Annotated in this window: 57 protein-coding genes and 1 pseudogene (2 of these 58 cut by a window edge); 22 read left to right on the top strand and 36 right to left on the bottom strand. The window is 45.7% G+C overall.

Annotation, left to right across the window (positions count from 1 at the left end; all coding sequences use genetic code 11):
* The 5 genes in view from AC08OG_RS02630 to AC08OG_RS02610 are tightly spaced (at most 32 nt apart) and all read right to left on the bottom strand, a layout consistent with a single transcriptional unit that may run on beyond the window.
* A protein-coding gene (locus AC08OG_RS02630; RefSeq protein ID WP_292356181.1) for a phosphomannomutase/phosphoglucomutase crosses the window boundary here: on the bottom strand, positions 1-313 show its start. 1,997 nt of this gene lie to the left of the window's left edge; 313 of the gene's 2,310 nt are visible here — the first part of the coding sequence; its start codon is at positions 311-313; its stop codon lies beyond the left edge, outside the window.
* A gap of 8 nt (positions 314-321) precedes the next feature.
* Positions 322-777, bottom strand: a complete 456-nt coding sequence (gene dut / locus AC08OG_RS02625; RefSeq protein ID WP_349677853.1) for a dUTP diphosphatase — start codon at positions 775-777, stop codon at positions 322-324.
* Positions 758-1,978, bottom strand: coding sequence for a bifunctional phosphopantothenoylcysteine decarboxylase/phosphopantothenate--cysteine ligase CoaBC (gene coaBC, locus AC08OG_RS02620; protein WP_439502902.1), 1,221 nt, complete (start codon positions 1,976-1,978; stop codon positions 758-760). Before coaBC ends, dut begins: the two co-directional genes overlap by 20 nt.
* Positions 1,975-3,309 carry a YihY/virulence factor BrkB family protein gene (locus tag AC08OG_RS02615; RefSeq protein WP_292400923.1) on the bottom strand — a complete coding sequence of 445 codons (1,335 nt, stop codon included), beginning with the start codon at positions 3,307-3,309 and terminating at the stop codon, positions 1,975-1,977. Before AC08OG_RS02615 ends, coaBC begins: the two co-directional genes overlap by 4 nt.
* A 32-nt stretch (positions 3,310-3,341) precedes the next feature.
* Complete coding sequence (locus AC08OG_RS02610; protein WP_292400926.1) at positions 3,342-4,100, bottom strand: Nif3-like dinuclear metal center hexameric protein; 759 nt, start codon at positions 4,098-4,100, stop codon at positions 3,342-3,344.
* 74 nt (positions 4,101-4,174) lie between these two features.
* On the opposite strand from AC08OG_RS02610, the gene AC08OG_RS02605 reads away from it, so the two are divergent.
* Complete coding sequence (locus AC08OG_RS02605) at positions 4,175-4,858, top strand: DUF4126 domain-containing protein (protein ID WP_292400929.1); 684 nt, start codon at positions 4,175-4,177, stop codon at positions 4,856-4,858.
* On the opposite strand, the gene AC08OG_RS02600 is transcribed toward AC08OG_RS02605, so the two are convergent.
* Positions 4,855-5,634 carry a CheR family methyltransferase gene (locus AC08OG_RS02600; protein ID WP_482930029.1) on the bottom strand — a complete coding sequence of 260 codons (780 nt, stop codon included), beginning with the start codon at positions 5,632-5,634 and terminating at the stop codon, positions 4,855-4,857. The genes AC08OG_RS02605 and AC08OG_RS02600 overlap by 4 nt on opposite strands.
* Before the next feature lie 155 nt (positions 5,635-5,789).
* On the opposite strand from AC08OG_RS02600, the gene AC08OG_RS02595 reads away from it, so the two are divergent.
* From AC08OG_RS02595 to cynS, 4 genes are all read left to right on the top strand, one after another.
* Complete coding sequence (locus tag AC08OG_RS02595; RefSeq protein ID WP_482930028.1) at positions 5,790-6,656, top strand: SDR family NAD(P)-dependent oxidoreductase; 867 nt, start codon at positions 5,790-5,792, stop codon at positions 6,654-6,656.
* A gap of 124 nt (positions 6,657-6,780) precedes the next feature.
* Positions 6,781-8,901: a putative bifunctional diguanylate cyclase/phosphodiesterase gene (locus AC08OG_RS02590; protein WP_482930027.1), complete on the top strand. Its 2,121-nt coding sequence runs from the start codon at positions 6,781-6,783 to the stop codon at positions 8,899-8,901.
* Positions 8,902-9,086: 185 nt separating this feature from the next.
* Positions 9,087-9,914, top strand: a complete 828-nt coding sequence (locus tag AC08OG_RS02585; RefSeq protein WP_292400938.1) for a formate/nitrite transporter family protein — start codon at positions 9,087-9,089, stop codon at positions 9,912-9,914.
* 70 nt (positions 9,915-9,984) lie between these two features.
* Positions 9,985-10,425, top strand: coding sequence for a cyanase (cynS, locus tag AC08OG_RS02580; RefSeq protein WP_292400939.1), 441 nt, complete (start codon positions 9,985-9,987; stop codon positions 10,423-10,425).
* Positions 10,426-10,488: 63 nt separating this feature from the next.
* On the opposite strand, the gene AC08OG_RS02575 is transcribed toward cynS, so the two are convergent.
* From AC08OG_RS02575 to AC08OG_RS02555, 5 genes are all read right to left on the bottom strand, one after another.
* A complete protein-coding gene (locus AC08OG_RS02575) occupies positions 10,489-11,337 on the bottom strand; it encodes a formate/nitrite transporter family protein (protein WP_292400944.1) in 849 nt (282 codons plus the stop codon).
* Positions 11,338-11,635: 298 nt separating this feature from the next.
* The gene (gene clpB, locus AC08OG_RS02570) at positions 11,636-14,221 is read right to left on the bottom strand and encodes an ATP-dependent chaperone ClpB (protein WP_292400947.1); all 2,586 of its coding nucleotides are present in this window, start codon (positions 14,219-14,221) and stop codon (positions 11,636-11,638) included.
* Between the two features lie 360 nt (positions 14,222-14,581).
* Positions 14,582-15,049, bottom strand: a complete 468-nt coding sequence (locus tag AC08OG_RS02565; RefSeq protein WP_482930026.1) for a lysophospholipid acyltransferase family protein — start codon at positions 15,047-15,049, stop codon at positions 14,582-14,584.
* Complete coding sequence (locus AC08OG_RS02560) at positions 15,046-15,672, bottom strand: L-threonylcarbamoyladenylate synthase (protein ID WP_292400953.1); 627 nt, start codon at positions 15,670-15,672, stop codon at positions 15,046-15,048. The genes AC08OG_RS02565 and AC08OG_RS02560 overlap by 4 nt, the downstream gene beginning before the upstream one ends.
* 70 nt (positions 15,673-15,742) lie before the next feature.
* Entirely contained in the window at positions 15,743-16,573 is an 831-nt protein-coding gene (locus tag AC08OG_RS02555) for a PHP domain-containing protein (RefSeq protein ID WP_482930025.1), read from the bottom strand.
* 52 nt (positions 16,574-16,625) lie between these two features.
* Between AC08OG_RS02555 and AC08OG_RS02550 the strand changes: the two genes are divergently transcribed.
* Genes AC08OG_RS02550 through AC08OG_RS02535 form a run of 4 tightly spaced genes read left to right on the top strand, consistent with a single transcriptional unit; the run spans position 16,626 to position 19,961 of the window.
* The gene (locus AC08OG_RS02550; protein ID WP_292400959.1) at positions 16,626-17,216 is read left to right on the top strand and encodes a septation protein A; all 591 of its coding nucleotides are present in this window, start codon (positions 16,626-16,628) and stop codon (positions 17,214-17,216) included.
* Complete coding sequence (locus AC08OG_RS02545) at positions 17,216-17,515, top strand: YciI family protein (protein ID WP_292400962.1); 300 nt, start codon at positions 17,216-17,218, stop codon at positions 17,513-17,515. Before AC08OG_RS02550 ends, AC08OG_RS02545 begins: the two co-directional genes overlap by 1 nt.
* On the top strand, positions 17,512-17,781 hold the full coding sequence (locus AC08OG_RS02540) for a BolA family protein (RefSeq protein ID WP_292400965.1): 270 nt from the start codon (positions 17,512-17,514) through the stop codon (positions 17,779-17,781). The genes AC08OG_RS02545 and AC08OG_RS02540 overlap by 4 nt, the downstream gene beginning before the upstream one ends.
* An 8-nt stretch (positions 17,782-17,789) precedes the next feature.
* Positions 17,790-19,961, top strand: coding sequence for a PilZ domain-containing protein (locus AC08OG_RS02535; protein WP_482930024.1), 2,172 nt, complete (start codon positions 17,790-17,792; stop codon positions 19,959-19,961).
* Between the two features lie 58 nt (positions 19,962-20,019).
* Here AC08OG_RS02535 and pmbA read toward each other — a convergent pair whose 3' ends face one another.
* From pmbA to AC08OG_RS02500, 7 genes and pseudogenes are all read right to left on the bottom strand, one after another.
* The gene (gene pmbA, locus AC08OG_RS02530) at positions 20,020-21,345 is read right to left on the bottom strand and encodes a metalloprotease PmbA (RefSeq protein WP_482930023.1); all 1,326 of its coding nucleotides are present in this window, start codon (positions 21,343-21,345) and stop codon (positions 20,020-20,022) included.
* A complete protein-coding gene (locus AC08OG_RS02525) occupies positions 21,342-21,752 on the bottom strand; it encodes a M67 family metallopeptidase (RefSeq protein WP_292356129.1) in 411 nt (136 codons plus the stop codon). The genes pmbA and AC08OG_RS02525 overlap by 4 nt, the downstream gene beginning before the upstream one ends.
* A complete protein-coding gene (locus tag AC08OG_RS02520; protein WP_482930022.1) occupies positions 21,753-22,511 on the bottom strand; it encodes a HesA/MoeB/ThiF family protein in 759 nt (252 codons plus the stop codon).
* A 10-nt stretch (positions 22,512-22,521) separates the two neighbouring features.
* On the bottom strand, positions 22,522-23,364 hold the full coding sequence (prmC, locus tag AC08OG_RS02515; protein ID WP_482930021.1) for a peptide chain release factor N(5)-glutamine methyltransferase: 843 nt from the start codon (positions 23,362-23,364) through the stop codon (positions 22,522-22,524).
* 20 nt (positions 23,365-23,384) lie between these two features.
* Complete coding sequence (locus tag AC08OG_RS02510) at positions 23,385-24,431, bottom strand: response regulator (RefSeq protein ID WP_482930020.1); 1,047 nt, start codon at positions 24,429-24,431, stop codon at positions 23,385-23,387.
* 20 nt (positions 24,432-24,451) lie between these two features.
* On the bottom strand, positions 24,452-24,763 hold the full coding sequence (locus AC08OG_RS02505) for a DUF3301 domain-containing protein (RefSeq protein ID WP_014707615.1): 312 nt from the start codon (positions 24,761-24,763) through the stop codon (positions 24,452-24,454).
* Positions 24,760-25,436: pseudogene (locus tag AC08OG_RS02500) on the bottom strand (16S rRNA (uracil(1498)-N(3))-methyltransferase). Before AC08OG_RS02500 ends, AC08OG_RS02505 begins: the two are co-directional and overlap by 4 nt.
* A gap of 124 nt (positions 25,437-25,560) precedes the next feature.
* Between AC08OG_RS02500 and AC08OG_RS02495 the strand changes: the two are divergent.
* From AC08OG_RS02495 to AC08OG_RS02475, 5 genes are all read left to right on the top strand, one after another.
* The gene (locus AC08OG_RS02495; protein ID WP_292400989.1) at positions 25,561-26,382 is read left to right on the top strand and encodes an inositol monophosphatase family protein; all 822 of its coding nucleotides are present in this window, start codon (positions 25,561-25,563) and stop codon (positions 26,380-26,382) included.
* Positions 26,360-27,115, top strand: a complete 756-nt coding sequence (gene pgeF / locus AC08OG_RS02490; protein ID WP_482930019.1) for a peptidoglycan editing factor PgeF — start codon at positions 26,360-26,362, stop codon at positions 27,113-27,115. Before AC08OG_RS02495 ends, pgeF begins: the two co-directional genes overlap by 23 nt.
* A gap of 82 nt (positions 27,116-27,197) precedes the next feature.
* Positions 27,198-27,959, top strand: coding sequence for a ZIP family metal transporter (locus AC08OG_RS02485; RefSeq protein ID WP_482930018.1), 762 nt, complete (start codon positions 27,198-27,200; stop codon positions 27,957-27,959).
* Positions 27,959-28,972 carry a lipopolysaccharide heptosyltransferase II gene (gene waaF / locus AC08OG_RS02480; protein ID WP_482930017.1) on the top strand — a complete coding sequence of 338 codons (1,014 nt, stop codon included), beginning with the start codon at positions 27,959-27,961 and terminating at the stop codon, positions 28,970-28,972. The genes AC08OG_RS02485 and waaF overlap by 1 nt, the downstream gene beginning before the upstream one ends.
* A gap of 78 nt (positions 28,973-29,050) precedes the next feature.
* Complete coding sequence (locus AC08OG_RS02475) at positions 29,051-30,199, top strand: glycosyltransferase (RefSeq protein ID WP_482930016.1); 1,149 nt, start codon at positions 29,051-29,053, stop codon at positions 30,197-30,199.
* A gap of 2 nt (positions 30,200-30,201) precedes the next feature.
* Here the strand turns inward: AC08OG_RS02475 and AC08OG_RS02470 are convergent, their stop codons facing one another.
* Genes AC08OG_RS02470 through AC08OG_RS02460 form a run of 3 tightly spaced genes read right to left on the bottom strand, consistent with a single transcriptional unit; the run spans position 30,202 to position 32,520 of the window.
* On the bottom strand, positions 30,202-31,392 hold the full coding sequence (locus AC08OG_RS02470) for an O-antigen ligase family protein (protein WP_482930015.1): 1,191 nt from the start codon (positions 31,390-31,392) through the stop codon (positions 30,202-30,204).
* Entirely contained in the window at positions 31,382-32,278 is an 897-nt protein-coding gene (locus tag AC08OG_RS02465) for a glycosyltransferase (protein WP_482930014.1), read from the bottom strand. The genes AC08OG_RS02470 and AC08OG_RS02465 overlap by 11 nt, the downstream gene beginning before the upstream one ends.
* Before the next feature lie 29 nt (positions 32,279-32,307).
* Positions 32,308-32,520 (bottom strand): hypothetical protein, encoded by a 213-nt coding sequence (locus tag AC08OG_RS02460; protein ID WP_482930013.1) that lies wholly within the window; start codon positions 32,518-32,520, stop codon positions 32,308-32,310.
* A gap of 390 nt (positions 32,521-32,910) precedes the next feature.
* Here AC08OG_RS02460 and AC08OG_RS02455 point away from each other — a divergent pair, with 390 nt between their 5' ends.
* Positions 32,911-34,632: a carbamoyltransferase family protein gene (locus AC08OG_RS02455; RefSeq protein ID WP_482930012.1), complete on the top strand. Its 1,722-nt coding sequence runs from the start codon at positions 32,911-32,913 to the stop codon at positions 34,630-34,632.
* Positions 34,633-34,675: 43 nt separating this feature from the next.
* Here AC08OG_RS02455 and AC08OG_RS02450 read toward each other — a convergent pair whose 3' ends face one another.
* Genes AC08OG_RS02450 through rfaP form a run of 6 tightly spaced genes read right to left on the bottom strand, consistent with a single transcriptional unit; the run spans position 34,676 to position 40,134 of the window.
* A complete protein-coding gene (locus AC08OG_RS02450) occupies positions 34,676-35,725 on the bottom strand; it encodes a CgeB family protein (protein ID WP_482930011.1) in 1,050 nt (349 codons plus the stop codon).
* 12 nt (positions 35,726-35,737) lie between these two features.
* Positions 35,738-36,175, bottom strand: coding sequence for a glycosyltransferase family 9 protein (locus tag AC08OG_RS02445; RefSeq protein WP_482930010.1), 438 nt, complete (start codon positions 36,173-36,175; stop codon positions 35,738-35,740).
* Positions 36,136-36,759, bottom strand: coding sequence for a hypothetical protein (locus AC08OG_RS02440; RefSeq protein WP_482930009.1), 624 nt, complete (start codon positions 36,757-36,759; stop codon positions 36,136-36,138). The genes AC08OG_RS02445 and AC08OG_RS02440 overlap by 40 nt, the downstream gene beginning before the upstream one ends.
* 16 nt (positions 36,760-36,775) lie before the next feature.
* Complete coding sequence (locus AC08OG_RS02435) at positions 36,776-37,915, bottom strand: glycosyltransferase family 4 protein (protein ID WP_482930008.1); 1,140 nt, start codon at positions 37,913-37,915, stop codon at positions 36,776-36,778.
* 33 nt (positions 37,916-37,948) lie between these two features.
* The gene (locus tag AC08OG_RS02430; RefSeq protein ID WP_482930007.1) at positions 37,949-39,328 is read right to left on the bottom strand and encodes a lipopolysaccharide kinase InaA family protein; all 1,380 of its coding nucleotides are present in this window, start codon (positions 39,326-39,328) and stop codon (positions 37,949-37,951) included.
* A 5-nt stretch (positions 39,329-39,333) separates the two neighbouring features.
* On the bottom strand, positions 39,334-40,134 hold the full coding sequence (rfaP, locus tag AC08OG_RS02425) for a lipopolysaccharide core heptose(I) kinase RfaP (RefSeq protein ID WP_482930006.1): 801 nt from the start codon (positions 40,132-40,134) through the stop codon (positions 39,334-39,336).
* 115 nt (positions 40,135-40,249) lie between these two features.
* On the opposite strand from rfaP, the gene AC08OG_RS02420 reads away from it, so the two are divergent.
* The 5 genes from AC08OG_RS02420 to AC08OG_RS02400 all read left to right on the top strand — a co-directional run bounded on the left by AC08OG_RS02420 (position 40,250) and on the right by AC08OG_RS02400 (position 44,876).
* On the top strand, positions 40,250-40,813 hold the full coding sequence (locus AC08OG_RS02420; protein WP_292479146.1) for a D-sedoheptulose-7-phosphate isomerase: 564 nt from the start codon (positions 40,250-40,252) through the stop codon (positions 40,811-40,813).
* The gene (locus tag AC08OG_RS02415) at positions 40,810-42,009 is read left to right on the top strand and encodes an FAD-dependent oxidoreductase (protein ID WP_482930005.1); all 1,200 of its coding nucleotides are present in this window, start codon (positions 40,810-40,812) and stop codon (positions 42,007-42,009) included. The genes AC08OG_RS02420 and AC08OG_RS02415 overlap by 4 nt, the downstream gene beginning before the upstream one ends.
* The gene (locus tag AC08OG_RS02410; protein WP_482930004.1) at positions 42,006-42,812 is read left to right on the top strand and encodes an aldo/keto reductase; all 807 of its coding nucleotides are present in this window, start codon (positions 42,006-42,008) and stop codon (positions 42,810-42,812) included. Before AC08OG_RS02415 ends, AC08OG_RS02410 begins: the two co-directional genes overlap by 4 nt.
* 210 nt (positions 42,813-43,022) lie before the next feature.
* Complete coding sequence (locus tag AC08OG_RS02405) at positions 43,023-43,877, top strand: hypothetical protein (RefSeq protein WP_482930003.1); 855 nt, start codon at positions 43,023-43,025, stop codon at positions 43,875-43,877.
* Between the two features lie 249 nt (positions 43,878-44,126).
* On the top strand, positions 44,127-44,876 hold the full coding sequence (locus tag AC08OG_RS02400; RefSeq protein ID WP_482930002.1) for a DODA-type extradiol aromatic ring-opening family dioxygenase: 750 nt from the start codon (positions 44,127-44,129) through the stop codon (positions 44,874-44,876).
* A 158-nt stretch (positions 44,877-45,034) separates the two neighbouring features.
* Here the strand turns inward: AC08OG_RS02400 and hldE are convergent, their stop codons facing one another.
* The 4 genes from hldE to AC08OG_RS02380 are packed head-to-tail and all read right to left on the bottom strand — an operon-like array spanning position 45,035 to position 48,896.
* A complete protein-coding gene (hldE, locus tag AC08OG_RS02395; protein WP_482930001.1) occupies positions 45,035-46,480 on the bottom strand; it encodes a bifunctional D-glycero-beta-D-manno-heptose-7-phosphate kinase/D-glycero-beta-D-manno-heptose 1-phosphate adenylyltransferase HldE in 1,446 nt (481 codons plus the stop codon).
* Between the two features lie 30 nt (positions 46,481-46,510).
* Positions 46,511-47,548: a lipopolysaccharide heptosyltransferase I gene (gene waaC / locus AC08OG_RS02390; RefSeq protein ID WP_482930000.1), complete on the bottom strand. Its 1,038-nt coding sequence runs from the start codon at positions 47,546-47,548 to the stop codon at positions 46,511-46,513.
* 28 nt (positions 47,549-47,576) lie between these two features.
* Complete coding sequence (locus AC08OG_RS02385; RefSeq protein ID WP_482929999.1) at positions 47,577-48,533, bottom strand: homoserine kinase; 957 nt, start codon at positions 48,531-48,533, stop codon at positions 47,577-47,579.
* Positions 48,534-48,560: 27 nt separating this feature from the next.
* Positions 48,561-48,896, bottom strand: coding sequence for a DUF2782 domain-containing protein (locus AC08OG_RS02380; RefSeq protein ID WP_292401047.1), 336 nt, complete (start codon positions 48,894-48,896; stop codon positions 48,561-48,563).
* Positions 48,897-48,987: 91 nt separating this feature from the next.
* Here AC08OG_RS02380 and polA point away from each other — a divergent pair, with 91 nt between their 5' ends.
* Entirely contained in the window at positions 48,988-51,702 is a 2,715-nt protein-coding gene (gene polA / locus AC08OG_RS02375) for a DNA polymerase I (RefSeq protein WP_482929998.1), read from the top strand.
* Between the two features lie 663 nt (positions 51,703-52,365).
* Here polA and xerC read toward each other — a convergent pair.
* From xerC to lptM, 5 genes are read right to left on the bottom strand one after another with little or no spacing between them, the layout of a single operon-like run.
* Positions 52,366-53,274 (bottom strand): tyrosine recombinase XerC, encoded by a 909-nt coding sequence (gene xerC / locus AC08OG_RS02370; RefSeq protein WP_482929997.1) that lies wholly within the window; start codon positions 53,272-53,274, stop codon positions 52,366-52,368.
* The gene (locus AC08OG_RS02365; RefSeq protein ID WP_482929996.1) at positions 53,264-53,974 is read right to left on the bottom strand and encodes a DUF484 family protein; all 711 of its coding nucleotides are present in this window, start codon (positions 53,972-53,974) and stop codon (positions 53,264-53,266) included. The genes xerC and AC08OG_RS02365 overlap by 11 nt, the downstream gene beginning before the upstream one ends.
* On the bottom strand, positions 53,950-54,798 hold the full coding sequence (dapF, locus tag AC08OG_RS02360; RefSeq protein WP_482929995.1) for a diaminopimelate epimerase: 849 nt from the start codon (positions 54,796-54,798) through the stop codon (positions 53,950-53,952). The genes AC08OG_RS02365 and dapF overlap by 25 nt, the downstream gene beginning before the upstream one ends.
* Before the next feature lie 4 nt (positions 54,799-54,802).
* Entirely contained in the window at positions 54,803-56,056 is a 1,254-nt protein-coding gene (gene lysA / locus AC08OG_RS02355) for a diaminopimelate decarboxylase (protein ID WP_292401063.1), read from the bottom strand.
* Positions 56,057-56,059: 3 nt separating this feature from the next.
* Positions 56,060-56,188, bottom strand: coding sequence for an LPS translocon maturation chaperone LptM (lptM, locus tag AC08OG_RS02350; RefSeq protein WP_292356092.1), 129 nt, complete (start codon positions 56,186-56,188; stop codon positions 56,060-56,062).
* A 145-nt stretch (positions 56,189-56,333) separates the two neighbouring features.
* On the opposite strand from lptM, the gene pilB reads away from it, so the two are divergent.
* Positions 56,334-57,671, top strand: the 5' portion of a protein-coding gene (pilB, locus tag AC08OG_RS02345; protein ID WP_292356090.1) for a type IV-A pilus assembly ATPase PilB. 381 nt of this gene lie beyond the right edge of the window; only the first 1,338 of its 1,719 coding nucleotides appear in the window; it begins with the start codon at positions 56,334-56,336; its stop codon lies beyond the right edge, outside the window.

Genomic DNA, 57,671 nt, shown 5'->3' with positions numbered 1-57,671 from the left:
CAGGTATAAAGGAAATAACACATGAGGTTGATGCATCAGGCCAGCCAAAAGCTACCGGGTCCTGTGCATTTTCCGCCGACATCTCGTTAAAACGTTGCTGCCAGTCTTGTAGCATATCGATCATACCGGATGCAGCGAGCGCCAGCTTTTCCGTTTGTGTCTGGTTGAATGCTTCTGAAGCTGACTGCTGTTGGTAATCATTAATCCGGATTGCTGCTGCCACCCCGGAAAGAACAATCAAAATCAACAGCAGAATGGCCAGCGAACTCAGCCTTCGGCGAAATAGCTTCAGATTTTGCAGTTTCAGCAGCACGGTTGTGCTCAGCTTCTGCCAGTATGGCCGAAGCCGCCGCTACCACGTTCACTGGCAGTAAACTCGGTGACCTGCTCAAATCCTACTTGCACTACTGGGACGAACAGCATTTGTGCAATACGCTCCCCCACTACGATTTCAAAGGGCGTATCCCCCCGATTCCAACAGGATACAAAAATTTGTCCCTGATAGTCGCTGTCGATAAGGCCCACCAGATTACCTAATACAATGCCGTGTTTATGTCCAAGGCCTGAGCGCGGCAAAATCATCGCAGCCAAAGCGGGATCATCAATATGAATGGCAATTCCGGTCGGTATTAGAATGGTTTCGCCAGGACGTAATATCAGATTTTCATCCAGGCAGGCCCTCAGGTCCATTCCGGCAGAACCCTCGGTGGCATAGTCCGGCAGTTCAATGGATTTGCCCAGTCTCGGATCGAGAATCTTAAATTGAATTTTTTGCATGATAACGCTCTGTTATTAATGTTATGAGTTCGCGTGCAATTTCAAGTTTCGGAGCTTCAGCCAAGGACTTATGCCCACCTTCCCAGAAAATTTCCAGCGCATTGTTATCCTGACCAAAAGCCAGTCCATCCCCCACTTGGTTCGCTGCGATCAAATCCAAACGTTTTTGCTGTAATTTATGTTGTGCATATTGTTGCAAATCATCTGTCTCAGCAGCAAAACCAACGACCAGCTCCGGCCGCTCATCGGCATTGGCAACCGATGTAATAATATCGGGATTCAAACGAAGTTGCAGTGATAAATCATCATCAGCCGTTTTTTTTAATTTAGCTGAAGCAGGATGCGTGGGACGATAATCTGCTACTGCTGCACAACCGATATAAATTGCCGTACCAGCTAAGTTTTGCATAACAGCGTCAAACATTTGTTGAGCCGTTTCAACCATTATACGGCTGCAACCAGACGGGGCTTCCAAAGCCACCGGCCCAGATATCAGGGTGACCTTTGCACCCATCTCAACGGCTGCTTGCGCCAGGGAATAGCCCATTTTCCCTGAGCTGCGATTAGCAATAAAGCGAACCGGATCAATTGGTTCATGCGTAGGTCCTGCAGTAATGACTACCTGTTTTCCTGTCAGAGGACCGGTCTGCAACTTGCGGCTCAGATGCATCACAATATTTTCAACAGCCATTAGGCGACCTTCGCCCTGTTCCCCACAGGCCTGATCACCGCTTTCAGGACCAATAAATTCCACACCGCGTTGTTTTAGCAGTTGGCAGTTTTGCTGGGTTGCGATATGTGACCACATCTTATTATTCATTGCCGGTGCCACCATCAACGGTGCTTCCGAGGCAAGACATACCGTGGAAATCAAATCATCCGCCAGGCCATGAGCCAGTTTCGCCAGACAGTCAGCGGTTGCGGGAGCAATCAGGATCCAGTCTGCCCAACGCGCCAATTTAATATGACCCATTGCAGCTTCTTCATCAGCATCAAAGAAATTCAATGACACGGGATTACCACTGACCGTTTGCAGCGTAAGTGGCGTAATAAACTGCATTCCACCATCACTCATCATTACCCGTACTTCAGCACCGTATTCTTTTAATCTTCGAATTAAATCTGCTGACTTATAGGCTGCAATACTGCCGGTAACGCCAAGAAGAATACGTTTTCCCTGAAAAGCATTTGTCTCAATCATGCTGTATTTTTGCCTATGGCTAAATCACGTAAACTTAAGTCATCCAACACAGCATTCTGTGCTTCATTAATTTCAGAAAAGAATGCTTCAATACTGGGCTCAGTGTGTTGCTGTAATGTTGAAATACCCACTTCCTCGGCACTACGTAAACAAAACAAAATTTCACTGACTAAAATTTTGCTGACATCGCCGGCCATAGTAAAGGAATCTTTATCTCCAGCCACCTCTACGATAAAGCCACCTTCCTCCAAAATGTCCAATAATTCCTCTAAATTTTCACTACTTAACGTGGTGAGCTTCTCCAGTTCCGAAAGGCTGTATGCCGGCTTTTTCTCACAAAAGCGACGGGCAATAATAGTCATTAACCACAAGCCCTTTTTCTCACGTAATCGTGGACTCAAAACCAGGGTTTTTCCGCCCATCAATACAAATCTTGGATGCTGAAGATAAAAAGCTACCTGAGATCCGGTCAATAAAATATACCAGCCAAGATAAAGCCAGATCATAAAGAAAAATAAAATCGCAAAACTGGAATAGATTGCCGTGTAATTGGATGATGAAGCTACAAAAGTCGCAAACAAAGTTCCCAGTCCAATCCATAGTGCTCCGGCCACCATTGCACCACCCAGAGCCGGCCCAAGTTTCACTTTGGTATTAGGAATGAAGGTATAGAGAAAGGTAAAGGCGAGCACAATCATAAAATAGGGTAACAATTTGCTGAGTATCAGTAGCAATGTTCCAAATGGTTCGATTGATTGTAAGGTCGAGACCACATCATTATCCATCACCGTTGCGGCAATTCCTAAAGCAGAGAAGACCAATACCGGCCCGATCATCACAACGCTCATGTAATCAGTGAATCGACGTGCAAACGACCTTGATCTTTTGACCCGCCACACAAAATTAAAAGCACTTTCAACTTTCTGTACCAAAGCAATAATTGTGTAAAACAACATGCCCAAACCAATCGAACCCAGCACGCCGACTTTGACGTTTTCTACAAAGCCAATAATGCTGGAAGTCATTTCCCCGGCTTTTTCACCCAGGGGGGCCATGAAGTTCAGCAGTACGGGTTCTATTTGGTTATGTACTCCAAAAGCCTTGAGCACTGAAAAAGCAACTGCAATTAACGGGACTAATGATAACAAGGTGGTAAACACCAGACTCATTGCCCGCAGGTTTAATTCTCCGGTCGACAGTTGCCTCGCCATCACATAAACCACTCGGCCCGCGTGCCGTGTCAAACGTTTTAGTTTGCTGGCGCTTTCAGTCGTTTCCTGCCAAAGCTGAACCTGGAAAAAATGTTTTAACTTGTCTATATAGTCTTTCATGTTGGTTATCATCCTGATGGCAGGTTTATCCATTAAACTGGATTATCAATGTCAATGAAATAGTGTTGCAGGCCGAATTTCAGAGCAACATGCTCTCCCAAGGCTTTAACCCCATAACGCTCAGTGGCATGGTGTCCTGCTGCGATGTAATGAATTCCAAGTTCTCTGGCCAAATGTGTTGTCTGCTCTGAAGCTTCTCCACTAATAAAGGCATCCAGACCTGACTCTGCTGCCTGCTGAATATAACCTTGTGCAGCACCGGTGCACCAGCCAACTGTTTTTATTAAACGATCATGACCGGCAATAATGGTCGGTTTTCGATCCAGTTGACAGGCAATATGGGATGAAAATTCTTCTAAGGTTTGGGGTGTTGTCAGTTTCCCTCGGAAACCGATGGCGGGTTCTCCGGTACCGGCAATAAAACCATCCATTTCTATATTCAGTATTTTTGCAAGTTGTACATTATTGCCAAACTCGGCATGGGCGTCCAAGGGCAGATGATAGCCTATAAGATTGATGCCATTATTGATTAACATTTTCAAACGTTGATATTTAATGCCGGTCACTGCGGGAGCTTCACCACGCCAGAAATACCCATGATGCACTATAAGTGCATCAGCATTATGCTCCACAGCCGCCTCTAACAAAGCCTGACTTGCCGTTACGCCGGTCACCAGAATATTCACCTCTGGTTTACCTTCAACCTGTAAACCATTCGGACAATAGTCCTGAAATCTCGATACTTCCAATTGCTCATCAATATAGGCGATCAGCTCTGTTCGGGTTATCATCCAAATTACTCCACAAAAACTCCAGGGTCTGATGATCTTTCAGACCCACCACTATAACAAACAGGAGTCACTAAATGGATGCTGTGAGTATTATTGCACTGAGTATGGGTGCCGCCTGGGCCAGTGGAATCAATTTATATGCTGCCGTATTTATGCTGGGTTATATGGGCACAACAGGCCATATGGTTTTGCCGACAGAGTTGCAGGTTCTCAGTGACCCGCTGGTGATGACAGCCGCAGCAGTAATGTATTGTGTGGAATTTTTCGCTGATAAAGTGCCAGGCGTCGATACCGGCTGGGATACTCTGCATACCTTTATCCGTATTCCGGCTGGTGCCATGTTGGCGGCAAGTGCAGTTGGAGATGTCAGCCCGGCAATCGAATTAACAGCAGGTCTGCTGGGCGGAAGCCTTGCTGCCGCAACTCATGCCACTAAAGCCGGCAGTCGATTAATGATCAATACCTCACCAGAACCTTTCAGCAACTGGACAGCCTCAATAACCGAAGACTTGCTGGTGATTGCCGGTTTGTGGACGGCCCTCACTCATCCACTGTGGTTTCTTGCGGCACTGTTTATTTTCATCGTGTTAATGATTTGGTTGCTACCGCGTTTATGGCGTTTAATCAAAACGGTCTTACAATACATTGGAAGCTGGCTGGGGTGGTGTGAAAAACCGCAAACGGCGAAAACAGCAACAAGTGACCAATCCGCTGAATCCATAGAGATTAAATCTGTATCCGATAAATCCGAACACTAACGACGGCGATAGACCACACCATGCGGCGTGCGTTGCAAGTCAAATGCATCGGTATAACCACTAATCGTTTCCGAGGCACCTAAAAACAGATAGCCACCCGGGTTTAATGCCTGGGCCAGGCGGGTAAGTATGTCTGTCTTGCGTTGCATCGAAAAATAAATCAACACATTACGGCACAGGATGACATCAAACCGACCCAATCCGGTATAGCTTTGCAACAGATTCTGTTCCCTGAACTGCACCCGTTGTTTAACTTCATCGACAATTTGCCAGCGACCTTCAAACGGTTTGAAAAACTGCTGTCGTCTTGCAGGGGAAATACCTCTTATCAGCGCATGTTCTTCATAAACACCGCGCCTTGCCAGTGCCAGCATGCTGTTGGAAATATCTGTGGCAATGATTTGGGTGCTTTTAAGTTTGCTATCCGGCTTTTTACGAATATATTCATTGAGGATCATACTGATGGTATAAGGTTCCTGCCCCGAAGAGCAGGCTGCTGACCAGATTCTGCAGGTAGCTGTAACCCGCGTTTCCAAATCAGCCAACGTCATTTTTTCAAATACTTCAAATGGCCCGCCATCCCTGAACCAAGAGGTTTCATTTGTCGTCATCGCATCGATAACCGCGTCTCGCAAGTGACGCGGGTGGCCACGCTGTATGGCATTTAACAGATCGGCAACTGACGGAATATTTTCATCCCGTAACAGCTTGGTCAGACGGCTGACAATTAAATATTGTTTGCCATCACCCAAAACAATGCCGCAGGCCTGTTCCAAAAAAGTCGAAACCGTTCGTAATCGGTCTGACTAATATCATTTCCTTGTAACATACCTGAGTTTTGCCCACCTTAATTGTTTCGTTCTATAACATTTAGCGGTCAATATGCTTAAATGTTTAGCCGTTATAATTTAACCATACTCTGATTGCTTATATGCCAAAAAACAAGCCCAACATAATCCGCCGTAATATTTTGATTACTGGATGTTCAAGTGGCATCGGTTTGGAAGCTGCCAGGATATTACATCGGCGGGGGCATAATGTGATTGCGACTGTCAGAAAACCTGTCGATCAAATCATGCTTTCACAAGCAGGCATCAACAATTTACTTTGCGACCTGACCAACAGTGAATCGATAGGCAACATGGTTGAGGCAGCAATAAAAGCGTTCGAGGGTAAAGTCGATGTATTGTTCAATAATGCTGCTTATGGTCAGCCAGGCGCAGTGGAAGATTTAAGCCGTGACGCGCTTCGTGAACAATTTGAAACCAATGTTTTTGGCACACAGGAACTGACTAATCTGATGATAAAACAGATGCGCCAACAGGGCTCTGGCAGAATCATCTATAACAGCTCTGTATTAGGTCTCATCGCCTTACCCTATCGAGGGGCATACAATGCCAGTAAATTCGCCATCGAAGGTTTGGCTGATACCTTGCGTTTGGAATTAAAAGGCACAGGTATTGCCATTTCGCTCATTGAACCGGGGCCGATAACCAGCCAGTTCAGGCACAATGCTTTTACCAAATATCAGCAGCACATTAATAAAGATACCAGTGCTCATAAGGCGAGCTATACTGCGATGGAAAAACGCTTATTAGCACCAGGACCAGCAGCACCATTCACCCTTCCAGCCAAAGCGGTAGTTGATAAGTTAGTACATGCCATAGAAGCCGAACGACCAAAAATTCGTTATTACGTTACTTTTCCGACGTATCTGTTTGCGTATCTCAAACGCGTTTTACCTGCCAACGCTCTGGATTGGGTACTGCGCAAAGTTTCTCGTGATGAACAACACTAGGTCTGTGTATCTTTTATAGGCGGCTATGAGAGATAAACAGGCCCTAGTGCACATTATTTTCACTCAATGATATGCCATAATCGCCGGCATAATGCTTCCCATGGATGAGAGATAAATGGCCAGGATGTCAAAACTTCAATTTCATTGGAAAACAGCCTACAGCATTTTTTTTGGCAGCTGTCTGACCGGCTTCCTCATTCTGAGTGTTATCGGTTATTTAAACTTTCAGCAGGGACTTTTTGAAAAAGCACAGCTGCTGACTATCTATCTCTTACCATTTTTGTTGATATTGTTGTTTTCTCTGGCCTTAACGTTATGGGTATTGCGACGTCTATCCCAACCGTTAACTCAGATTGAACAAATATCTCTGGCTCTTCCTTTATTATCGGCAAAAAAATATCAGCAGGCACGCCAGCTTTTATCAGAAACAACTGTCAGCAGTATTGATCAGGAAGTTATTGAGCTGTCGAACCTTACCCATCAACTGATAAATGTGCTGGATCATCTCGATCAGCACAGGCGGCTGCGCAATCAGCAGGTTCAGATTAAAAATCGTGAGCTGCGAAAAGATCGTGACTTCATAAAAAGCCTGCTTGATACCGCCCAGTTAATCGTTTTAACCATTGATAAAAAATTCGATATTTCGCTGTTTAACGATTATGGCGAACACATTACCGGCTATAACAAAAACGAAGTTATCAATACCAATGTCGCCAGAATGTTTCCTGCCAGTCATTGGACTGAGGCCAATATCCATTTCAATGAATTGCTGGCCGGTCATCAGCGAATTGCCCAACAAGATGCCGAACTCATTGATAAAACCGGCCTTATCCGTCAGATTTCCTGGTTGCATTCACGCCTTGAACATGACAACCAGCAAGCGGTAATTTTATCGGTTGGCCTGGATATGACCGATAAAAAAGAGGCTGAAAAACGCATTGTCTGGATGGCTGAACATGATCCGCTGACCGACTTATGTAATCGGCGTAAATTTATTGAAGAGTTCGAAAAGTCGCTGCGTATGGCGATTCGGTATCACCACCACAACACACTGTTGTATCTCGATTTGGATCAATTCAAGGACATCAACGATACCAGTGGTCACCGGGCCGGTGACGAACTGTTGATTCTGGTTGCCCGAGCTCTGAAACGGATAACTCGTTTTACTGATCTGGTTGCCAGACTGGGAGGCGATGAGTTCGCCATTTTAATGCCTGAAAGCGATCCCGAAGGTGCCATCACACTGGCAAAAAAAGTAATCCATGAGCTGAGTACCATTCAGCTCGAATATGGTGCAGTTCACCACAAAGTATCCACCAGCATCGGTATTGTGCATTTCCCGTTACAGGACGCCAGTATTCATGAACTGATGGGGTTTGCTGATCTGGCCATGTACCAAGCCAAAGCTTTTGGTAAGGGCAGTTTCCATACCTTTTCACCTGATGATCGTACTAGAGAGCAACTGCAAGCCCGCGTGTTATGGAAACATCGAATTGAACAGGCTCTGGAGCAGGATCTGTTTGTGTTGTTCTATCAGCCGATTCTCGAATTGCAGACCGACAAAATTGAACATTACGAAGTTTTACTACGAATGCGGGATCCCGGCACTGGTGAGTTGCGGCTACCCGGGAAATTTATTCAGATTGCTGAACAGGTTGGTTTGATTCAGCAGATAGATCATTACGTTATTTACCACGCCCTGCAACAACTGGGGGCATTGCAAAAGCAGGGAAGAAACGTTTGTTTTGCCATAAACCTTTCTGGATTGGTTATTGATACATCCGTGTTATTGCCGTTGCTGGAAAAGACGATTGCCGAACATCAAGTCAATCCCAATGGCATTATTTTTGAAATCACAGAAACGGTAGCAGTCTCTAATCTGCAGCAAGCCAAAGCCATGATGCAGGCAATAAAAGCCTTAGGCTGTCGGTTTTCCCTAGATGATTTTGGCGTCGGGTTTTCATCATTTAACTATATGCGGGAACTGCCCGTCGATATCATCAAAATTGATGGCATCTTTATTAAAAATCTGGATAAAAATGCCGATGACCAGCTTTTTGTCAAAGCTTTAGTCGATGTCGCCAAAGGGCTTAATCGTCAGACCACTGCTGAGTTTGTCGAAAATGCGGAAATATTAGCGCTGTTAAGAGGCTATGGGGTGGATTTTGCTCAGGGTTATCACATTGGCCGCCCACAACCCGCGTTGCTTGATAGTACGACCTTGTCTGAAACGGTTTCTAAATAAAATTTTATTGATAGTGCGCTTCATGCTTGTGCAACCAAGGCGTCACTTCGAATCATCTTGGTGCAAAAAGCCTCTTCTCAAAACCAAACATAAACACTAACCAATTGATATTAAAGAATTAAGTAAGTCAGGCATAAAACATGCAAACTGCTTACCTGTTTACATCAATTCAATCTGGAGCGTTTATGTCTTATCTCATACCAAGCGAATTTACTAAAAAAATGGTCGATGCCGGTGAATCAAAGCTCAAAATGGCTACCCGGGACGTATTAATTCGATCTTATATGGCGGGGGCTATCTTGACCCTGGCCGTGGCATTTGCTGTGACTGCAGCAGTACAGACCGGTTTGCCAATTGTTGGCGCATTAGTCTTCCCTGTCGGATTTGTTTTACTGAATTTATTGGGCTTTGATTTGCTGACAGGGGTATTTGCATTAGTACCATTAGCCCTTCTGGATAAACGTCGTGGTTGCACCTTTAACGGCATGTTAAAAAACTGGTTACTGGTAGGCATTGGCAATCTGTTCGGTGCATTAACAACAGCACTGTTAGTTGGTATCGCCTGGACCTTTGCATTTACCGCTGAACCAGGCGCAGCTGGTCAGGCCATCGCTAAGGCTGCTGAGGCGCGCACGCTAGGATTTGCAGCGCATGGTGGTGCCGGTTGGTTAACGGTCTTTGTCGCTGGCATTCTGTGTAACTGGATGGTCTCTACCGGCGTGGTTGGTGCGATGCTGTCTAATTCAGTTGCCGGCAAAGTGGTGGCAATGTGGTTGCCTATCGCAGTGTTCTTCGGTCTGGTTTTCGAACATGCCGTCGTCAACATGTTCCTGTTCCCGATGGGTATGTTAATGGGCGCAGATATCACCATTGCTGACTGGTTATTGTGGAACGAAATCCCGGTCATCTTCGGTAATCTGGTCGGCGGTTTGGTACTGACTGGTGGCATGTTGTATGCGACGCATTACAAAACCGGTGCACCTACCGCTGAATTTTCAGAAAAAATGAATTGATTTCCTCGTTGGCCTGGCACCGGGTATTGGTGTCAGGTTTTTTATTCGTACAAAAGATTTTGGAGTGACAATGAATAAACTTGCTATGACGCAAGCCATCATGGTGGCAAAAGAAACTAAAGAACTGACCTGGGAAAAAATCGGTGAAGCCATTGGCATGTCACCGGAATGGACAGCATCAGCCTGTCTGGGAATGAACAGCATGCCGGCCGAAACCGCCAAAAAACTGTGTCAGTCACTGGATCTGGGCACTGAAGTGGAACTGGCTCTGCAGAAATATCCAAATAAGCAATGGGACCAAACGGTTCCTACCGATCCATTGCTCTACCGTCTTTATGAAATGATGTCGGTTTATGGTCCAACCATTAAAGAAATTGTGCATGAAAAATGTGGCGATGGCATTGTCAGTGCCATTGATTTTGCCATGAATATCGAGAAAAAACCGGATCCGAAAGGTGATCGGATTGTCATTACCCTGGATGGTAAATTTCTTCCGTATAAATCCTGGTAAGTCTACTGAATAAAGTCAGGTAAAAAAATAAGCTGCACTGCCTTGCACAGTGCAGCTTAAATTTTATCTATTAGGACGAGCGTAGACATAAACCAAATAGTAAGCCATTGCTACAAATCCAGCACCACCGACAATATTTCCCAACGTAACGGGGATAATATTACCCATTAAGCCACCAAAATCCAGTGTGGCCAGCTGCGCGGCATCAAAATGACCGGCAGCCACAATGGCTTGATCAGTTGCGGCTATCATCGCAATTGGAATCATGTACATATTCGCCACGCAATGCTCAAACCCCATCGCCACAAAGCCTGAGATGGGAAATAACACGGCCATCACTTTATCGGTCACACTACGTGACGCGTAGACCATCCAGCTGCCTAGACAGACCAGTACATTACAGAATAATCCGCGGACAAAAGCTTCTGTAGTGGTATGGTCCACTTTGGCTAGACCGGTTTTTATCGCAGTAACACCTACCCCCAGATTGCCATCACTTAAATAGCCGGAGAGATACACCAGATAAACAGTGACTAAAGCACCGACCAGATTACCAACATAGACAATGCCCCAGTTGCGCATTAAAGATTTAAAACTTACCTGCCCTTTGGCGTAAGCCATCACCACCAGTGTATTTCCGGTAAATAACTCTGCCCCGGCTATCACCACCAGAATAAAGCCCAAGGCAAATACCAGACCACCGACCAGTCTGGCCAGACCATATGCAGCACCGGCGTCCGTCATCACCACCGTGTAGTACATGGCGGCAAACGAAATAAACGCCCCCGCCATTAATGAGAGAATCACCAGTGGGATAATGGACATATTGGCCTTATCCACACCAACGGTTTTGACTTTTTCCGCGACTTCCGCTGGCGTGAAAGCATCGACAAACTTGCCGAAATCAGACATGAGTAGTTACCTGTGAGAGATAAGGACAAAGTCCGGCATTATATCAGTGACTTGCAACGCTTTGCAGGGATTGTACTCCCAAATTCAGTAATGATTATGTAAGCTCAACAGGTAATACAGGCGAAATAATCTTTAACCAAAGTTCTGAATCATGGTTTCATTAAAATATCGAGTTGGGTCAGTTTTACCCAACTCGATAAATGATTCCCGTTTTAACAGGCTCTGTTGCTCTTTCAGCGCCGCTTGTTAGACAAAAAAATAGCCTCAAGCAGAGGTGGCTATGAGAGAACAACAGCCTCTAGTGCATCAGCTCACTGGTAAAGGTTAATTCTTCATCCTGCACATCTACCTTGATCACCTGTCCGGCCACAAAGCGACCAGACAATAAAGCCTGGGCTAACGGGTTTTCCAACTCATGCTGGATTACCCGTTTTAAAGGTCTGGCACCATAGACCGGATCAAACCCTGCTTCAGACAGCATATCCAGTGCCGCATCAGATAATTCCAGTCCCATTTCTTTTTCTGCCAGACGTTGCCGCAAGTGTGACAACTGTATATCGGCAATGGCACGAATTTGTGATTTCTGTAACGGATGAAAGACCACCACATCATCCACACGGTTAATAAATTCCGGGCGGAAATGTTGACCGACAATTTCCATTACCGCATTTTTCATGGCGTCATAATTATCTTCACCCGCCATTTCCTGAATCACATTGGAGCCCAGATTGGAGGTCATCACAATAACGGTATTTCTAAAATCAACTGTCCGACCCTGTCCATCTGTCAGCCGACCGTCATCCAATACCTGCAACAGAATATTAAACACATCCGGATGCGCTTTTTCGACCTCATCCAGCAGGATCACTGAATACGGTTTACGGCGCACCGCTTCCGTCAGATAACCGCCTTCTTCGTAGCCAACATAACCGGGAGGTGCGCCGACCAGACGAGCAACCGAATGTTTTTCCATAAACTCGGACATATCAATTCGTACCATCGCTTCTTCGGTATCAAATAAAAATGTTGCCAGCGATTTGCACAGCTCGGTTTTACCCACACCCGTTGGCCCCAAAAACAGGAATGAACCGTTAGGACGATTGGGATCTGATAAACCAGCACGACTGCGGCGGATGGCATTGGCAACTGAATTGACGGCTTCGTCCTGACCGATAACCCGTTTATGCAAAGCTTCATCCATTTTCAACAGTTTATCGCGTTCACCTTCCAGCATTTTGGACACTGGGATCCCGGTCCATTTGGAAACCACTTCAGCAATTTCCTCTTCGCCGACACGATTTCGTAGCAAGGTGAAGTCCTGCATTTCTGCCTGCGTGGCAATATCCAACTGTTTTTCCAACGCAGGAATACGGCCATATTGCAGTTCAGACATTTTTTCCAGATTACCGCTACGATTGGCGGACTCCAGTTCCAGCCGAGCTTTTTCGAGTTCTTCCTTAATATGCTGACTGCCATGTAAAGCCGCTTTTTCTGATTTCCAGACTTCTTCCAGATCGGTGTATTCGCGGGCCAGTTTTTTCATTTCGGTTTCCAGCGTATCCAAACGTTTTTTGGATGCTTCATCCGATTCTTTCTGTAAGGCAACACGCTCAATTTTAAGTTGAATTAACCTTCTTTCAAGACGGTCCAGCACTTCCGGTTTGGAATCAATTTCCATCCGAATGCGGCTGGCGGCTTCATCAATCAGATCAATGGCTTTATCCGGCAGATTGCGGTCGGTGATATAACGATGCGATAAGGTCGCTGCAGCAACGATGGCTGGATCAGTAATATCTACGCCATGATGCACTTCATAACGCTCACTTAAGCCACGCAGGATAGCGATAGTGGACTCTACACTGGGTTCGCCCACCAGCACTTTCTGAAAGCGACGTTCCAGAGCGGCATCTTTTTCAACATATTGGCGATATTCATCCAGCGTAGTCGCGCCAATACAATGCAACTCACCCCGGGCCAAAGCGGGTTTCAGCATATTACCTGCATCCATTGACCCTTCAGCTTTACCAGCACCGACCATGGTGTGAATTTCATCGATAAACAGAATGATCTGACCTTCCTGTTTAGACAGGTCACTGAGTACAGCTTTTAGACGTTCTTCAAATTCACCACGGAATTTGGCACCAGCAATTAACGATCCCATATCGAGGGAAAGCACTCGTTTGTTTTTCATGCCTTCAGGCACTTCACCGTTAACAATACGCTGGGCTAAACCTTCAACAATCGCCGTTTTACCGACGCCGGGTTCACCGATCAATACCGGATTGTTTTTGGTACGACGTTGCAAGACCTGGATGGTGCGGCGAATTTCATCATCTCGACCAATGACTGGATCCAGCTTGCCACTTTCGGCACGAGCAGTTAGATCAATAGTGTATTTTTCCAGCGCCTGACGCTGTTCTTCGGCATTTTGATCAGTCACGCGTTCGCCCCCACGAATTTTGTCTATCACATTATTAATATTGGTTTTGTTGGCTCCATGTTTACGCAGCAATTCACCTGTCTGGCTTTTATCTTCTACCGCTGCCAACACCAATAGCTCGCTGGAAATAAACTGGTCCTGACGTTGCTGCGCCAATTTATCCGTTTGATTTAATAATCGGTTCAAGTCTGAAGATATGCGGACATCCCCATTACCACCTTCAACTTGGGCAAAACGGTTTAACTGGGCTTCCAGATCAGCCTGATAAGCTGGAACGTTAACACCACTTTGTGCCAGTAACGGTTTTACCGTCCCCCCTTGTTGATTTAATAACGCCAACAGTAAGTGAGCCGGTTCTATAATCTGATGATCGCGGCCAACCGCCAGACTTTGTGCGGCGCCAAGTGCTTCCTGGAACTTGCTGGTGAGTTTATCGATTTGCATCGTAATATCCCTGTAAAAAATAAGTTAATTACAAAATGGGGGATGCTGTTCAGAAATCAAGTAATCGTCCTCAGAAAAAGATCACTATTTTCTGAACTCACTAAGTTATTGAAAGTATTTTAATTGTATATAAATAACAAAATAAACCTTAACTGGACTTGACGCTGACTGGCGTTTCAATTGCTAAGCTAATATCTTGCAGACAGGTCAACATTGTTTCTGGTGAACAGGTTAACGAAGGAGCCATAGTGAGCTGAACTCGACTTGGCACAAAGGGTGCGGTAAACACTTTCCCCTGAGCTCTCACACCATCGATACGTACTGGAAATATCGGTGCAGCCGACCAGCTTGCCAGCCGGCCTACGCCCCCTTAATTTTTCTTGGTGGATCAGTATCCAGATGAATTTTTCCGTGGGGAAACAGCGCGATAATCTCACCTTGTTGCAAAGCTCTTAAGGCCTGTCTCAACGCCTGCTCAGGACGGCCGGAACGATCAACAGGAATACAACCTGCCTTTTTAAAAACCCAACTGACCAAAGGTCGCTCATACTCTTCCCGAGCAATCAAAAAGCGTAACGGACGTTTGCTGGCTGATATCAGTAATAATGGATCGACACCAGATACATGGTTGGCGACTATAATCGCCGGGCCAGTCTCTGGCAGATTTATTTTCTGTTGCGGTAAATGCTGAATATACCGGCAGATTAAGCGGGTCCAGCCATCCAGCCAGTTAACGGACGGTCCGCCCCAATCAGCTTCAGCATGAATAATGCCGATAAGCCAGATGCTGAAAGCGATTAACAGGAATAAACCAAGATAGATGATCATTCCACCTCAAACGGTTCAGGATCACCCATACCAACGCGAACCACTTCGGGTAAGTCATTTACAAACTCGACAACGGTCGTCGGCTCACTGCCACATGCTCCGCCATCAATAATCAAATCCACATGTTTACTCAATTGATCGGCTATTTCATCGGCTTCGGTCATCGGCATGGTTTCGCCTGGCAAAATAAGTGTTGAACTCATTAACGGTTCATTCAGTTCTTCTAATAAGGCCAGGGCAATATTGTTAACCGGAATCCGTAAACCAATGGTTTTACGTTTGGGATGCTGCAATCGGCGGGGCACCTCTTTAGTAGCTGGTAATACAAATGTATAGGGGCCTGGGGTATGCGCCTTAATCAAGCGGAAAACGGCATTATTGAATTTGGCGTATACCGATAGCTCGGACAAATCCCGGCACACCAGGGTGAAATTGTGATCAGCATCCAGTTGGCGCAAACGACGAATGCGATCCATAGCCCCTTTATCACCCAAATGGCATCCCAGTGCATAGCCCGAATCGGTTGGATAAACCACCAAGCCACCATTCATTATGATTTGACAGGCTTGTTTAATCAGTCGCGGTTGCGGGTTATCCGGGTGAATTTGAAAATACTGGCTCATCTAAAACCTTCATTAGTTCTTTAGTTGGTTAATTACTTGTATATACCATAACCCATGGCACATGACCGTTTTAGTGCCATAAAGACCATACCGGTTTACAGGAGGCCGGCAATGGCAGAAATCGTCCAAGCTCGCTCCAAGTCTGTTCTGGACCATGAAAATCCGATCCACAGGAAGCAAGCAACTCATAATGTTTGGCCAGTGCTGCTACATTTCTCAGTTGATCTGAATGCTGATGGCCGGAACTAACCTCAATGGCTTGTCCGCCCGCTGTTTTAAAATCATCAATCAGTCGTCGCAGCTTGGTACCGGTCATTTTATAACGTAATGGATGAGCAATAACCGCTTGGCCGCCCGCATCGGTTATCCATTCAACTGCGGATTCTAGATCAGTCCACTGTCCCGGCACATATCCGGGTTTACCTCGCACCAGAAATCGTTTGAAAACGTCTTTCGTATTGGCGGCATGCCCTTGTTCGACCAGAAATTGTGCAAAATGCATTCGTCCTAACATCGTCTTCGACGCATATTTTCCGGCACCTTCAAGCGCACCCGAAATACCGGATTTTTCCAAACGCTGCGCAATTTGTTCAGCTCTTTGCTGCCGATATTGGCGGATATTGGCTAACCCGTTTTGCAATTTAGCATTTTCAATATCTATGTTAAGCCCGACAATATGCACAGTACTGCTATTCCAACTGACCGAAATTTCTACCCCGGGAATTAATATGAGTGGCTGTTCTGTGGCAGCCTCAAGCGCAGCCTTAATGCCCTCTGTACCATCATGATCAGTAAGCGCAAGCACATCGACTCCTTGCTGAACAGCTCGTTCAACCAATGCTTTTGGAGACAGGGCGCCATCAGAGGCGGTGGAATGGCAATGCAGGTCATAGTGCGTCATGGTGTTGATTTTACGTTAGAATGTGGCATCTCTGTAATAACTGAATAAAAAGATGAAACTATTTACTGATTTCCTGCCCATTATCCTGTTTTTCATTGCCTATAAATTTGGCGGTGGCGTCTACCATTGGAATGGTCAGGAATATGAGGTGGCCGGCATCTATGCTGCAACAGCGGTAATGATGGTCGCTACTCTACTTCAGGTTCTTTATGGTTTGCTGCGTCACGGCAAAGTGGAAAGACAGCATTTAATCACCTTCATTCTGGTGATGGTGCTTGGCGGGGCCACGCTCTGGTTACAGAACCCGGAATTTGTGATGTGGAAACCCACTGCAGTGAACTGGTTGTTTGCATTAGCCTTCATTGGTGCCAGAGTGTTTACCGATAAAACCCTGCTTGAGCGTCTCATGGCAGCGCATTTGCAATTGCCAACCGTGGTCTGGTCAAGACTGAACACGGCGTGGATTCTGTTTTTTATCTTTTCCGGATTTCTGAATATTTATATCGCATATTACTACTCGGAAGAAACCTGGGTGAACTTCAAATTATTTGGCTCTTTGGCCATTACAGTGGTATTTATTGCCGGACAGGCCATTTATTTGTCCCGTCATATAAACGAAAATAATTCGAAGGATGCATCCTGATGTTATATGCCATTATCAGCGAAGATAAGCCCGATAGCCTGCAACGGCGTATGGCTGCCCGTCCGGCACATCTTGGTCGTCTTCAGGCGTTACAGGATGAAGGTCGTTTAGTGTTGGCTGGTCCACATCCGGTAATTGACAGCGAAGATCCCGGTGAAGCCGGATTCAGTGGCAGTTTGGTGGTCGCCGAATTTGACGACTTGCAAAACGCCCTGATTTGGGCCGAGGCCGACCCATATATTGAGGCCGATGTGTACGCCAAAGTAACTGTTAAACCGTTTCGTAAGGTCTTACCTTGAGTCTATCTACACAACAAAAACTGGAGCAGGCATTACAACAACTTGATCCGATTCAGATGCAGATCACCGATGACAGTCATCTGCATGCCGGACATGCAGGCAATACCGGTGGTGGCCACTTCACGGTATTTATTGTCAGTGACGCGTTTGCCGGTTTATCTTTAATCAAGCGTCACCGGCTGGTCTATGACGCTGCTGCTGAATTACTCCCATCTGCTATTCATGCGTTAAGCATTCAAGCTAAAACGCCTGATGAACTGAAATAATTCGGGCAATGGCAACGGAAAACAGCAAAGCTCAAAACCAGGCTTTTCTGGCCCAGCTGGAACGACAAAGATTACAAAAACCCTGTCAACGCATTATTGATTTACGCGGTAAAGTGACCGGTGAATGCCAACCTTATGAATTTGGCGGTATCAATCATTATCTGGACGACCGTAGTTATTTAATTCTCAAGCAGCTGGTTGAACGCATGGGAGGGCATTACACCGTCGGTGTTTACGAAGCATTAATGCAGGCCGTTCGTCAGTTTCAACAGCAAGCACAACAACAGCAAACCACTCCAATTGAAGACGATGGCGTGTTGCTCATCCGGCTGGATCAACCAGTAAGACGTCAGGCGCCCCGCATGCTATTGACACTACCGGTCACCATTCAAGTGGGTGAACTTAGCTACCATGCAATGACGCTGGATGTCAGCATTGACGCCATCCGTGTCAGCATGAAGCATGTAGCTGCACTGGAAAAAAACGATACCGTTAATGTCAGTTTTGAACATTTTCCCGACGCCCATAATACTGAACCCACGCTCATAGCGTTTGATGTTACCCGGATGCATCATGAGGATCAGCGAACCTTTGCTGTATTACGCTTTCATGACTCAGTCGGTGATGACGTTCGTCAAGCTTGGCAAAACTGGTTAAGCAATCGAAATCAGCACAGTCCGGCTGAACTGAATAATGAAATTCTGAATCTGACACAAAATTGTCTGTTACGTTTATACAGCCAGCTAATGCCCAGCCTCCTCTGCTGGATGGGTGAGCAACAATCGCCCAATGCCACCGCCCTACACAGCAGCACTGTTTGTGATCAGATTTTCATCAACACGCCCGACTTGTTGTCAGTCGTGAAAAGGGTGCTCTCTCATATTGAGCAAAACCATTTAAATTCTGGGTTTGTGGCGCTTAATGAGGAAAAGCTGGTGGTGATTGATGCCAGTGAAATAGCAAAACTCAGACAATTTTGGCCATGGCCAAAAAACACACAATTATGGCATTTTCATGTATCAGCATTGGAAGTTGATGAAGCAATTTACCATCCGCATTTTGATATCATGGCTCAATCAGACCCGCGCATTGCTGTTGATTTTTCACGCAAAGTTTCACAATTAAAAAATCTGATAGAAATCACTGATATTTCGGCCTGCTTGCAACAGCTGAGTGATAATGAAAAGCAAATTCATGCTGATGAAAATATCGAAAAACCGGCGGTTCTTTTCAATTTACCCCCCGTCAGTTCGCTCAAAGCATTTATTCGACGCCAGCAAAGCCGCTATACCGTACTTACCCCCGTCAATTTATTTGTAAATAGTCAGGAATATTCTTCGCAAACGAACGAGGTTTCGATTAATGGACTGTCGTTGTCGGTCAATGCTGATTTGCCGGTGAAGCTGGGTGCCCGGGTAACCATGCATTTCACCCGTTGGCAATCACAGCGTCCGCAATTAAATTTACGTAGTGTGCCGTATGAAATTAAGCGAGTGCAGAAGTTTGCTGAACAAACTGAGCTTGGTTTGCAACGTCTGGTCACCCAATGCCCATTCGCTGTAAATCAGTTTTTTGAAAAGGCCATTAAAGATAACCAACAGTCATTATCGCGGCGCGAAGATGATTTATTGCAAATGCAGTACAGTCGGGTTTATCTGGATCTGCTGAGTCATGCACCACTCAACACAGCGCTATTTTTTGGCCTGGATATTCAACAAAAACGCGTATTGCAGGCGGTGGCTGGCCATTCTCAACTGTTAAATCAAACCGACAACAAATTATGGCAGGCGATTTCCAATTCCATTCAGCGGATCACATTACAGTTGAAAACCGTTCATACTGAAAATGTGGTAACTCATGGTATAGGTTTGTATTGTTACCGGTCAGGTTATCAACCCTGGCAGATCATCTGTGAACATGAACTGCAATCCGCAGAGGCCAAAAATCTGTTGCTGCACCGACTGTTCAATTCGGAAAGTTATTATATTTTTCATTGTCAGCTGGTCAACAACAAAACCGACTGGCTGCATGATGAGCAGGATTTGATACGTCAAATCAATGCGTTACGCAATCAAAGTCCTCATCGCATTAAAAACCTAAGGCAGATGTTATTTTCAATATTTGCAGTGGCCTATTTAACTGATATCACTAGCTTCGTCCGCGATAGCATCGACTCTTAAACTTAGGCTGCTTGATCTTTCATCTCCGCCTCGGTTGTGAGATGAAAATTAACAAGCCCTAAGCTGCCACCATCATTTTATCTATCCACACCGAACCGCTACGGATATTGCTGCGTAAGTCCACATCATTAGCTACCGCTTGGATACCTTTGAACATATCCTGCAACTGACCGGCAATGGTGAACTCATCAATGGCATATTGAATCTCTCCATTTTCGACCCAGAATCCGGCAGCGCCTTGCGAATAATCACCATTAACAATATTGACGCCCATGCCCATAGTTTCAGTCACTATCACGCCCCGATCCATCGCCTTCAGCATGTCCTTAAATGTTAAATCATTACTATCAACGGTAAGATTATGTACTCCACCCGCATTAGCAGTGGTCGTCATATTCAGACGTCGGGCTGAATAACTGTCCAGAACATAACCCTGCAATACACCGTCGCGGATAATATCCCGATTTTGGGTCGCCACCCCTTCAGCATCAAAAGCCGAACTGCCCAGCGCCTTGAAAAGATGTGGCTGCTCATGGATATGCATAAATGATGGGAAAATCTGTTCACCCAGTTTATCCAGCAGAAAACTGGATTTACGATATAAGGCGCTGCCACGAATCCCGCCCACCAGCTGACCAAATAAAGATGAAGCAATTTCAGCAGCAAAAATCACCGGATAGTGACCAGTTTCAATTTCACGGGCATTCAGCCGTTTTAACGTCTGCTCAGCTGCTTTACGACCCACCGAAACAGCCGAAGCCAGATCCTGACTATCACGGGCAACGTCATACCAGTAATCACGTTGCATACCAGTCTCATCACGGGCAATTAACGTACATGACAAACTATGACGAGTGGATTGCGTCTGACCGATAAAGCCATGACTGTTCGCATAAATCCGCTGACCTTCATGAGACGAAACACTGGCCCCTTCTGAATTACTGATTAAAGAATCAAAATCACGACCAGCCTGCTCACATTCCATTGCCAGCTCAATAGCCTGTTCCGGAGACAATTCCCAAGGGTAATACAAATGTAGGTCCGGAAAAGAAGTAGCCATTAATGCAGCATCGGCCAAACCGGCATATTTATCTTCCTGAGTGTGCTTGGCAATACTGCAGGCCATCGCCACTGTTTCGTGAATGGCTTCAGGTCGCAAATCGGAGGTACTGGCAGAAGCTTTGCTTTGTCCCAGATATACCGTTACGCCAAGCCCGGTGTCTTTATTGTGCTCCAGCGTTTCAATTTCAGCCTGACGCACATTTACCGATAATCCCAGACTTTGGCTGATACCCACTTCAGCAGCAGAGGCCCCCAGCTTTTTAGCCGCATCCAGCGCCTGTTGCGCTGCATTTGTTAATACTGATGCGTCAAGTTTACTCATATGATCAAATTTACCTCTTCGATATTCTGTCCATGTTTTTGAAAGCCCCGCATTTCCAAAACCCCGCGTGTATTCAATGAAATAATCAGGTACAACGCTTGTGGATAGTCTGCAACGTCCTCGTCAATAACTGACGGTAACGCTGGAGCATCGGGATGAGAGTGATAAATCGCGAACAATTCCTGATTACGTTCTTTCATTTCTTTTAATGCGGCTAACTGCTCACTGGCACTTAATGCAAATAACACACTGGCATCGGTTTTAACGCTGTCTACTGGGTAACACATACAGCGTTGCCCATGACGGCCTATTAGCCCGGAAATTTCCTGCTGAGGTGAAAGTTGCGCTTCATGTAATAGCTCATTCACCAATGTTCGCGGTAAACGTATCGTCGTTTTTGCTGTCATTTAGCTATTCTCATTATCGTGACATACCGGGCAGGCCGGATCCTGTTTTAACGTTATTTCTCTTATCTGCATTGACTGCGCATCAACCAATAATAAACGACCATTGAGGGACGTTCCTGTATTGGCAAGCAATTTGAGTGTTTCAATCGCCTGAATGGATCCCATCATGCCCAGTAATGGTGAAAGCACCCCGCTCTCCGCACAGCTTTGCTGAATATCGCCACCACTATCATCGTACAAACAACGATAACACGGTGCATCGGCTTGTCGCGCATCATAAACCGAAACTTGTCCTTCCCATCGAATAGCTGCAGCTGACACCAGCGGTGTTCTGGTCTTCTTGCTCACATGGTTGAGCAAAAAACGACTACTGAAATTATCGGTGCAATCGACAATCACGTCAGCAAGCGTTGCCTGCTGGGTTAACTCGGATTCGTCCAGGCGATGCTCAATGGTTTCAACTTTAATTGTGTCGTTCAAACTTTGCAAAGTCGCCGCAGCTGAATGCGTTTTTGCTTTGCCGACAGACGTTTGTCTATGCACAATTTGCCGCTGCAGATTGGTCAGCTCAACAATGTCATCATCCACCAGCACCAGATGCCCAACACCTGCAGCAGCCAGATACAAAGCTACTGGTGATCCCAGCCCTCCAAGACCAATAACCAGCACGCGGCTTTCCAAAACGCGCTGTTGGCCGGTGATGTCAAAATTCGGCAAAAGAATATGGCGGCTGTAACGCAGCAACTTTTCATCATTCATCAGCAGTATATTACCTGAATTCGCCACTTACGGAGCGTTTGCCAATGACCACGCGATCCTGCTGGCCATAATCCTGAAAAGCCTGTATCTCAATGAAGCCGGCTTGCTGGAACAATACCTGAACAGCCTGCGACTGATCATAACCATGCTCTACCATTAACCAGCCATCAGACTTTAAGACCCGAGAGGATTGGTGAACCAGTAGCCGGATATCATCGAGACCATCCTCTCCCGAAGCCAGTGCGGATAAAGGTTCAAAGCGTAAATCTCCATTGGTTAAATGAGGATCATCTGAACGGATATAAGGTGGATTTGAAATAATAATGTCCAGAGTCTCAGGCTGAATGGCATCCAACCATTGACCACGAAAAAAATGTACGTCTAGATCATTTTTTACCGCATTCTGTTTAGCCTGCTGCAAGGCAGCCTCCGAAAAATCTGTTGCCAGCATCCAGATATCATGGCATTCCGATTTAATCGCCAGTGCAATAGCCCCACTGCCGGTTCCAAGATCGGCAATACACATTCCCGGCTGAATTTTTTCCAGGGCCAGTGACACCAGTAACTCAGTGTCCGGTCGTGGGATCAGGGTATGCTGATTGACCTCAATATCCAGTGACCAGAAGCCTCGACTGCCGGTCAAATGTGCAACCGGGATACCTTGCTGGCGCTGCTTCACCAGTGAAACAAAGTTCTGTTGCTGGGATGATGTAAGTTGTTGTTCCGGATAACTGATCAATCGTGATGGAGTGCACTGCAATACATGACATAACAGACTTTCAATATCTAGTCGCAGCGTTGGACTCATGACCAGTTGCAATCTGGCCCATTGCAAAGCCTGTTGAATCGTCATTTTCTTGTTAATTCATCAACTCAGAATAAATTGATTTGTAACAACGCCAATACACCAGCCGCCAGCGCGACCATCAATAATACATTGGTCGTACGCTGCCGCTTAATCAGCTGATTTTGTTGGAATTGCAGTTGCGCCAGCTCCTGCTGCAAGGTTTCGATCGTGGGATCAACTGCGTCAGGCATTGCTGCAAGTTGCTCGGTTATTGCTGTTTCAATTCTGGGTTGCAGTGCCGTTATCAATTGTTGTTCAATCGTGTGTTGCTGACTGGCCAACCAGCGCTCAGTTTGTGCCGCTACTTGCTGTTGCCAGTGATTGGACTGATTCAAGTTTTGCATGGCTGTTTCAGCGGCATCAGCGGCTTTTTCCAACAATACCGTCTGCATTTGTTCCGTTTGCGTATTGAGTTGATGCTGAACTTTTTCCTGAACTGAATCATTGATCTGCTGACTTATCTCCGCAGACAGCCTTGCCGATAATCCATCCAGTTTTTCATCAATCAACTGCCTAGCGATATTTTCTGCAATCTGCTGACTAAGCTGCTCGGTCTGCTGTTGTGCCTGTTGTAACCAGCTCGGCAATAACTGTTGTTTGACCTCTGCAATAATTTCCTCAATGGACGGCATTGATGGAATTTCAACCGCCTGTAACGGCTCTGGTGCCGATGGTTGCTTTTCTTCCATGGCTACTGTGGGTGATGATAAGGCAGCTAAAATCGATTGTAATTGTTGTGCTTCAGGCGGTTTGGACAATAAAGCCAATACACCACTGTCGTGCGCAGACAGTTTATCCGCTTCACTGTCATTACTGGTACAAAGTACCACTGGAATAGATTGCCAGCGGGCATCATTTTTTATCTGACGGGTGGCGGTCAGGCCATCCATACCCGGCATCATCAAATCCATAAAAATGATTAACGGCGTTTGATCACTGGTTTCCAGCCAGGACAAAGCTTCATCAGCACTACCCTGTTCAACCACTGAAAATCCAGAAGATTGCAGCAGTTTGCAAAGCATCATGCGGGCAACGCGAGAATCATCAACGACTAATGCAAGTTTGGTGGTCATACCTTTCTACCTCTGATGACTTAACTGTAACGGTGCGGATCCAGTTGGATCGTCTTGACGCGTTTACCCAACATGACGATTTCACCACGATAACGTTGTTGCATATCACTGGCAAACTCAAAAAAATAGGTACGCTCTAATTGCACTCTGCCGGTCGCACCTCGTTTGAGACGGATTTTTTGCCAGGCCACGGTATCGTTGAGAAAACTCACCCCCATCGACTGACAATATTGACTGGCAACCTTGCTTGCGTGTTCCGCAACGCCACGGCTGTCCCACCATATCCAGCCTATGACCGCCAGAATCAACAATACAATGGTACTATCATTCACGCGATATCTCCCCAGCCAGCCTGCACCATCGCTAATGCTGCTGCAGAAGCGGTTTCGGTTCTCAGAATTCTCGGCCCTAATGTAATACCGGTGAACCCTGCATTATTTGCCCGTTGTACCTCTATTTCACTCAGGCCACCTTCGGGACCAATCAATAATGCGATCTGCTGGGCTTTTTTTACACTGGAGAAGCTTTTTTCGCCTCTGGATCCAGCACCAGTTTGCAGGCATCGTTCACATTTTCCAAAGCTGAATCTATCGAAGTGATGGGCAATAACTCAGGCAAATAACTTCTGCCACTTTGTTCACAGGCACTGATAATCACTCCCTGCCAATGATTTATTCTTTTCTCGGCACGATCCCCGGAAAGCTGAACATTACAACGCTCGGTCACCACCGGCATAATACGTTTCACGCCAAGCTCAACCGCTTTCTGTATGGCGTAATCCATCCGTTCGCCTCTTGAAATACCCTGCATCAACAGAATATCCAATGGAGACTCATTATCTGTGTGTATTTGCTGTTGCAAGCTGACGGTGGCCTGACGCTTATCAACCTGCTCCAGCTGAGCCTGATATTCTAAGCCTTGCCCATCAAATAAATTCAATAAAGCACCAGGCTTCATGCGAAGCACCTGCACGGCATGGCGGAAAACCTCATCTGGCAACTGCATTGGTGAATTGGCAGGCACTAGAGACGCGCAATAAAAACGGGAAACACGCATAAACAAGCTTCAACTGACAAAATGAATCAGCAGTTTACAGACTGCATCACAGAGTTTGAATAATAAACCGTAAATGGCTGATATACTTTTTGCCATGGATACCGACCTCGCCAAACTTCAAAATTGCCTGACTGACACGGTTCAGCAGCATTTAATGCCATTATTCAATACTGTCAGCCGTCAATATAAACATGATGGCAGCGTGGTAACCGTTGCTGACAAATTGATGCAGCAGACCATCACCGAGGTTTTGCAGCGGGATTTTCCAGATATCAAATTACTTGGCGAGGAAATGACTGCCCTTGAACAAGCTGAATTACTCGGCAGTAATGACGCACTTTGGTGCCTCGATCCAATAGACGGAACCAGTAATTTTGCCGCCGGCATGCCCTTCTTTTCCATTTCCCTTGCCCTTATTGAAAAGGGCGAAGTAACGCTTGGATTAGTTTATGACCCGGTAATGAATGAGTGTTTTGCGGCAAAAAAAGGAGCAGGGGCATGGCTTAACGGTCAGCGATTAAAAGCTGAAATTTCCGGACTTGCACTTAATCAGACCCTGGCCATCATAGATTTCAAACGTTTACCCATATCCCTCTCTAAACGACTGGTTGAAGAAAAACCTTATGGTTCGCAACGCAGTCTGGGCTCAATTGCCTTGGAGCTTTGTTGGCTGGCTGCGGGGCGTGCTCAATTGTATCTGCATGGACGGCAGCAGATTTGGGATTATGCTGCAGCACAGCTGGTTATTCAGGAAGCTGGTGCATTTGCCTGTACTTTGGATAATGAGCCGGTGTTCAGCCGTAGTTTAACTCCCCGTTCAACCTGTGCTGCCAGCGATGAAAACCTGTTTGCCGCTTGGCGTGATTACCTGCATGTACCGCGTAGTGATGGCTGAATTATTTCTCGAAGTAAACTGGCCTGCTCCAAAACATATTAGAGCAATTACCACCACCCGAAACGGTGGACAAAGTCTGGCCCCCTATTTTTCGTTAAATTTGGGCGATCATGTTGGCGATAATCCGCAGGCGGTAGCGGCTAACCGACAGAGACTATTTGAAAAGGCTTTATTACCAGCCGAGCCGTTATGGCTTAAGCAAACCCATAGCACCGACGTTATTGATGCAAAACGTTGGCAAGCCGATATTGAAGCCGACGCCATCATCAGTGATTCACCAGACACAGTCTGTACGGTAATGACAGCAGATTGTTTACCGTTATTAATGACGGATAGATCGGGTTCACAGGTGGCTGCTGTTCACGCAGGCTGGCGTGGTTTAAAAAACGGCATTATTGAAAACACATTGGCCCAGTTCAAAGCGCCATCTTCAGAGATCATTGTCTGGCTGGGCCCGGCGATTGGCCCACAGGCTTTTGAAGTTGGCCCGGAAGTTAAAGCTGGATTTGTGGCAATGGATTCTGCGGCTGAATCGGCTTTTATTCCAACTCATACCGATCGTTATTTGGCAGATATCTATCTGCTCGCCAGACAACGTCTGATTGCGCAAGACGTAACTGCAATCTACGGAGGTGACAATTGTACCTTCACTGAAAAACAGCGTTTTTTCTCGTTTCGCCGCGATGGTGTAACTGGGCGAATGGCAACACTGATATGGATTGGAGCTGAATAAGGTATGATTTGCGCATTATTTTTGTCGGTCAGGTGCATATGGACTTATTAATCTGGATTATCATTTTCAGTATTCTGGGGGGTTGCTGAGCGTAATAATTGCGTCAAGTTTTCTGCTATTACCCACCAATACTCGCCAACATGCAGTGCCTCATCTGGTCAGTTTTGCTATTGGAGCCTTGCTTGGCGCCTCCTTCCTGGGTTTGCTACCGCACGCAATTGAGCATGAGTTTGTGGTTGATCCACATACTATCGGGCTCACGTTACTGATTGGTTTATTGAGTTTTTTCCTGTTGGAAAAAATGGTGTTATGGCGTCACTGTCACAGCCATCATGGTCATGAGCATATTCCAGAACTGGGGGAGGATCACCACCACCATCATCAGGAAGATCCCAAAAAAGCCGCTGGCGCGTTAATTTTGATTGGCGATGCCATTCACAACTTTGTTGATGGCGTTTTAATTGCCGCCGCTTTTTTAACTGATGTACATCTGGGGATTGTCACCGCATTGGCGATCGCTGCACATGAGATCCCCCAGGAACTGGGTGACTTTGTCATCCTGCTGCACAGTGGTTATTCACGGCGTAAAGCACTTTATTTCAATATGCTTTCCAGTCTGGCAACGGTAGTCGGTGCAGTAGCCGCTTACTTCCTGCTGGCCGATATGCAGCACATTCTGCCGTATATCCTGGTTGTTGCGGCTTCCAGCTTTATTTATATCGCTGTGGCCGATTTGATTCCAGGGCTGCACAGCAAAGTAAAACCTTCCGAAACATTCCAGCAAATCTCCTTGATTGCTGCAGGGGTGGTGTTTATTTATCTGGCGCATAGCACATTGCATTAATGCCTGCTAAACACGATACATTGATCATTGGCCCATCATGGGTCGGTGATATGGTGATGGCGCAGTCTTTATTTGCTGCGCTTAAACAGCGCTATCCAGATGGCAATATTGATGTGCTGGCACCAGAATGGACCCGTCCATTACTGGCACGTATGCCGGAAATCCGTGAAGCCATTAGCATGCCGGTAACCCATGGTGTGTTTGGCTGGAAGCAACGCCGGCAAATCGGTATGAGTTTACGCCATAAAAAGTATGATCAATCTATTGTGCTGCCAAACTCCTGGAAGTCAGCACTTATTCCCTGGTTTGCCAAAATACCCACTCGCACCGGCTGGTTAGGCGAAATGCGTTATGGGTTGCTTAACGATCCACGCAAACTCAATAAACAAGCTTTACCGTTAATGGTGCAACGTTTTGTAGCGCTGGCATATCCGGCAAGTCAGGCACATCTCGCACCAGAGTATTTTCCTCCCAAAATGATTGCTGAACCTGTATCCAGTGAACTTGCTCCGGTTAAATCGCCAAATCAGAAACGTCTGGTTTTATGCCCGGGCGCTGAATTTGGGCCAGCAAAACAATGGCCAGCAACTCATTACGCTGAGCTGGGTGAGAGGCTTACGCAGGAAGGCTGGCAAGTTTTGATTATGGGCTCAAAAGCCGATACAGCGGTAGGTGAACAGATCGTTGCAGGTATAACCGATAAACAGAGTGTAGTGAACCTATGTGGTAAAACCCAACTGGGCGAAGCCATCGATTTAATTGCCACAGCGGATCAGGTCGTCAGTAATGATTCCGGCTTGATGCATATTGCTGCTGCACTCAATAAGCCTTTAATCGCGATTTACGGCCCGACTTCGCCTGCCTTTACCCCGCCGCTTTCAGATGATGCCCAACTGGTGCAAATTCCAATTGAATGCAGCCCTTGTTTTCAGCGGACCTGTCCACTGGGCCACCATAAATGTATGCAGGATATTTCATCTGCCACCATTACCAAAATAGTTCTAACAAATTGATTTTTTATCAACACCTTAACATTAGAAAGAGTAAGGGATTAGAATGTGGCAAGGTTACTAAATGTTGAAGAATAAGTCATGACGGATACTGAAGGAAACCATTTTGATAATAATGAAGATACGCCTTATGTTCTTCAAATTTGTCACTGTTATTACGATCCATTTCTTGATTGTGCCCGTCAATTTTCCGCGATATTTAAAGGGACAAAATATCGGGTAGTAACTGTTTTTATGACAGGTGAACCAGACGATGCTGTGTCAAAAGCAGCAGATTCGGATGAGGTCATTTTTCTGGGGCACTCCAGCAAAAAACTACGGGGCTTAAAACTTCAAGTTATTCGTGAAATTCATCAAATTGCAAAACGATATCCTTTTGAGTTTTGTATCGCACACCGGGCTAAATCTGCTTACGTAGGTTTATTAGCTACAAAATTACCGATTTATAGTATCCGCCATAGCTTTGGGGACTTTGACCGCTCCAGCCGGCGCTGGATGCTCAACCGTTTCAAGCATCGAGTTACAATTCTGGCTGTATCGAATGCCGTTCGAGATGAAATTCGGCTTCATTTATCTCATTGGCCTGCGGAGCAGATTGTCACTTTTTATAATCACCTTGATGTTGAAAAAGTTCAAAGTGAACTACTAACTCGTACTCAGGCCAGGGAAGCACTAAATTTATCGGACACCGCCTGGGTAGTAGGAAGTGTTGGCAGGCTCCACCCTGATAAGGATCCCAAAACTTTGATTAGGGGATTTGCCTCAGCGCTTGAAAGGTTACCTGAACAATCGCTATTGGTCATGATTGGTACAGGCCGACTTGAAAATGAGCTCAAAACATTAATCCATTCACTGGGAATTGAAAATAATGTGTTGTTACTCGGCAAAATTCCTCTAGCAAGACAGTATTTCAAAGCTTTCGACTGTTTCGTTTTAGCATCAGATCACGAACCATTTGGTATGGTTTTATTAGAAGCTATGGCAGCAAACCTGCCGATTATCAGTTCAGATTGTGGCGGTGCACCAGAGGTTGTAGGTGATACAGGTTTATTATTTGAACTGGGAAATGCAGATGAGCTTGCCGATAAGATTGCTGAGCTTGCAAATGGTGAGAATAAGCCCAAACGTATGACGCAGCAACGACTTGAAAACTATTTTTCTGATGAATCAGCAAAACAAACATTTTTCAGTCAGATACTAAAATCTGATCACTCAGAACTATTGAAATAGATTTAGTTTGAATCGACAATTGGGGTACCTGACCAGTTTATAGTCTTTTTTATTGTTTCTCTTTTGCTTTGCCATTCTTTGGCAAGAATTAAGGCAAAAGGTAACCACATCATTAACCAAACCTCATTTGGACTATCTGCGATACGACTCCCATCGAAATTAAGTACTAATAGTCCAGAGAATAAATACCCTCCCCACCAATTTCTCTGTCTCAATGCGATATAAAGTGCGTTTATCATCATAAGCATAAACATTAGCAACAAAACTAGTCCATAGTTAAAGACCATTTCGACATAAATATTATGGGGATGATAAATACCGCCATTTCTATTTGGATCTATCAAAAGATGGGGGGAATTAATATCTGGGAAACCACACCCCATGATAAATCCACAATCGCTTAATGCTAAAAAATAACCTTGCCAGATTGCGAATCGATTAGAGTCAGCTCTTTCAATAAGTTGAGTAGACATTCCTGCCAAATCAAATAATGGAATAGAGACAATGATCAATATCAGTAAACTAATCCCCAAGAAAATAAGTCCTTTACCGCCTAACTCCTTAACCATATAAATTAGTATAAAAATAGACCACAACACCATTCCAGTAAGACCGGAGCGGCTTTGAAAAACTAATGCTATGGCTATAAAAGCTATTACAAAGCCACCTATCCCTTCACCAAGGTTATTATCTTTAAGCCAATGAGGGCCAATAACAAATAAACTACAAGCAATAAACATACTTGTTTGTATAGGATTGTCTAACCTCGATAACCCAGGATTAACCGGCACTCCAAAGGGAGTATCCCCAATAACATAATAAGAGACTGCCCCAGCTGCAGCATAAATTATCCCACCCCAAAATATTACTCTTGCAAAAGTCTTACTATTAAAAAACTCCACATTTACAAATCTTGACACCGTGTAAATAAACAAAACCACGTATAGTGTTTGAGTGATTACTCTAGGGAATTCAAAAAGAGAATACAATGCAATATAAAAACATAATGTTAGGAAAACCAATTCTATTTTGTTTGTTGGCTTAAGTAATTTGTAGTTTCTAAGTAAAAGATAAAGCCCTGGAATTGCAATGAAGATATAATAAAAATTGTTCACCATTTTACTAGTAGGTAACACTAAAAAAGATGCCACAAATAATGCCAGCATCCAACTAAAATAGGTTCTAACGGTCATTCAAAAGTCTCTCGATTAAAGATAGGTACTCGTTTCGATAACGTTGTAAAGAGAACTGAGCCTGTAAGTATTTAAAGGACTTTTCTCCTAATTCTGCTCTTTGTTCTGGAGTCAACTTCAAACAATCACTCAGTACTTTTGCTAAATCATCAGGGTTTTGAACTTCAAAACACATTCCACCAGCCGGACGAACAATGTAATCCATAGAGGGAATTGATGTTGTCAGTATGGGAAGTTTTGCCGTCATCGCTTCCATTAATGCCAGCGGCAGACCTTCACTATGAGAAGGCATAATCCAAATATCGAAAGCTTTTACATACCTAGCAGCACCATCTACGTTACCTAAAAGAAATACTTTCTCGGATAAGCCTAGGCTCGCAATTTCAGCTTCTAGTGTTTTACGTTCTTTACCTTCACCAATAATTGCTATTAAGACATCGGGGAATTGTTGATGGATCTTGGCAAAACCTCTTATCAGGTCGATATGGCCTTTACGCTTATCAAGCCTTCCAATCGTACCCACTATGGTCTTTGCTGTTGGCAAGTCGAGTGTTTTTCTGGAAACGTCTGCTGGATAGAGCAGCGATAACATTTGTTCTGAATCGATGGCATTTTCAATGACGGTAACGTTATGTTCATTAAAACCACAATTCAGATCAAAGAGTCCTTGTCGGACTGATTCTGAAACCGCAACAAAATGCCATTTATGTGCAATTAACCTGACCATCAATCTTCGCATAAATGGCCGATAATCACTAAGGATGTGCACAACCGAAAGACATTTAGGTCGGCCAATAAGCCAATGTAACCAGACCATTAATGAGGTAGGTTTGAATCGGTTGCAGATTACAACATCAAACTGTTCTCTTCGAAAGGTCTTAAACAATTCTGAGAGAGCTCTCAGCCTCAATCCCCTTAGATTTTTTTGGGCAAATCGAGATAGATGGTTCGTTCCGCACAGCTTTCTTTTTCGCCTAGTTGAGGTTTACCTGTGAGGAACAACGCTGTGGTTATGTATTTTTCGGGAGGGAGCGATTTGATTACCTGCTCTGCAAGATCAGACACATCAATCGGCTTAATGTTGTACTCCTGATGCAACTGAAGTACAGAAATGTCTCGGTTTGCCATCTAATTTTGCTTTATCGTAAAATCCACAAATTATACAGCATAATCATTAGCCAAATTCTTTCAAAGTCCTCAATAGCAATGCTGATATCGTAAAGTTAAATCATTATTCTTACTCTGCAACTTTTAAGAAATTATTATAAAGTGCAATATTAGCTTTGATTCATTTAATATCCATTCCTATTAAAGGTACTTTAGCTGTACAACGCTATTGATGAGGTAAACATCTAAACCTTAATAAACTGTTTCAAATTGATATTGTTGATACATGTCAAAATGGTTTTCATATTACATCACAAGGTTTTAATCTTGATAACATTACGGTTTAAATGGTCTATGCTCCTCCCCGCTTGATATACTGAACAACATTTTTACGCAACTCAAAGATAATTTATGATCGTTTTAGGCCTTTCCGGCGCGGTAAATCACGACGCCTCAGCTGCTTTGTATATTGATGGAAAACTGGTGGCAGCTGCTGAAGAAGAACGCTTCCTCCGTGACAAGCATGCCAAGGGAAAGATGGCTTATGAAGCCACCAGATACTGTATTGAACAAGCCGGCATCCGTCCAGATGAAATCGATATTGTCGCGTTTCCCTATGCGCAGATTGGTCTGCAATCCCCGGCTCGCTGGCATTATGCCAAACGTCACTGGTACGCACCTGACAGAGCATTAACTGCTTTATTCTCCGGTAATCGTCGTTACTGGCGTAACCACAAAAACGTGATGAAACTGCTGGATGATTTAGGCATTGATTCAAAGCGCGTCAAGTTTGTCCCGGTTGAACATCATCTGGCCCATGCCAGTAGCGCCTATCATCTAAGTGGTTTTCAGGAAAAAACTGCGATTATCGGCATTGATGGGAAAGGCGAATATGCCACGACCTTTTTTGGTTATGGCGAAAAGGGCACAATTCATAAAATCAAAGAATTCTATGACCCCGATTCACTCGGCGGTGTTTATGGCGCGATGACTGAATATCTCGGTTTTGAAATGCTTGATGGCGAGTTTAAAGTCATGGGCATGGCACCTTACGGTGATCCGAACCGTTTTGATTTTTCACGCCTGATTCATTGTGAAAATGGCGAATTCAAGGTTAATACCAAGCTGGTTAATACCGTTGGGTTTCGCCGCTATAAAAAAAATGGCAAAGGCTATTTCTTCAGCCCTGAACTCATTGAATGGTTAGGCCCGATGCGTGAAGGTGATGAAAAGGACGAACCCTATATTGATTATGCTGCCAGCATTCAGGCGTTACTTGAAAAATGCGCTCTGCATCTGATTGATTTTTACCTTGGCGATATTATTCGTGAAACCGGTAAAGTCGCTTATGCCGGCGGTGTGGCGCTCAACGTCAAACTCAATCAACGCATTATTGCCATGCCCGGTGTTAAAGAATTGTTCGTACAACCGGCTTCCAGTGATGCAGGTACAGCGATTGGTGCGGCCAGTTACGCTTCACAACAGGCCGGCGTGCCAGTTGAAAAAATGGAGCATGTTTATCTTGGCCCATCCTATACGACCCAACAATGTGTTGAAGCTTGTGAACGCTATACAAAACCCGTTAGCTGGCAATATTTGAATGATGTATGTGCCGATACGGCAAAAATTCTTGCTGATGGTAATCCGGTCGCCTGGTTCCAGGGACGTATGGAGTTTGGGCCTCGAGCCTTGGGTAATCGCAGTATATTGGGGTCACCAAATCATTCCGGTGTCGCAGATCGTATCAACGCACAGATCAAATACCGTGAACGCTGGCGTCCTTTCTGCCCGAGTATGCTGGATAAAGTGGCCCCGGAAATTCTGCAGACCGATCATCCAAGCCCGTATATGACATTTACCTTTGATGTGGCAGAAAGCTGGAAATCAAGGATTCCGGAAGTAGTCCATGAAGATGGTACCGCCCGGGCACAAATCGTGACCCGCGCAACCAATGCACGTTATTACGAACTGATCGAAGAAATGGAAAAACTGACCGGCAATGCGGTGGTATTAAATACCTCATTAAATCGCCGAGGTGAACCGATGGTTTGCAGTCCAACGGATGCGTTAAATATGTTCTTTGGTTCTGATCTGCAATATCTCGTGATGGAAGATATTCTAATCACCAAATAAGTTGCTTTGTATTTACAACTATTCGCAGAAATGATGGGGGTTGTTAATTTAACAACCCCATCTTATTTACTAAATCTAATGATCTGGTTTGCCAAGTGTAATCTTTGAGAAATCGTTGATAACCACGTTCAGCAATCTGCTGACGCTGTTCATCATGTTGCAGATAATACTCAACTTTTTGCTTGAGCTCATCCATGCCTTTAAAGGTTTCAATTTCCTGACCAATTTCAAATAATTCAGCGATTTCATCGCAATGGTCAGTTAATACAAAACACCCCATCGACATTGCTTCAAATATACGATGATTAATTCCGGTTTCTGCACCATAAAAAGGAATTCTTGTAATATTCAATACAATTTTTGAAGCACGTAGTTTTGTTTGTAGCTGCTCCCCCCAAATTGGCTTGTCAATCACTCTCTGCTGCAATTTTTCAGACATTAACGGCCATTGCCGTTGCCATCGATTTCCATAAATAGTTACTTGTTCGACAATATTTTCCAATAAAAATATACGACGTAAATCTGCACTGCCTACAAAAATCACATCTGTTTCAAATACTCTATTGGGTAGAATATTTTTTTGATTATCACCAAATGGACAGAAATAAGCATTTAACTCTTTACGTTTGAAAAATTCTGTCACTACCCTGGAAAAAGAAAATATTGCGTTATAAATTTTCAATTCTTCTACAATAAAAAAAATAAACTCCCTTCTGCTGGAATAGAGGTTGCAACTGTCAGTGTCATACAAATAAACCTCTATTCCCATTTCATCGGCAAGTTTTTTTACTTTTTGTGGTTCGAAGAATTTATATAAGAAGCCGATGATCAAAATTTTATTTGGTTTTAACTCACTAATCAGTTTCTCAAAATTATCAAAGTGGCATTTAGGCAAACAATAAAAGCCGTCTTTATCATTTTGTTTATTTCGGATTTTCGCAATCGCTGAGCGAGGTTTATACATGGTGATTTTTGGCATTTCTGCCATATCACGATATTCAGTTAAAACACCCTGACTCCGTATACTGGTCGCTAGATTTCGGCCTAAATCAATACCGCCAATACCGTCTAGCACTAATAATTTGTTACTCACATTAATCGTCATCTATTTTGAGTTAACTCGACTGAGAAGTTCTTCTAAGGCTCTCTTAACACGTCCAACACCTATGAATGGTCGCCATATTGGACCATCAAGTCCAGGCAAGACTATTTTAGGACAGATTACCTCATTATCAGACCAACCAGGTCGCCAGTGAAAATAACGGTTACGTTTACGGTAAATAGTCACCACCGGAATGCCTAGAAATGATGCCAAATGACCATTACCTGAATCATTGGCAATCACAGCGGCAGACTCGTAAATATATCCGGCTAATTTATCAATTGAATCAAATGTTAAAGTAGTAAAACGATTATTTTCCATCGATGTCCATATCGAATAATTGTTAGGAGCTATCACTATTACCGGATCAAAGCCTGATTCTTCCAGCAATTCACATAGCCTTAAAAATCGTTTTGGGCTCCAATCTTTTTTTCTGGCCATGCAGAATCTGGGCTGATGATAATACGATGCTTGTTTTTTCTGTATTTCAGGTTTTCTGGAGGTGACAGTTTTACCTCGGCGGAAACGTTTTGCAATTTCATTTTTTCACGCATGAATTCCAACGTAATTTTAACGACGGATTCATTTTTAAATTTCCGAAATTGAATTGAACCAGCGGCTTTACTGAGATGTTCGATCTGTTGGAAAACAGAAAGACTCAATCTCTGCTTTAATCTGGTGTGGTGATCATTTAACCATTCTTTGGGTAGTTTTTGACAGATTAAAGCGTAACGATCTCGAACATCCTCAATTTTTATAGGTAACGTTGAGTTTCTTATCGCTCTGGAGGGGCTCATCAATACAAGATGGAAATGATCAAAAGTGGAGTAAAAATCTTCCAGTTCTGGATAAGGTTCAATAATAAGATCTGGTAACCAGTTTTTTAGCTGGTAAGGGACGGTTCCAAATAAAGTGACTGAATAGCCATTACGTCTCAAGTTGTCAGCCATCATAGTGTAAATGAGACTGTCTCCCAAGGAGTCAAATGAAACAATTGCGATTTGAGCAGATGCTAAATTTTCCATTTGTTAATGTAATTATCTATAAGTTAGTTTTTTTCTGTTTAACTAACTCTACAATCAAATCCGCAGCACGCTGCGGCATACTGTAGAGGTCATGTGTAGCCGCATAATATAACGCATTTTGTGACAACTGTTGCAGGCGTGGTTTATCGAGCATATTGGTCAGCTGTTGGGTAAACGCTGATGTATCTTCCGGCTGATCGATACATTCGCCGCTGTTCGAGTCTTTTACATAATTGGCATAACCACAAGCACTGCTGGCCATGCTTGGCAGTCCGGCAACCATGGCTTCAAGAATCACCGTACCGGTATTTTCAGACCGCGCTGGATGTAAAAATACATCAGCCGCCAGCAACCATTTCGCTACATCATCGCGTCCACCCATAAAATGGGTTCGCTCAGCGACATCAAGCTTTTGCGCCAATTGTTCAAAAGGTTTGGCATTATCCTCACCCACCACATACAAATGTGTTTTGTCGCGTAAAGCCTGTGGTAAAGCAGCCATGGCCTCGATAGCAAAGTCAGCGCCTTTACGTTTAAAACCAGAGCCTATCATCAGCAGTAAAAAGTCGTCATCATTTAACGATAACTGTTGGCGAAATTGCTGACGTTGAATTTGCCAGTCATCGGGCCTTACCCGATCCGGATCGATACCGGGCGGCAGATCTACCAGTCTTTCAGGGGGTGTCTGATAATACTGCTCAAACAGTTTGCGCTGTACTGATGAGATCATCATTGATACGGTCTGGCTCTGGGGTCCAAAAACGGCACGCTCCCAGGCTTCATAAAACCTTACCCGGCCAAAAAACTGTTTGATGATATAACTGGGTTCTTGTCTGACCCGCGCCAGATAACAGGGATCGGCAGCGTAATACAAATCCAGTCCCGGCATTTTGTTAAAGCCAATCACCAGATCATAATTACCGGCGGCAATTAATGGCTGCGATTTATTATAAAAATCCCGTACTTTGGCATGATTGGTCAGCCCTGAAACCTTCATCGGAATTTGGTTAAAACCGGGAATCGGATCGCCTAGCCATTCAATGTAATACACATCGATTTCATCTCCGGCATCGCGGCGAATTTCCAGAATCCGCCGAAAATCACGCGCCAGGCCGCCATAGGCAAAATATTTATACAGGCATACCGCCAGCTTCATAAATGCGTTCCGTTTAACACTGTATTACTACCTTTATGCTTTGATCGCTTTGGTTAACAGGTGACGAGTTTCGCCTACCGGCCAATTGCGTAAAAATCGTTGCTGATCCTTTGTATGCAAACGCTTGAAACCGGTTTTGGTGATTTGCTGCATCGCGTCCAAATCAATCAGCCAGATTTTTTGCTGATTATCGACCAGCCAATTAGTGGCTTTTAAATCGCCATGATAAATACGATGCAGATGTAACTGCTCAAACAAATTGCTGATTTGTTGGAGCAACTCAGGTTGTTGAATTTCCGAGTCAGAAAGGTCTGCCAACGAACGACCGGCAATATGCTCGCAGATAAAATAAGCTTTATGCCGCATTCCGAAAAACCGCTGTTCGACAAAGCCAAGTGGTTGCGGTGTGGCAATGCCCAGAAACTCCAACAGATTGGCATTGTACCAGGACACATTGGCACGACTTTTACGCAGACAACGCCGTAAGAAATGCCATGGCGTTTTCATATTATAGCGTTTGATAACTACCGGTTGTCCCGCCAGTTCACTTTTAACCACGGTAGCAGAGTTACCTTTTTTCAGAGAAATTCCGTCCTGCATCACTTGATTTAACACCGTTAACGGCTGCTCTGCTAAAGAGGAAGATAAATTGGCACGCCATGCCGCCTCGAACATCAAAGATTTTCGATAACGTGTCATGGTGCAGGATCGAAACTGCTTTTTCAGATAATGCGCTTGGCGATAGTCACGAGCTTTTTTGATCTTGCCGAGTAATTGCTGCTCAACAATAGGATCCAGCACCATATTTCTCGCAGCGAAATAAGCGGGCAAGCCATTCAACAACCACTCCTGCTGCTCCAGAGGAAACTGTGCCATCAACCGTGCCAGATTATTCAGGCAGGTCGCCATTTTTAGCGTTTTTTTCGGACAAACTACCGAGGCTAAATCCAATAGATACAAAGTGTTATTGGAAAACACAAAATTATCCAGATGCGGATCCTGCTGATAGCAATGGCTTTGATGGCAACGGCCAAACAAATCAAATAAGGCCGTCAGCGGGAACACATCCTCTGATAATTCATTTAAGGTGACTGCCTTCGGTAAAAAGGTATAGACGATAAAACTGATGCCCTGCTGATCGTCGGCATGCTGCAAAATTGGTGCGACGGCAATATCAGCTTTTGTGCAATGTTGATGTGATGCCAGTTCACGTTGATATTCCTGCTGGCCTTTGCCTTGTGCAGTAAATAACTTGAGGACATATTCGCCGCTTTCATCGCTGGCATGCAGCACGATTCGCCGCCCGGCGAGAAACCGTAATACCGAATGGATTTGATAAACCACTCCGCCCAGTTCCAGCTCAACCGGAAAAGTGGCAGGTAATTCTTTTAATAAACTTTCAGCAGTCTTCATCACTATTATTCCGCCAATAACTTCTGGGCGCGGCGTTCCACCTTATGCCATAAATCAGCTTGCTCTTTCAGCAATGTCCGCAGCGGTAATCCTGAATAAATCTGCATAAACCGTAATTTGTCCCGTTTGGTCAAAGGTACTCTGGAAGCCGAAAAATACAGACTGCCCAAATCTTTTATCTGCCAGCGTTTCGGTGTTTTCTGGCGAATAGTGGCACGATGTAAATCAATCAGATACACCGGCGTGTTATCTGTAAAGGTATTATTTTCGACAAAGCGTTCATCGAGCAGAAAATGACACAGATAAAAATCACGATGATTCATGCCGTTTTTATGCATGGTGCCCGCCATATTGGCCAGCTTTCGAATCAAAGCCTGCTTGGTGGCAAAGCTTGGTGGACGCTGTTGCCACTGCTCACCAACAAATTCCAGGCTCATGGTATTGATTAAATCATCGGTGATCACAAACGAACGTAAGGTCGCCGGATTAATGCCCTTCTCGCCGTAACCGGCCAGCGTCATGGTCTCAATGCCATGTTTTTCCAGAAAATGAATCGCCTGCCATTCATTGCGCGCACTGATAATCGGTAAACGTAATTGCAGCAGATTTTTGATGATTTCCGACCAGCCGACACCTTGATGATATTTCAGAAAATACGACTGTTCATTAAGCTCGAAGCGCAAGGTCCGGCGGCCCTCTTTATCACGAAAGATTTCGCCATCAATACTGGCCACAACATCAAACACCGGCTTATCGGCCCAGACCTGGGCCAAATCTTGTCGCAAATAACAGGAATTCTTTTTCATTAAGGCCATCTAAAGGCTATGCCAAGCAGTGAGTTGTGCGAACGCGCACAGCGTTTTGTTACACTGTTTGCAGGAAACCACAAATACTACCACCAGAGCCGAAATGAGGTAAGCCGTGTCATTTAAATCCACCTTGCAACGCCACCAAAAGATGATTGAAAGCTTGTTTGAAATGGAGCCTCAATTAAATGATTTACTGGCCCTTATCAGCGACTGCGTGCTGAATGACAATAAAGTGTTGTTCTTCGGTAATGGCGGCAGTGCTTCTGATGCCCAGCATTTGGCCGCGGAATTTGTCATTCGGTATAAAGAAGATCGCAGGCCACTGGCCGCGATTGCGCTGACCACCGACACCTCAATTCTGACGGCTCACAGCAATGATTACAGTTTTGAAACCGTGTTTGATCGACAAATTCAGGCGCTTGCCAGACCCGGCGATGTGGCGATTGGCTTATCCACTTCGGGTAACAGTGCCAATGTGATTAACGGTATTAATACCGCGAAAAAAGCCGGTTGTGCAACGATTGCCTTTACCGGCCAAAGTGGCGGCCAACTTAAAGCCATTGCTGATCATTGTGTCTGCGTAGCTGATACCGAAACCGCCCGGGTTCAAGAAGGCCATATCCTGATTGGTCACTGGTTGTGTGAAGCACTGGACGAGAAACTCAGCAAAGCATGAGTCAAAAAATCATCACCGCAGATGTGGTCATTGTTGGCGCCGGCATTGCCGGATTATGGCTGCATAACCGATTGAGCCAGTTGGGTTATCACTGCCTGCTATTGGAAAATCAGAAAATTGGTCATGCCCAGACCCTTAGTGCTCAGGGCATTATTCATGGCGGCAGCAAATATGCGTTAAATGGCATTTTATCCAACGCCGCGCAAACCATCAGTGAGATGCCAGCCCGCTGGAAAGCCTGTCTGCAAGGCAACGGCGAAATCGATTTATCCAGCGTGAATGTGTTTACCGAACATCAACTGCTCTGGTCCACACAAAGCCTATCTTCCAAAATGGTGTCGTTTTTTGCCAGTAAGGCACTGCAAAGCCGGATGCAGAATATCCCCAAATCCGAACGCAGCGGCTTGTTTGCCGATGAGGGTTTTAGAGGTGCGTTATATCAGTTGGACGAACCAGTGCTGGATGTCGGCAGTTTGCTTAAAGCCTTAATCAAACCCTATGCAGCAACGATATTAAAAACGCCTGACAGCACACCGGAATGGATCAAGCAGGATGGCAATATCGCCGCTATGCGATTTGGTGATGAACTGGAAATTCAGGCGCAGCAGTTTGTGCTGACTTCCGGCGAAGGCACAGGTGAGTTGTTAGAAAGCCTGCAACTGACCAAACCCAAAATGCAGAAACGGCCTTTACAAATGTTGCTCTGCAAATCCAAAGATCCAGCCAACCCGCTACCGCAGATTTATGCGCATAGTCTTGGCAGTGGCAGTAAACCGATTGCCACCATCAGCAGCCATCCCGATAAAACCGGCAATATCGTCTGGTATCTCGGTGGCAATATCGCCGAAGAAGGTGTCGGCAAAGATCCCGCTAAATTGGTTGAAGAAGCGAGAGCTTTACTCAAACAAATACTGCCGTGGTTTAGCCTGCCGGAACTGGAATGGACCACCCATAACGTAAATCGCGCCGAACCCAAACAAAGCGGTTTTGCACGGCCGGATAGCGCCTATGTCAGCAGCCATAACAATCTGCATATTGCCTGGCCGACCAAGTTGGCGCTCTCACCCGACCTGGCAGATAAAGTTATTGAGGCACTGGCAAAACAAAATGTGCAAAAAACAGCCCATCCAGAGCAGCATATTTTGCCGTTGGCACAACTGGCCGAACCACTCTGGGATCGGGCATTTAATAAATGAAAAAGTTACCTAAAAAGAACATTCCCGGCACCGAGCTTGATGTTTCTGTGCTGGGACTCGGCACCGTCAAATTGGGTCGAGATAAAGGCGTTAAATACCCCGAATCTTTTACCATTCCCAATGATGAAGCCACCCTCGCCTTGCTGCAGCAAGCCTGGGATTTAGGCATCAATCTGATTGATACCGCCCCCGCTTACGGCAACAGTGAACAACGCCTCGGCGAATTACTGCCACAACTGCCGCATAACTGGATTATCTGCTCCAAAGCAGGTGAACAGTTTGACGCCACTACTGGTGAGTCACATTTTGATTTTTCCCGTGATGCGATTATCCGCAGCGTTGAACAAAGCCTGCAACGCCTTAATCGTGAAATGATTGATATCGTGCTGATTCACTCCGACGGCAACGATGTACCGATCATCGAACAGTATCGGGCGCTGGAAACACTCAATGAGCTAAAACAGCAAGGTCTGATTGCCGCCACCGGCATCTCTAGCAAAACCGTCGATGGCGGCCTGCTCGCCCTGCAACACTCCGATATTGTCATGGTCACCCATAACCTCGCCTATCAGGACGAACAAATCGTGATTGATACGGCCGAGCAGCTCAATAAAGCCATCTTTATCAAAAAAGCCTTTGCCAGCGGGCATTTGCCTGCCAACTCGACCAAAGACAGCGTCAGTGCCAGCTTTGAAATGATCTTTGCTAATCCAGCGGTGGCTAGTGTGGTTGTTGGGACGATTAATCCGGTGCATCTTGTGGATAATGTGGCTAAGGCTATTGCGGCGTTTGAAAGTTATTAACCACAGAGGCACAGAGGGCACGGAGGGCACGGAGGTTTTTTTGGTTATAAAGATTTATCCGCAGATTACGCAGATGGACGCAGATTATTGGAGTAGTTATGGTAGTTGGGTTGAATGCAATGAAACCCAACAAATGCAAAAAAACAATAAAAGGGAAACGTCCCCTTTTATTCCGGCAGCTTAGGGAATAAGCATAGGAGATTTTCGATAATGACAACAATAGCTTGTTGGTTTAACCGCGAAGAAAATACCAGAATTTGGATATGTGGTGATGGCAAGTTGTCGAGAAATAAAACAACGTTAGTCGAGTCTGCCGCAAAAATATTCTCTATACCTGTTTGTTGTTATGCTCCCGATTCTCAAGGTTTATTTGAAAGGTGCGTTTACTCAATAAATATCGCTATGGCGTACGCAGGATCTTCCTTAGTCGGACTCAATGTGCACGCTGCGTTGGGAGCCTGCCTATCTAGACTGAATACCATTGGCAATAACCCTCCAGCCCTTAACGAAATAGCTGAATTCGCGAGAAAAATTATGGAAACTTACGTTTCCCAACTTTCAGTCAGTGCAGGCCATGGGGCGTTGGCTGAGCTAGTGATAGGTGGCTATTGTCCTATCGAAGAAGACTTTGTTTTTTTTCATATAAAACCAGTTTTAACGAGCAACACTTGGTATTGTGAAACCCTCCACTATGGGAATAAAGATACTCCTGATGATTATGTACTGCTAATTGGCTCTGATAAAACCAGAATTCGAGAATCGATAACAAGGATTAGAGAAGGTAAGGATGGATTTTGGTGGTGGCGGGCTCCGATTGATGTTGTTATGAAAGAGACAAAAGAGTCACCCAATGATGAAATTGGTGGTCATATGCAAATGGGTATAGGAAATCAAAACGGGTTTGACCTCTACTCCATTCTTGATCAATCCAGTACCGGACCTGCGACTATGAGTTATTTGGGTTTCAATGTTTTTCACGATTTCCATCAAATCGGTGATTGTGTCGTTGGGATGCGGTGTATGTCAGTATTTAGTGCTCCTAAAAATAGTTCCGAGTCCGTATAAAATTGAAGCGTATAGTTTTCTGATTATGAGAATAAAGCTTTTATTAGTCGACATATTAGCAATGTGGTCATGGGGACGCCTCCGGCGCTACGCACCTAGCCGCCCATTACCACTAGCATTCACTGTAAAAAGAGAAAGCAAGCTCAACCCCACCTAACAAAAACACCCTAATAATCTGCGTCCATCTGTGAAATCTGCGGATAGATTTCTTTGAAACCTCTGTGGTTTATTTATCAGTGAGGAATCCCAATGAACAATCAACATCGAGCATTATATTTATCTCATGGTGGTGGGCCAATGCCGTTGCTGGGCGATAAAAGTCATGAGGAGATGGTTAGCTGCTTGAAAAATATCGCGGCATCCATAGAACGCCCATCTGCCATCATCGTTGTTAGCGCTCATTGGGAGCAAAATTCTCCGACCATTACTTCTGGTGTAAATTCTTCGCTTATCTATGATTACAACGGGTTTCCCAAAGAGTCGTATGAGATTGAATATCCCTGTCCGGGGAACCCGGCGTTATCGCAGTTAATGGCTGAAGCGTTGAGGAATGCTGGTATTGAAGCAAAACTTGATGATAGCCGGGGTTTTGATCACGGTTTGTTTGTACCGTTAAAAATCATGTATCCGGAAGCGAATATCCCCTGCGTTCAATTGTCTTTGGTCAACAGTCTCGACCCGGAGCTGCATATCAGGATGGGACAGGCTCTACAAACGTTGGGTGATCAATCGTTGCTGTTGATCGGTTCCGGGTTTTCCTTTCACAATATGCGGGCTTTTTTCACGCCTGTGACGGATGAAGCAAAAACCATGAACGAGTCATTTGAGGATTGGTTACTTGAAACTTGTTGTGATGAAAAGCTGACTGAAACTGAAAGAGAAAAAAGACTTATCAATTGGCAGTCAGCACCATTTGCACGCTATTGCCATCCAAGGGAGGAGCACTTGCTTCCCCTTCACGTCTGTTATGGATTTGCTGCAACGGCCTGTTCAAAATAATTTGAATTACAGGTGCTCAATAAAAAAGCGAGCATGTATTTATGGGCGGATTATTAACACAAAAATCCAATCTTTCTCTGTGCCCCCTGTGTCTCTGTGGTTTATTTATCTAAATGAATAATCTGCGTCCATCTGCGTAATCTGCGGATAAATATTGTTTATCTATCCTGATGAATCTTATTCACGATGGCCGTGGTGGAGCAGTTTTCGGTTAAGCCCATGACTCTGACTTCGCCACCGTAACCTTCGACGATCTCCCAGCCAACCACGCCTTTTTTATCATAGTCGCCACCTTTAACCAGGATATCCGGCTGGATTGCTCTGAGCAGATCTTCTGGGGTATCACCTTCAAAGACGGTGACCCAATCCACATCCGCCAGGCCTGCCAGTACAATCTGACGGCGATCGGCGGTGTTAATCGGACGGCCTTTGCCTTTGAGTTTGGTGACCGATTCATCACTGTTAATGGCGACAATTAATCTATCGCCCTGAGCACGCGCCTGATGCAGATAACTGACATGACCGGCATGCAGAATATCGAAACAGCCATTGGTAAAGACGATTTTCTCGCCACGTTTTTTGGCTTGATCAACGGCGATTTTTAATTGCTCGACTGTCACTGCCCCGGCAAAGGAATGATCGCTTTGATGGGTGCCCTGATGGCGTTGGTATTCGGCAAACAATTCAGGTTCGCTGACAGTCGAGGTACCCAGTTTGCTGACCACAATACTGGCGGCGACATTAGCTAAAGTCACGGCTTGTTGCAACGATTGTCCAGCTGCCAGTGCGGCTGCCAGTGTGGCAATCACAGTATCCCCAGCTCCGGTGACATCTGCGACCTCTTTGGCAATGGCCGGTAAATGGAACTCGGCATTGTCATTAGTGATCAGCGACATGCCCTGTTCACTGCGGGTGATCAATACGGCCTTAATATCGTAGTCAGCAATCAGTTTTTTGGCTTTTTCGATCAAGTCAGCTTCTGACTGAATTTCGCCCGCCACCGTTTCAAATTCGGTGAGATTAGGCGTGATTAAATCCGCGCCACGGTATTTACTGAAATCATTACCTTTTGGATCGACCAGCACGGTCATGGAATTGGCTTTGGCCAGCTTAATCCACTGTTGTGGATCATGCAGCGTGCCCTTGTCGTAATCCGACAAAACCATCACACCACCGTTGACCAGTAATGAGGTGACTTTTTCAGTCATCCCAACTGCGCTTTCCGCGGTAAAGCGGCTTTCAAAATCCATCCTTAACAGTTGCTGATGCGCACTGATAATGCGGGATTTAATGATGGTAGGATGGTTGGCCGTTTGATGAAAAGCACATTCAATGCTGACAGACCCCAGTCGCTGTTGTAACACCTGCGCGGCTTCGTCCTGACCGGTAATGCCGGACAAACTGCATTTGGCCCCAAGGGAAGCAATATTCATCGCAACATTGGCGGCACCACCCGGAATATCTTCCAATCGTTCAACGTTCACTACCGGCACCGGCGCTTCAGGTGAGATGCGTTTGGTTTTGCCGAAATAGAAGCGATCCAGCATCAAATCGCCTATTACGACGACATTGGCCTGCCGAAAATCCGGGAATGCATTTTTCATAACGTTTGATTTATTGATTTGAGAAAGCGGTTATTGTGCGGCTAAAAGCGGTTGCAGTCCATGCCAAACCATTTCTGGCGTCATTTCAGTCATGCAGACAGGTTCGCCATTGCGTGAGGCGGGTAATGGACATTTGCGTTTATAGCATGGGGCGCAGTTAAATTCGCTGACCAGATGCTGCTGATGTTTGCCATAAGTGCCAATCAACGCTGTGTCTGTCGCACCGTATAAGGTTAATGCTGGTGTTCCGGCTACGGCTGCAAGGTGAGCTAATCCGGTATCACTGCATACGGCACCTGCCGCGTGGTGCATTATTGCCGCGATATCGTTCAGGCCTAATCGCGGTAACGCAAATGCCATTGGATCGACTGAGGCGATCTGCTGAGCACGCAGATATTCTTCATTATTGCCGCAAGGCAAAAGCACCGCGTAGCCTTCAGCTCGCGCCTGAAACACCAGTTGTTGCCAGAAATTAATCGGCCAGAGCTTGGTCAGCCAGCTGGCATTATGTACAAACATCAAATAACGATCAGGTAAGGCAAACTCAAGTTCCGGTAACGGATATTTACTGAAATTCGCCGCATATTTAGCAGGTGTTTTGGGGAGTGAATAATCCAGCGCCTGTGACAGGATCTGCCGCATCCGATCCACGGCATGTTGCTGTGGATTGACCGTTATCGGATATTGATAAGCCATATGAGCCGGGCGTTCACGACAGGATTGTTTATCCAGACCATATACAGGGCCACGCCGTAACTTACTGACCAGCGCACTTTTCAGATTATTCTGCATATCAACAACTGCATCGTAATCATCGAGATTAAGTTCACGATAAAACTGGCGTAATTCACCACCGGTCAGGGTTTGCCAGGCGGATTTCTTCCAGCGTCTATGCGATGTAGTAATCACTTTACGAACATTGGGATGCCATTTAGGCACTTCGGCAAAGGCTTCATCCACAACCCAGTCAAACTCAATGCCGGGAAAGGCTTTTACCGCATCGCTCAGCGCCGGTAACGCATGCATTAAATCGCCCATCGAGGTGAGCTTGATGATTAATACTTTCATATACGGAAAAACGCCTGATGAAATAACATCAAGCGTTTTGCAAAGTATTTAAAGACAATGGCTTATGACGATGCTGCTGCAGGATGTTCAGAAATGCATCAGGATTTTTAATCTGCGTCATTTCACCTTCACGTGGGAAAAGCTGATCCTGCAAACGCGAAAGCCAGAAACGTAATGCCGCAGCACGGCACACCAGATTCCAGTTGGACTGTTCGGCCTCATTAAGTTGACGACGTTGCAGATAAGCGTTCATCAACCTCTGGTAACGCTCGTTATCAATCAAGCCTTGTTCGTTAACACACCAGTCATTGACCACTACGGCCAGGTCATAAATCAAAAATTCATCGCAGGCATAGTAAAAATCAATAATGCCCTGCAGTTCATTGTCGACGAACAAGGCGTTGTCACGGAATAAATCGGAATGTGTGACACCCCACGGTAAATCCAAATCACTGTAATGTTGCTGAAAATCCAGTTCGGCTTTGAGCATGTCGGCCTGCTCGTCAGACATATGTGGTAACAAGGTTTCAGCCATGGATTCGCGCCAGTCGGCCCCGCGTTGCGTTGCCCGGCGGTGTTTAAACTTCTGCCCCACCAGATGCATTTGCGCCAGCATATCGCCGATGGCTTCGCATTGGCCCAGTGTGGCAAGTTCATCAACTGTATGTCCCGCCAGACGCATAACAAGCGCCGCTGGACGACCGCATAAGGACTTGAGGTAATTCCCCTGTTTATCTTCAGCGGGATGCGCAGAGGGAATGCCATGTTTGAAGAAAAACGTCATGACTTCCAGGAAATAATCCAATTCGGCAAACTCATGCTGTTCGAACAGAGTAAGCACAAACTCGCCCTGGTCAGTGGTCACAAAATAATTAGTATTTTCGATTCCAGCAGAAATGCCCTGATAATCAATCAGATTACCAACGGCATAGTCGCCGAGGAACGCCATTAAGTCATCGCGCCCGACTTCGGTATAAACAGACATGAAAATCTCAGTTAACGGGAGTTTTTGTTACCATTCCAACAGGATCCAGTTCGGCACTTCGGGATTGGCAAGGTTATGTTTTTGGGTTTCAAGTGAACCATCGCCATCAGTATCCATCAGGTAGTAGGATGGGCCGATATCCGGGGTGATTTTGATCATGTAAAGTTGACCGTTGACGCGGTACTCTTCAATGGTGCGATCTTCTTCCTGGATAATGGTGATTTCAGGTTCAATGCTTTCGCCATCCTGTAACGTAGGCGGCACAACAGGCGGTTCAGATAAATCAGGACCCGCAGCCCCAGCCCAGGCACTTCCTGTGAACATTGCGCTGATTGCGCATACAATGGCGAACGGTTTTAACATGACTTGGCTCCACTAATTTCCGATAAAGATAGCATTTCCGCTACGATGATAAAAGCAATCTGTTTGCCACTAATTTCAGGCCTTGTGAACTATGACTCAAACTGCACCACTTATACTTGTTGATGGCTCTTCCTACCTGTATCGCGCTTATCATGCGATGCCGCCACTGACCAACAGCGATGGCGAATCCACTGGCACCATTTATGGCGTCATTAATATGCTGCGTAAATTGATCCGTGACTATCAACCTGAACATATGGCCGTGGTATTTGATGCCAAGGGCAAAACCTTCCGTAATGATCTGTATGCCGAGTATAAAGCCACCCGCCCGCCAATGCCGGACGATTTACGCGAACAGATTGCGCCAATCCATGAAATTGTTAAAGCCATGGGCTTGCCGCTGCTCTGCATTGATAACGTTGAAGCCGATGATGTGATTGGCACACTGGCCAAACAGGCCACTGCAGCCGGAATTGAAACCGTGATTTCTACCGGCGACAAAGATATGGCGCAGCTGGTCAGCGAGCATGTCACGCTGGTCAACACCATGAATAACACTAAAACCGATATTGCCGCGGTGCAGGAAAAATTTGGTCTGACCCCGCAGCAAATTGTCGATTATCTGGCGCTGATGGGTGACAAAGTGGATAACATCCCTGGCGTTGATAGTGTCGGTCCCAAAACTGCAACTAAACTGCTGCAACAATATGGCAGTTTACAGGGCGTTATCGAACATGCTGATGAAGTAAAAGGCAAGCTGGGTGAGAAGCTTCGAGCAGCGATAGATGACTTACCACTCTCCTATCAGCTGGCGACCATCAAGATGGATGTCGAGCTGGACTTCACCCCGGAAACGCTGGATATGCAGGCGGCGGATAATCAAAAACTGGCAGAGCTTTATCGTCGGTACGAATTCAAAAGCTGGCTACAGGAATTAGATTCTGCGCCTGCTGCTGCGGCTTCAACAAAAACGGATGAACCAGCCACCAGCAATGAAACCCATTACGAAACCATCTTGACTCAGCAGCAGCTGGATAGCTGGATGGATAAACTCAAAAAAGCTGAACTGTTTGCCTTTGATACCGAAACCACCAGCCTCAATTATCTACAGGCTCGGATTGTTGGTATGTCATTTGCCATTAAAGCGGGTGAAGCTGCTTATCTGCCGCTGGCGCATGATTATCCGGGCGCACCGGATCAGCTGGATTTTGATGCCACGCTGGCTCTGATGAAACCATTACTGGAAGATCCCAAGGCCCTGAAAGTCGGTCAGAACCTGAAATACGATCGGCATATTCTGCTGAATCATGGCATTGATTTGCAGGGCATTGCCCATGACACCATGTTGCAATCGTATGTGCTGGATAGCACGGCAACCCGCCATGATATGGATTCGCTGGCCGAAAAATATCTGAATCGCAGCACCATTCATTTTGAAGACATTGCCGGTAAAGGCAAAAAGCAACTGACCTTCAATGAAATAGGCTTGGAAGAAGCCTCGCCTTATGCTTGTGAAGATGCCGATATCACATTGCAGTTACATCATATTCTATGGCCAAAAATTCAGGCGATCCCCTCTTTAGAAACGGTTTATCGTGAATTGGAAATGCCGTTGCTGCCGGTGCTGAACACGCTGGAACGCAATGGCGTGCATATCGATATCTTTATGCTGCAGCAGCAAAGCGACGCATTAGCGCATGATATTGACCGGCTGGAAAAACAAGCTCATGAATCTGCCGGGACCAAATTCAATCTGGGTTCACCAAAGCAGCTACAGGAAATTCTTTACGACCAGCAACAATTGCCGGTTCGCAAAAAAACACCTAAAGGCCAGCCATCAACTGCAGAAAATGTACTGCAGGAACTGGCAGATGATGGCTATGAACTGCCGCAAATCATTATGCAATATCGCAGCTTAAGTAAGCTGAAATCCACCTACACCGACAAACTGCCACAGCAGGTCAATCAACAAACCGGACGTGTGCACACCTCCTATCATCAGGCGGTCACTGCCACCGGCCGGTTATCGTCTTCCGATCCGAATTTGCAGAATATTCCGATCCGTACTGAAACCGGACGCAAGATTCGTGAAGCCTTTGTCGCAGGAAAAGGGGCCAAGATCCTGGCAGCCGATTATTCACAAATTGAACTACGCATCATGGCGCATCTATCCGGTGATAAAAGCCTGTTGACTGCGTTTGCCGAAGGTGAAGATATTCATCGCCATACCGCTTCTGAAATCTTTGGCGTAGAGCCAGAAAACGTCACCGGCGATCAACGCCGCAGTGCCAAAGCCATCAACTTTGGTTTGATTTATGGCATGTCCGCCCACGGACTTTCCAAACAACTCGGCATCGAACGTCATCAAGCCGCCAAATACATGGAAACCTATTTCGAACGCTATCCCGGCGTCAGAAAATACATGGACAATACCCGCGAACAGGCCAAAAAAGATGGTTACGTCGAAACTATTTTCGGCCGACGTTTATACCTGCCGGAAATCAACTCCAGCAACGGTCTACGTCGCCAGTACGCTGAACGCACCGCGATTAATGCCCCGATGCAAGGCAGCGCCGCGGACATTATCAAACGCGCAATGATTTCGATTCATGACTGGCTGCTTGAAGCCGATACTGGCATACGTATGATTATGCAGGTACATGATGAATTGGTATTTGAAGTGCCCGAAGATCAGCTTGATTTGGCGAAAACTGAAATTGAGCAATTTATGATCAAAGCTGCAGAACTGGCTGTGCCGTTAGAAGTGGGTATTGGGGTTGGGGATAATTGGGAACAGGCACACTAACGGGGTAATCAACCACCGAGCTCAAATGTTACCCCCTAAATCCCCTTTTGTGCTGACGAGTAGCGCAGGTTTATCTGGATAAGGATTGGTCAGTGTCTGATTCGTGGCATCCATGCCACTCACCCTTCGGGCGCCTTCGGCGTCCAAATTTGTTCCAGACAAATTTGTGAGCGCAGCGAGTTTTGACCAATCCCCAGATAAACCGAGCAACGCAGTGAAGCCGCAGGCCAGCACATGGGGTGCCCTTGGGTTGTTAGGGGCTTGGGCACGCAAGCCCCTGACTCGCGTGAGCGAAAGATCAACTTAAATAGGGAAAATGAACCTAAAGCATAATTTCGCCTAAGGGCGAGTTCATTTTCTTTGTTTGCCCAAAGAAAACGAACCAAAAGAAAAGGCACCCCTTGTGCTGGCCTGCGGCTCTCCGAAAAAAATGGCCATCACAGGGAAATCGAAAAACTCGCTTCGCTCAAACATTCCGATTTCTGATCCTGCGATAACCATTTTTTCCGGCAACACAAAAGGGGATTTCGGAGAACCGTTAAGATCTGTACCTTTTTCTAAATCTCGTCTTAATTTCTATCTAAAAATCTGCGTCCATCTGCGTAATCTGCGGATAAACAGTTTTTACAACTCCGTGCCCTCTGTGCCTCTGTGGTTAATATCCTAAGAACGCTTTTTAGCCCGAGGATGCGCGGCATCATAAACCTTTGCCAGGTGTTGAAAATCCAGATGAGTATAAACCTGCGTAGTGCTGATATCCGAATGCCCTAGCAACTCCTGCACGGCCCGCAAATCACTGCTGGATTCAAGCATATGCGAGGCAAATGCATGACGTAGCCGATGCGGATGCACATGCTCGGAGATACCGTGTTTTTTGCCCCAGAAAGCCAGGCGTTGCTGAATAGAACGCACGCCAAGGCGCTTGCCCTGCTGGGTGGTGAATAAGGCCTGTTGTTGAAACAGGCCATTCTGATCACGTTTATCGAGCCAGACTTTCAGCGCCTCAATCGCGGTACGGCCAATCGGAAGAATTCTTCCTTTATTACCTTTACCGGCGATAACATGCACCAGTTGCTGGCCGAAATCGACATCACGTAAATCCAATGCCGCCAGCTCTGCCAGCCGCAGGCCAGAGGAATAGAATAATTCCATAATCGCTCGATCCCGGCAGGCGACAAAAGTGTCAGCCGGTGTGCTGTCGAGTAGCGAATTCATTTGATCGACATCAAGGGTTTTTGGTAACCGCTTTTCAGCTTTGGGGGCCTGTACTGATTGGGCAGGATTATGATCGACCAAGCCTTCTTTGAGCAGATAGCGATAAAAGCTTCGAATGGCTGACAGTAAACGGTGAATACTGCGTGCACCTAAACCTTTTCGATGCAGGCGGGCAATAAACAGACGAATATCTGCCGGTTTAAGTTGCTGCCAATCGGTAAATGATTGCTGCTCACAGTAGTCAACTAACTGCTGACAGTCGCGCTGATAATTGAGAACGGTATGCGGCGAAACCCGGCGCTGTTGCTCCAGATACTGCAGAAACTCCTGCAGAGGGGTTTGCAGCTCAGCTGTCATTCTGGCCGTGGCAGAAACGACGCAGCAGACGCATAAATACTTCCCCTAGAAAGCTCAGATATTCAGTGCCCATATCAGCATGGAAGCGGTTGGCATCACTGCTGGCAATCGCCAGCAAACCGGCACAGGGCTCATGTCCTAATGGTAAACAGGCCACCGAATGTACTTCATCGGCTTTATCACCAAACAGTAACTGTTTCTGCGCCTTGGTCAGTCGACCACAAACGGGTTGTTGCTTGCCCAGAATGTGATCAAATGCTTTCAGTTGGCTGTCATCAGCATGCATTTCGACGATATTGCCTTCGACCGTAGGTAATTTCGGTTTTTGATCGCCACTGTAAAACAGTCTTAACGACACTCCGTCAGCTGAGAATTCTTGCTGTAATTGTTGCATCAACGTTGCCAGCAGATTGTGCATGTCCTGACAGTCCATCAATCGCAGACAGAGTTGATGGACTCGCTGCTGCAATGCAGCATTGCTATGTGCATTATCGATTAATGCATGCAGCTGTTCGTGCAGATGCTGATTTTTCTGGCGTAATTGCTGACGTTGGCGCTGTGCCAGCGAAATGGTGCCTTCAGGTGTGTTGTCGAATTCCAGTTCGGACAATAAATCCGGCTGATCGATTAAAAAATCTGTGTGCTGACGTAAAAATTCACTGACCTGTTCAGCGCTTACAGATTGTTGAGTGTTGCCCACGCAATTTCTCCATCAAATACATGTTGTGCTGGTCCGGTCATCCATACGGAAGCATTTTCATCCGGCCAGCTGATTTCTAATGTGCCGCCCGGCAGTAAAACACTGACCTGACGTCCAAGTATCCCGCGACGAATTCCACTGACTACTGCCGCACAGGCCCCGGTTCCACAAGCCGTGGTCTCAGCAGAGCCACGTTCATACACCCGCAATTTAATATGCTCGTGATCTACCAGCTGCATAAAGCCGACATTGACCCGTTCCGGAAACTGCTGATGGTTTTCAATTTTAGGTCCCAATTCGCCGACAGGCGCGGTGGTCACATCATCGACCAATAAAACCGCATGGGGATTGCCCATTGATAATGCAGCAATTTCCACCTGACGTCCTGGTTCGACCACCAGCATATAGGTATTACTCTGCTCAACTACGTTAAATGGGACTTGTTCTGGCGAGAAGCGGGGTTTTCCCATATCAACACAGACCTGACCGTCTGCCTGCAAGGTGGGATAAATCACCCCGGAAGCCGTTTCAACTGCAATGGAATCCTTTGTGGTGAGGCCATTATCACGTACATATCTGGCAAAACAACGTGCGCCATTACCGCATTGAGATACTTCGCCGCCATCAGCGTTAAAAATCCGATAACGAAAATCGACATCTTTCAGATCACTTTTTTCCACCAGCAACAGTTGATCGCAGCCAATACCGAAATGTCGATCCGCCATAAAACGGATTTGCTTTGCAGTCAGCTGCACAGACTGATTGATGGCATCAATCACCACAAAATCATTACCAAGGCCATGCATTTTGCTGAATTTCAACATAGGATTAATCCTGCAATACCTGCTCACCTGCATAGAGGCTTTCAACCGACTCGCGTTGACGCGCCACATGCATATTTGTTCCATCGACCATAATTTCAGCGGCCCGCGGACGCGAGTTGTAATTGGAACTCATGGTAAAACCATACGCCCCAGCGGAGCGAATCGCCAGTAAATCTCCGCTTTGTATCGCCAGACTGCGATCCTTGCCTAAAAAGTCACCGGTTTCACAGACCGGACCGACAATATCAAAGTCCTGTTCAGCTTCATCCTGACGGGGTTTGACGGCTTCAATCGCCATCCATGATTGATACAATGCTGGGCGTAATAAATCATTCATCGCCGCATCGACAATAGCGAAGTTTTTGGCTTCTGTGGCTTTGATATATTCCACTTTCGTCAGCAACACACCGGCATTACCAGCAATCGCCCGACCGGGTTCCAACATGATTTCCAGATCACGATCTTTTAATAAAGCCTGCATTGCTTTGGCATATTCAGCTGGAGTTGGCGGTTTTTCATCGCGATAACAAATCCCCAGTCCGCCGCCGATATCGAGATGTTTTATTTGAATGCCCTGCTCAGCCAACGCATCAATCAACGCCAGCACACGTTCCAGAGCATCAACGAAGGGGGAAACAGAGGTCAGTTGGGAGCCAATATGGCAATCCACACCAATCACTTGCAGATTCGGCAAAGAAGCTGCCTGCTGATACACCGCCAGCGCATCATCAATGGCAATGCCAAATTTGTTTTCTTTCAGGCCAGTGGAAATATATGGATGGGTTTGCGCATCGACATCCGGATTGACACGAATGGAAATCGGAGCCGTTTTTTCAAGACTGACGGCCACATCACTGATACGTTGCAACTCAGGGATCGATTCCACATTAAAACAGCGAATACCGGTTTTCAAAGCATAACCAATTTCTTCAGCGGTTTTACCAACACCGGAAAACACTGTTTTCTCCGCTTGACCACCTGCTGCTATGACACGAGCCAATTCACCGGCAGACACAATATCAAACCCTGATCCCAGTCTGGCAAGCACATTCAGGACCGCCAGATTAGAGTTAGCTTTGACCGCATAACAGACCAAATGCGGATAAGCACTGAATGCATCATCAAAGGCTTTCCAATGCTGTTCGAGTGCAGCTCTGGAATACACATAAGTAGGAGTGCCAAATTGCGCCGCCAAATCAATTAAAGATTGCTGCTCGGCATGCAACTCTCCATGTTTTTGAGTGAAATAATCCTGCATTTTTTAGGCAACCTTCACAGTATTAGCGTTTCCTTCAGGCAGGTATAAATCACCCTTCAGGCCGCATGAGGTCAGTATTCCTATGGTACACAGGATGATCGCCAGAGTTTTCCAGCCAGAAATTTTTCGCATGATGTCTTCCCCGATGCTGTAAAGGCAGGCAGTATACACAGGAATACTGGCAACTGACCCACATTGGAAACTAGAATTTATTATTTAACTTACATATTATAAGTGCATTTAAAATTAGCTTTATATTAAGGAATAGCGTCCTGTAATGGCAAATATGACAGCACCAATCAGACTAAGCGGTCTTGCAAGACGACTTGTAAGTGAAGGGTTGCTGAGTGAGGAGCAGGCACAAACTGCTCAGGTTACGGCTAAACAGGCTTCACAATCCTTTGTGACCTATCTGGTCAATAACAAACTGCTTGATAGTGATGTTATCGGTGCCATTGCCTCTCAGGAATTTGGCGTTCCTTTATTTGACCTGGACAGTATGAATATGGAACTTGCGCCTACCAGCCTGTTCCAGGAAAAACTCATCCGTCAGCATAATGCCCTACCATTGTTTCAACGTGGTAAACGTCTTTATGTGGCCGTGTCCGATCCTACCAATCTTCAGGCCCTGGACGAATTCCAGTTCAACACCGCACTGAATACTTACCCTGTTCTGGTCGATGAACAGAAATTATCCGTTACCATTGAAAAAGCACTGGATAACAAAAACCAGGTTCTGGATGATTTTGATGATGCTGAGCTAGATGATATTGATCTGGGTCCGGATGATGATGCTGATCGTGGCGCTGAACTCACTGAAAAAAATATCGATGACACTCCTGTTGTCAGATTTATCAACGGTATTCTGACTCAGGCGATCAAAGCCGGTGCCTCGGATATTCACTTTGAACCCTACGAGAAAAAATACCGTGTTCGGGTGCGTATTGATGGCATTCTCCATGAAACCAAAACGGCACCCGTAGTGCTTGGCGGACGCATTGCTGCACGGCTGAAAGTCCTGTCTAGAATGAATATTGCTGAACGTCGGGTACCCCAAGATGGCCGGATGCGATTGAAAATTTCCAAATCGAAAGCCATCGATTTTCGTGTCAGCACCTGCCCGACCCTGTTCGGCGAAAAAATCGTACTGCGTATTCTGGATCCTACTAGCGCCCAACTAGGTATTGATGCATTGGGTTATGAGGAAGATCAGAAAAAAATCTTTCTTGAGACCATGCATAAACCCTATGGCATGGTGCTAGTCACCGGTCCAACAGGTAGTGGTAAAACCGTTTCCTTGTATACCGCTTTAAATATTCTCAACACTGACGATCGAAATATCTCTACAGCAGAAGACCCTGCAGAGATAAATCTGCCAGGTATCAATCAGGTCAATGTACATCCGCAGATCGGGCTGGGGTTTACTGAATGTTTAAGAGCCTTCTTACGTCAGGATCCTGACGTAATCATGGTGGGTGAGATCCGCGATCTGGAAACCGCTGAAATTGCCATTAAAGCTGCGCAGACTGGTCATATGGTGTTTTCAACGCTACATACCAATGACGCTCCACAAACTTTGACCCGCCTCGCCAATATGGGTGTACCGGCATTTAAC

The sequence above is a fragment of the Methylophaga sp. F7 genome, from assembly GCF_056863975.1.
The sequence above is the reverse complement of the archived record's forward strand: the minus strand, read 5'-3'. Positions and strand labels throughout refer to the sequence as shown.

Excerpts from the sequence above, each read along its gene's own strand:
- dut (WP_349677853.1), bottom strand. The coding sequence starts at position 777 with ATGCAAAAAATTCAATTTAAGATTCTCGATCCGAGACTGGGCAAATCC.
- coaBC (WP_439502902.1), bottom strand. The coding sequence starts at position 1,978 with ATGATTGAGACAAATGCTTTTCAGGGAAAACGTATTCTTCTTGGCGTT.
- AC08OG_RS02615 (WP_292400923.1), bottom strand. The coding sequence starts at position 3,309 with ATGAAAGACTATATAGACAAGTTAAAACATTTTTTCCAGGTTCAGCTT.
- AC08OG_RS02610 (WP_292400926.1), bottom strand. The coding sequence starts at position 4,100 with ATGATAACCCGAACAGAGCTGATCGCCTATATTGATGAGCAATTGGAA.
- AC08OG_RS02605 (WP_292400929.1), top strand. The coding sequence starts at position 4,175 with ATGGATGCTGTGAGTATTATTGCACTGAGTATGGGTGCCGCCTGGGCC.
- AC08OG_RS02595 (WP_482930028.1), top strand. The coding sequence starts at position 5,790 with ATGCCAAAAAACAAGCCCAACATAATCCGCCGTAATATTTTGATTACT.
- AC08OG_RS02590 (WP_482930027.1), top strand. The coding sequence starts at position 6,781 with ATGTCAAAACTTCAATTTCATTGGAAAACAGCCTACAGCATTTTTTTT.
- AC08OG_RS02585 (WP_292400938.1), top strand. The coding sequence starts at position 9,087 with ATGTCTTATCTCATACCAAGCGAATTTACTAAAAAAATGGTCGATGCC.
- cynS (WP_292400939.1), top strand. The coding sequence starts at position 9,985 with ATGAATAAACTTGCTATGACGCAAGCCATCATGGTGGCAAAAGAAACT.
- AC08OG_RS02575 (WP_292400944.1), bottom strand. The coding sequence starts at position 11,337 with ATGTCTGATTTCGGCAAGTTTGTCGATGCTTTCACGCCAGCGGAAGTC.
- clpB (WP_292400947.1), bottom strand. The coding sequence starts at position 14,221 with ATGCAAATCGATAAACTCACCAGCAAGTTCCAGGAAGCACTTGGCGCC.
- AC08OG_RS02565 (WP_482930026.1), bottom strand. The coding sequence starts at position 15,049 with ATGATCATCTATCTTGGTTTATTCCTGTTAATCGCTTTCAGCATCTGG.
- AC08OG_RS02560 (WP_292400953.1), bottom strand. The coding sequence starts at position 15,672 with ATGAGCCAGTATTTTCAAATTCACCCGGATAACCCGCAACCGCGACTG.
- AC08OG_RS02555 (WP_482930025.1), bottom strand. The coding sequence starts at position 16,573 with ATGACGCACTATGACCTGCATTGCCATTCCACCGCCTCTGATGGCGCC.
- AC08OG_RS02550 (WP_292400959.1), top strand. The coding sequence starts at position 16,626 with ATGAAACTATTTACTGATTTCCTGCCCATTATCCTGTTTTTCATTGCC.
- AC08OG_RS02545 (WP_292400962.1), top strand. The coding sequence starts at position 17,216 with ATGTTATATGCCATTATCAGCGAAGATAAGCCCGATAGCCTGCAACGG.
- AC08OG_RS02535 (WP_482930024.1), top strand. The coding sequence starts at position 17,790 with ATGGCAACGGAAAACAGCAAAGCTCAAAACCAGGCTTTTCTGGCCCAG.
- pmbA (WP_482930023.1), bottom strand. The coding sequence starts at position 21,345 with ATGAGTAAACTTGACGCATCAGTATTAACAAATGCAGCGCAACAGGCG.
- AC08OG_RS02525 (WP_292356129.1), bottom strand. The coding sequence starts at position 21,752 with ATGACAGCAAAAACGACGATACGTTTACCGCGAACATTGGTGAATGAG.
- AC08OG_RS02520 (WP_482930022.1), bottom strand. The coding sequence starts at position 22,511 with ATGAATGATGAAAAGTTGCTGCGTTACAGCCGCCATATTCTTTTGCCG.
- prmC (WP_482930021.1), bottom strand. The coding sequence starts at position 23,364 with ATGACGATTCAACAGGCTTTGCAATGGGCCAGATTGCAACTGGTCATG.
- AC08OG_RS02510 (WP_482930020.1), bottom strand. The coding sequence starts at position 24,431 with ATGACCACCAAACTTGCATTAGTCGTTGATGATTCTCGCGTTGCCCGC.
- AC08OG_RS02495 (WP_292400989.1), top strand. The coding sequence starts at position 25,561 with ATGGCTGATATACTTTTTGCCATGGATACCGACCTCGCCAAACTTCAA.
- pgeF (WP_482930019.1), top strand. The coding sequence starts at position 26,360 with ATGTACCGCGTAGTGATGGCTGAATTATTTCTCGAAGTAAACTGGCCT.
- waaF (WP_482930017.1), top strand. The coding sequence starts at position 27,959 with ATGCCTGCTAAACACGATACATTGATCATTGGCCCATCATGGGTCGGT.
- AC08OG_RS02475 (WP_482930016.1), top strand. The coding sequence starts at position 29,051 with ATGACGGATACTGAAGGAAACCATTTTGATAATAATGAAGATACGCCT.
- AC08OG_RS02470 (WP_482930015.1), bottom strand. The coding sequence starts at position 31,392 with ATGACCGTTAGAACCTATTTTAGTTGGATGCTGGCATTATTTGTGGCA.
- AC08OG_RS02460 (WP_482930013.1), bottom strand. The coding sequence starts at position 32,520 with ATGGCAAACCGAGACATTTCTGTACTTCAGTTGCATCAGGAGTACAAC.
- AC08OG_RS02455 (WP_482930012.1), top strand. The coding sequence starts at position 32,911 with ATGATCGTTTTAGGCCTTTCCGGCGCGGTAAATCACGACGCCTCAGCT.
- AC08OG_RS02445 (WP_482930010.1), bottom strand. The coding sequence starts at position 36,175 with ATGGCCAGAAAAAAAGATTGGAGCCCAAAACGATTTTTAAGGCTATGT.
- AC08OG_RS02440 (WP_482930009.1), bottom strand. The coding sequence starts at position 36,759 with ATGGAAAATTTAGCATCTGCTCAAATCGCAATTGTTTCATTTGACTCC.
- AC08OG_RS02435 (WP_482930008.1), bottom strand. The coding sequence starts at position 37,915 with ATGAAGCTGGCGGTATGCCTGTATAAATATTTTGCCTATGGCGGCCTG.
- AC08OG_RS02430 (WP_482930007.1), bottom strand. The coding sequence starts at position 39,328 with ATGAAGACTGCTGAAAGTTTATTAAAAGAATTACCTGCCACTTTTCCG.
- rfaP (WP_482930006.1), bottom strand. The coding sequence starts at position 40,134 with ATGAAAAAGAATTCCTGTTATTTGCGACAAGATTTGGCCCAGGTCTGG.
- AC08OG_RS02415 (WP_482930005.1), top strand. The coding sequence starts at position 40,810 with ATGAGTCAAAAAATCATCACCGCAGATGTGGTCATTGTTGGCGCCGGC.
- AC08OG_RS02410 (WP_482930004.1), top strand. The coding sequence starts at position 42,006 with ATGAAAAAGTTACCTAAAAAGAACATTCCCGGCACCGAGCTTGATGTT.
- AC08OG_RS02405 (WP_482930003.1), top strand. The coding sequence starts at position 43,023 with ATGACAACAATAGCTTGTTGGTTTAACCGCGAAGAAAATACCAGAATT.
- AC08OG_RS02400 (WP_482930002.1), top strand. The coding sequence starts at position 44,127 with ATGAACAATCAACATCGAGCATTATATTTATCTCATGGTGGTGGGCCA.
- hldE (WP_482930001.1), bottom strand. The coding sequence starts at position 46,480 with ATGAAAAATGCATTCCCGGATTTTCGGCAGGCCAATGTCGTCGTAATA.
- waaC (WP_482930000.1), bottom strand. The coding sequence starts at position 47,548 with ATGAAAGTATTAATCATCAAGCTCACCTCGATGGGCGATTTAATGCAT.
- AC08OG_RS02385 (WP_482929999.1), bottom strand. The coding sequence starts at position 48,533 with ATGTCTGTTTATACCGAAGTCGGGCGCGATGACTTAATGGCGTTCCTC.
- AC08OG_RS02380 (WP_292401047.1), bottom strand. The coding sequence starts at position 48,896 with ATGTTAAAACCGTTCGCCATTGTATGCGCAATCAGCGCAATGTTCACA.
- polA (WP_482929998.1), top strand. The coding sequence starts at position 48,988 with ATGACTCAAACTGCACCACTTATACTTGTTGATGGCTCTTCCTACCTG.
- xerC (WP_482929997.1), bottom strand. The coding sequence starts at position 53,274 with ATGACAGCTGAGCTGCAAACCCCTCTGCAGGAGTTTCTGCAGTATCTG.
- dapF (WP_482929995.1), bottom strand. The coding sequence starts at position 54,798 with ATGTTGAAATTCAGCAAAATGCATGGCCTTGGTAATGATTTTGTGGTG.
- lysA (WP_292401063.1), bottom strand. The coding sequence starts at position 56,056 with ATGCAGGATTATTTCACTCAAAAACATGGAGAGTTGCATGCCGAGCAG.
- lptM (WP_292356092.1), bottom strand. The coding sequence starts at position 56,188 with ATGCGAAAAATTTCTGGCTGGAAAACTCTGGCGATCATCCTGTGTACC.